General features: G+C 61.3%; 45 protein-coding genes and 4 tRNA genes (1 of these 49 running past the window's edge). 22 read left to right on the forward strand and 27 right to left on the reverse strand.

All coding sequences use genetic code 11. From position 1 onward, the window contains the following. On the forward strand, positions 1-352 hold the final stretch of the coding sequence (locus ACP2AV_RS12310) for an alpha/beta hydrolase (protein WP_426373092.1). It extends 620 nt beyond the left edge of the window; only the last 352 of its 972 coding nucleotides appear in the window; its start codon lies off the left edge, out of view; the stop codon is at positions 350-352. Here ACP2AV_RS12310 and ACP2AV_RS12315 read toward each other — a convergent pair. From ACP2AV_RS12315 to ACP2AV_RS12340, 6 genes are all read right to left on the reverse strand, one after another. Next, a complete protein-coding gene (locus ACP2AV_RS12315; protein WP_426373044.1) occupies positions 255-1034 on the reverse strand; it encodes a DUF2189 domain-containing protein in 780 nt (259 codons plus the stop codon). The two genes, ACP2AV_RS12310 and ACP2AV_RS12315, sit on opposite strands and share 98 nt — an antisense overlap. Positions 1035-1189: 155 nt before the next feature. Continuing rightward, positions 1190-2317 carry a peptide chain release factor 2 gene (gene prfB, locus ACP2AV_RS12320; protein WP_426373045.1) on the reverse strand — a complete coding sequence of 376 codons (1128 nt, stop codon included), beginning with the start codon at positions 2315-2317 and terminating at the stop codon, positions 1190-1192. Positions 2318-2421: 104 nt separating this feature from the next. Further along, positions 2422-6933: an ExeM/NucH family extracellular endonuclease gene (locus tag ACP2AV_RS12325; RefSeq protein WP_426373046.1), complete on the reverse strand. Its 4512-nt coding sequence runs from the start codon at positions 6931-6933 to the stop codon at positions 2422-2424. A 160-nt stretch (positions 6934-7093) separates the two neighbouring features. After that, positions 7094-9622 (reverse strand): penicillin-binding protein 1A, encoded by a 2529-nt coding sequence (locus ACP2AV_RS12330; RefSeq protein WP_426373047.1) that lies wholly within the window; start codon positions 9620-9622, stop codon positions 7094-7096. Between the two features lie 115 nt (positions 9623-9737). After that, positions 9738-10958: an N-acetylmuramoyl-L-alanine amidase gene (locus ACP2AV_RS12335; RefSeq protein ID WP_426373048.1), complete on the reverse strand. Its 1221-nt coding sequence runs from the start codon at positions 10956-10958 to the stop codon at positions 9738-9740. 42 nt (positions 10959-11000) lie between these two features. Further along, the gene (locus tag ACP2AV_RS12340) at positions 11001-12149 is read right to left on the reverse strand and encodes a pyridoxal phosphate-dependent aminotransferase (protein ID WP_426373049.1); all 1149 of its coding nucleotides are present in this window, start codon (positions 12147-12149) and stop codon (positions 11001-11003) included. 129 nt (positions 12150-12278) lie between these two features. On the opposite strand from ACP2AV_RS12340, the gene ACP2AV_RS12345 reads away from it, so the two are divergent. Beyond that, on the forward strand, positions 12279-13043 hold the full coding sequence (locus tag ACP2AV_RS12345) for a DsbA family protein (protein WP_426373050.1): 765 nt from the start codon (positions 12279-12281) through the stop codon (positions 13041-13043). Positions 13044-13373: 330 nt separating this feature from the next. On the opposite strand, the gene ispG is transcribed toward ACP2AV_RS12345, so the two are convergent. From ispG to hemA, 3 genes are all read right to left on the reverse strand, one after another. Next, positions 13374-14501: a flavodoxin-dependent (E)-4-hydroxy-3-methylbut-2-enyl-diphosphate synthase gene (gene ispG, locus ACP2AV_RS12350; protein ID WP_426373052.1), complete on the reverse strand. Its 1128-nt coding sequence runs from the start codon at positions 14499-14501 to the stop codon at positions 13374-13376. A gap of 72 nt (positions 14502-14573) precedes the next feature. Then, positions 14574-15818, reverse strand: a complete 1245-nt coding sequence (locus tag ACP2AV_RS12355; protein WP_426373053.1) for a helix-turn-helix domain-containing protein — start codon at positions 15816-15818, stop codon at positions 14574-14576. Between the two features lie 156 nt (positions 15819-15974). Beyond that, positions 15975-17198, reverse strand: a complete 1224-nt coding sequence (gene hemA, locus ACP2AV_RS12360) for a 5-aminolevulinate synthase (RefSeq protein ID WP_426373055.1) — start codon at positions 17196-17198, stop codon at positions 15975-15977. Positions 17199-17411: 213 nt separating this feature from the next. Between hemA and ACP2AV_RS12365 the strand changes: the two genes are divergently transcribed. Continuing rightward, on the forward strand, positions 17412-18788 hold the full coding sequence (locus ACP2AV_RS12365; RefSeq protein WP_426373056.1) for a M20/M25/M40 family metallo-hydrolase: 1377 nt from the start codon (positions 17412-17414) through the stop codon (positions 18786-18788). Positions 18789-18809: 21 nt separating this feature from the next. Here the strand turns inward: ACP2AV_RS12365 and ACP2AV_RS12370 are convergent, their stop codons facing one another. From ACP2AV_RS12370 to lon, 8 genes are all read right to left on the reverse strand, one after another. Further along, entirely contained in the window at positions 18810-19034 is a 225-nt protein-coding gene (locus tag ACP2AV_RS12370; protein WP_426373057.1) for an RND transporter, read from the reverse strand. 101 nt (positions 19035-19135) lie between these two features. Further along, positions 19136-19212, reverse strand: a tRNA-Asp gene (locus ACP2AV_RS12375). A gap of 40 nt (positions 19213-19252) precedes the next feature. After that, positions 19253-19329 (reverse strand) — tRNA-Asp (locus tag ACP2AV_RS12380). 295 nt (positions 19330-19624) lie between these two features. Further along, positions 19625-19700: transfer RNA gene (locus tag ACP2AV_RS12385), tRNA-Val, on the reverse strand. 53 nt (positions 19701-19753) lie between these two features. Next, positions 19754-20326, reverse strand: a complete 573-nt coding sequence (locus ACP2AV_RS12390; protein ID WP_426373058.1) for a histidine phosphatase family protein — start codon at positions 20324-20326, stop codon at positions 19754-19756. Between the two features lie 62 nt (positions 20327-20388). Next, positions 20389-20463, reverse strand: a tRNA-Val gene (locus ACP2AV_RS12395). A gap of 21 nt (positions 20464-20484) precedes the next feature. Continuing rightward, a complete protein-coding gene (locus ACP2AV_RS12400; protein ID WP_426373059.1) occupies positions 20485-20835 on the reverse strand; it encodes an HU family DNA-binding protein in 351 nt (116 codons plus the stop codon). A gap of 278 nt (positions 20836-21113) precedes the next feature. Beyond that, positions 21114-23522, reverse strand: coding sequence for an endopeptidase La (gene lon / locus ACP2AV_RS12405; RefSeq protein ID WP_426373060.1), 2409 nt, complete (start codon positions 23520-23522; stop codon positions 21114-21116). A gap of 434 nt (positions 23523-23956) precedes the next feature. On the opposite strand from lon, the gene ACP2AV_RS12410 reads away from it, so the two are divergent. Next, positions 23957-24862: a hypothetical protein gene (locus ACP2AV_RS12410; RefSeq protein WP_426373061.1), complete on the forward strand. Its 906-nt coding sequence runs from the start codon at positions 23957-23959 to the stop codon at positions 24860-24862. Positions 24863-24885: 23 nt separating this feature from the next. Then, positions 24886-25773 (forward strand): hypothetical protein, encoded by an 888-nt coding sequence (locus ACP2AV_RS12415; protein ID WP_426373062.1) that lies wholly within the window; start codon positions 24886-24888, stop codon positions 25771-25773. 2 nt (positions 25774-25775) lie between these two features. On the opposite strand, the gene tgt is transcribed toward ACP2AV_RS12415, so the two are convergent. Both tgt and ACP2AV_RS12425 read right to left on the reverse strand, forming a co-directional pair. After that, the gene (gene tgt, locus ACP2AV_RS12420) at positions 25776-26906 is read right to left on the reverse strand and encodes a tRNA guanosine(34) transglycosylase Tgt (RefSeq protein WP_426373063.1); all 1131 of its coding nucleotides are present in this window, start codon (positions 26904-26906) and stop codon (positions 25776-25778) included. A 44-nt stretch (positions 26907-26950) separates the two neighbouring features. Then, positions 26951-27193 carry a hypothetical protein gene (locus ACP2AV_RS12425; protein ID WP_426373064.1) on the reverse strand — a complete coding sequence of 81 codons (243 nt, stop codon included), beginning with the start codon at positions 27191-27193 and terminating at the stop codon, positions 26951-26953. A gap of 129 nt (positions 27194-27322) precedes the next feature. On the opposite strand from ACP2AV_RS12425, the gene ACP2AV_RS12430 reads away from it, so the two are divergent. The 6 genes from ACP2AV_RS12430 to tpiA all read left to right on the forward strand — a co-directional run bounded on the left by ACP2AV_RS12430 (position 27323) and on the right by tpiA (position 31087). Beyond that, positions 27323-27685, forward strand: coding sequence for an SUF system Fe-S cluster assembly protein (locus tag ACP2AV_RS12430; RefSeq protein WP_426373065.1), 363 nt, complete (start codon positions 27323-27325; stop codon positions 27683-27685). Between the two features lie 131 nt (positions 27686-27816). Then, positions 27817-28455 carry a hypothetical protein gene (locus ACP2AV_RS12435; protein WP_426373066.1) on the forward strand — a complete coding sequence of 213 codons (639 nt, stop codon included), beginning with the start codon at positions 27817-27819 and terminating at the stop codon, positions 28453-28455. Continuing rightward, entirely contained in the window at positions 28448-29179 is a 732-nt protein-coding gene (locus ACP2AV_RS12440; RefSeq protein ID WP_426373067.1) for a DUF3307 domain-containing protein, read from the forward strand. Before ACP2AV_RS12435 ends, ACP2AV_RS12440 begins: the two co-directional genes overlap by 8 nt. Before the next feature lie 30 nt (positions 29180-29209). Continuing rightward, positions 29210-29578 carry a HesB/IscA family protein gene (locus ACP2AV_RS12445; protein WP_426373068.1) on the forward strand — a complete coding sequence of 123 codons (369 nt, stop codon included), beginning with the start codon at positions 29210-29212 and terminating at the stop codon, positions 29576-29578. A gap of 1 nt (position 29579) precedes the next feature. After that, positions 29580-29891 (forward strand): TfoX/Sxy family protein, encoded by a 312-nt coding sequence (locus tag ACP2AV_RS12450; protein ID WP_426373069.1) that lies wholly within the window; start codon positions 29580-29582, stop codon positions 29889-29891. 446 nt (positions 29892-30337) lie between these two features. Beyond that, the gene (tpiA, locus tag ACP2AV_RS12455) at positions 30338-31087 is read left to right on the forward strand and encodes a triose-phosphate isomerase (RefSeq protein ID WP_426373070.1); all 750 of its coding nucleotides are present in this window, start codon (positions 30338-30340) and stop codon (positions 31085-31087) included. Between the two features lie 120 nt (positions 31088-31207). On the opposite strand, the gene ACP2AV_RS12460 is transcribed toward tpiA, so the two are convergent. Both ACP2AV_RS12460 and ACP2AV_RS12465 read right to left on the reverse strand, forming a co-directional pair. After that, on the reverse strand, positions 31208-32353 hold the full coding sequence (locus ACP2AV_RS12460) for an FAD-dependent monooxygenase (protein WP_426373071.1): 1146 nt from the start codon (positions 32351-32353) through the stop codon (positions 31208-31210). A 53-nt stretch (positions 32354-32406) separates the two neighbouring features. Next, a complete protein-coding gene (locus ACP2AV_RS12465) occupies positions 32407-33117 on the reverse strand; it encodes an endonuclease/exonuclease/phosphatase family protein (RefSeq protein WP_426373072.1) in 711 nt (236 codons plus the stop codon). Positions 33118-33170: 53 nt separating this feature from the next. Between ACP2AV_RS12465 and ACP2AV_RS12470 the strand changes: the two genes are divergently transcribed. After that, the gene (locus tag ACP2AV_RS12470) at positions 33171-33824 is read left to right on the forward strand and encodes a hypothetical protein (protein ID WP_426373073.1); all 654 of its coding nucleotides are present in this window, start codon (positions 33171-33173) and stop codon (positions 33822-33824) included. A 45-nt stretch (positions 33825-33869) separates the two neighbouring features. Here the strand turns inward: ACP2AV_RS12470 and dksA are convergent, their stop codons facing one another. Beyond that, positions 33870-34292, reverse strand: a complete 423-nt coding sequence (gene dksA / locus ACP2AV_RS12475) for an RNA polymerase-binding protein DksA (RefSeq protein WP_426373074.1) — start codon at positions 34290-34292, stop codon at positions 33870-33872. 199 nt (positions 34293-34491) lie between these two features. Between dksA and ACP2AV_RS12480 the strand changes: the two genes are divergently transcribed. The 6 genes from ACP2AV_RS12480 to ACP2AV_RS12505 all read left to right on the forward strand — a co-directional run bounded on the left by ACP2AV_RS12480 (position 34492) and on the right by ACP2AV_RS12505 (position 39783). After that, complete coding sequence (locus ACP2AV_RS12480) at positions 34492-35331, forward strand: AAA family ATPase (RefSeq protein WP_426373075.1); 840 nt, start codon at positions 34492-34494, stop codon at positions 35329-35331. 375 nt (positions 35332-35706) lie between these two features. After that, positions 35707-36156: an N-acetyltransferase family protein gene (locus ACP2AV_RS12485; RefSeq protein ID WP_426373076.1), complete on the forward strand. Its 450-nt coding sequence runs from the start codon at positions 35707-35709 to the stop codon at positions 36154-36156. Between the two features lie 15 nt (positions 36157-36171). Further along, a complete protein-coding gene (locus ACP2AV_RS12490) occupies positions 36172-37560 on the forward strand; it encodes a DUF2927 domain-containing protein (RefSeq protein ID WP_426373077.1) in 1389 nt (462 codons plus the stop codon). Beyond that, the gene (locus ACP2AV_RS12495) at positions 37557-37721 is read left to right on the forward strand and encodes an apolipoprotein acyltransferase (protein WP_426373078.1); all 165 of its coding nucleotides are present in this window, start codon (positions 37557-37559) and stop codon (positions 37719-37721) included. The genes ACP2AV_RS12490 and ACP2AV_RS12495 overlap by 4 nt, the downstream gene beginning before the upstream one ends. A 150-nt stretch (positions 37722-37871) precedes the next feature. Then, entirely contained in the window at positions 37872-39056 is a 1185-nt protein-coding gene (locus ACP2AV_RS12500) for a vWA domain-containing protein (protein ID WP_426373080.1), read from the forward strand. A 43-nt stretch (positions 39057-39099) separates the two neighbouring features. Beyond that, positions 39100-39783, forward strand: coding sequence for a M48 family metallopeptidase (locus ACP2AV_RS12505; RefSeq protein WP_426373081.1), 684 nt, complete (start codon positions 39100-39102; stop codon positions 39781-39783). Here the strand turns inward: ACP2AV_RS12505 and ACP2AV_RS12510 are convergent. The 4 genes from ACP2AV_RS12510 to ACP2AV_RS12525 all read right to left on the reverse strand — a co-directional run bounded on the left by ACP2AV_RS12510 (position 39772) and on the right by ACP2AV_RS12525 (position 42539). After that, complete coding sequence (locus tag ACP2AV_RS12510) at positions 39772-40314, reverse strand: RSP_2648 family PIN domain-containing protein (RefSeq protein WP_426373082.1); 543 nt, start codon at positions 40312-40314, stop codon at positions 39772-39774. The genes ACP2AV_RS12505 and ACP2AV_RS12510 overlap by 12 nt on opposite strands. Beyond that, positions 40311-41525, reverse strand: a complete 1215-nt coding sequence (locus ACP2AV_RS12515; protein WP_426373083.1) for an RSP_2647 family RNA methyltransferase — start codon at positions 41523-41525, stop codon at positions 40311-40313. Before ACP2AV_RS12515 ends, ACP2AV_RS12510 begins: the two co-directional genes overlap by 4 nt. A gap of 40 nt (positions 41526-41565) precedes the next feature. Next, a complete protein-coding gene (locus ACP2AV_RS12520; protein ID WP_426373084.1) occupies positions 41566-42204 on the reverse strand; it encodes a DUF6778 family protein in 639 nt (212 codons plus the stop codon). Between the two features lie 152 nt (positions 42205-42356). Continuing rightward, positions 42357-42539, reverse strand: coding sequence for an RSP_7527 family protein (locus tag ACP2AV_RS12525; RefSeq protein WP_426373085.1), 183 nt, complete (start codon positions 42537-42539; stop codon positions 42357-42359). Positions 42540-42736: 197 nt separating this feature from the next. On the opposite strand from ACP2AV_RS12525, the gene edd reads away from it, so the two are divergent. Both edd and eda read left to right on the forward strand, forming a co-directional pair. Beyond that, the gene (gene edd / locus ACP2AV_RS12530) at positions 42737-44545 is read left to right on the forward strand and encodes a phosphogluconate dehydratase (RefSeq protein ID WP_426373086.1); all 1809 of its coding nucleotides are present in this window, start codon (positions 42737-42739) and stop codon (positions 44543-44545) included. 32 nt (positions 44546-44577) lie between these two features. Then, complete coding sequence (gene eda, locus ACP2AV_RS12535) at positions 44578-45219, forward strand: bifunctional 4-hydroxy-2-oxoglutarate aldolase/2-dehydro-3-deoxy-phosphogluconate aldolase (RefSeq protein WP_426373087.1); 642 nt, start codon at positions 44578-44580, stop codon at positions 45217-45219. Between the two features lie 28 nt (positions 45220-45247). Here eda and ACP2AV_RS12540 read toward each other — a convergent pair whose 3' ends face one another. Beyond that, positions 45248-48073: a bifunctional [glutamine synthetase] adenylyltransferase/[glutamine synthetase]-adenylyl-L-tyrosine phosphorylase gene (locus tag ACP2AV_RS12540; protein ID WP_426373088.1), complete on the reverse strand. Its 2826-nt coding sequence runs from the start codon at positions 48071-48073 to the stop codon at positions 45248-45250. A gap of 117 nt (positions 48074-48190) precedes the next feature. Between ACP2AV_RS12540 and ACP2AV_RS12545 the strand changes: the two genes are divergently transcribed. Both ACP2AV_RS12545 and ACP2AV_RS12550 read left to right on the forward strand, forming a co-directional pair. Next, positions 48191-48658 (forward strand): YbaK/EbsC family protein, encoded by a 468-nt coding sequence (locus ACP2AV_RS12545; protein WP_426373089.1) that lies wholly within the window; start codon positions 48191-48193, stop codon positions 48656-48658. 111 nt (positions 48659-48769) lie between these two features. Next, a complete protein-coding gene (locus ACP2AV_RS12550; RefSeq protein ID WP_426373090.1) occupies positions 48770-49213 on the forward strand; it encodes a DUF2852 domain-containing protein in 444 nt (147 codons plus the stop codon). The last annotated feature ends 50 nt before the right edge of the window (positions 49214-49263 follow it).

The following is a 49263-nucleotide window of genomic DNA, read 5'->3' on the forward strand; positions in this document are numbered from 1 at the left end:
CCTACAGCTACCGGCTGAACGCTTCATACGCGCCGCGCAGCGACTACAAGGGCGATCTGGCGGCGATGACCCAGCCGTTTCTTTTGGTCGCAGGGGACGCAGACGAAGCGTTTTATTCCGGCAAGTACGAATCCGTAATTTCAGAGCAGACGGGCGCAGGGTGCTACAGAATTCTGCCCGGCATTGGCCATCTGGACATCGTCGACAATGCCAGCGCGTTTCGCGAAATCAGTACCTTTATCCAGGGCTTGTGATCACTCGACCGGCACCAGCGCCTGCCGATAAAGATGCCATGTCGCATGGCCCAGGATCGGCAGCACAACAATCAGCCCCAGAAAGACCGGGATCATAGCGAGGATCGTTGTTATGGCCACAAAACCTGCCCAGAGCAGCATGACCGGCAAGTTTCGCACGACCAGTTGGAACGACACGATCATGGCCGACACAAAGTCCACCTCGCGGTCCAGAAGCAAAGGCATCGACACGACCGTCAGCGCAAAAAGCACAAAGGCCAGCACCCCGCCGACCAAGAACTGCACGGACATCATGGTCAGCCCGTTGGGTGTCAGGAAAACCTCATAGGACGTGGACACGTTTGTCATGACGCTCAGCCCCATGAAAAGCGCGAAAATCATATGCGACAGGAACGACCAGAACAGCACGTAGATCAGGATGATCGCGCCGATCCAAGGCATCTGGCGGTCTTTTTCGGCGTGGATCACCCCGAGCACCTGATACCAGTCCAACGCATCGCCCTGTTCAATGCGGCGCGACACCTCATAAAGCCCAACGGCGGCAAATGGCGCAAACAGCGGAAAACCCAAGCAGATCGCGATGGTCCACACGAACGTGCCCGCCCCCAGCCAAATCAGCCCCAAGCCTGCAATGGCATAAACTGCGCCAAAAAAGATGCCAAAGCTCGGCGCGCGGCGAAAATCCCGCCACCCGCTGACCAGCGCCGCGCGCAAATCTGAAACGCGCACGCGTCCCGGCTGCGGCACTGTATCGCCCGGCACCTGAAGGGTATCCGACATTGGGTTCATCCTCCCTGCCCAAAATTCGCACCGTGTATCTTGCGCGAGCCAGCCTCAGGAATCAATGATCTGAATATGTGCGCGGCCGGGACAGCGGGCTCGCGCGGCCACAATGCCCAAAAATCAGCGCGGGCCGACTGGCCCGCACCGCTGGATCAGTCGTCGGTTTGCGCGTCGGCGCGGCTTTTGCCGCTGACATTCATGGCCAGTGTCGCGGCCATGAACTTGTCCAGATCGCCGTCCAGCACCCCTTGGGTGTCGCTGGTTTCCACGTTGGTGCGCAGGTCCTTCACCATCTGGTAGGGCTGCAACACATAGTTGCGGATCTGGTTGCCCCAGCCGGCATCGCCCTTGGCCTCGTGCGCGGCGTTGATCGCTTCGTTCCGTTTGTCCAGTTCCAGTTGGTAGAGACGCGACTTGAGCGCCTTCATCGCAATGTCCCGGTTCTGGTGCTGAGATTTTTCCGAACTGGTCACCACAATCCCGGTGGGCATGTGGGTGATCCGCACGGCCGAGTCGGTCGTGTTGACGTGCTGCCCGCCCGCCCCGGATGACCGATAGGTGTCGATACGGATGTCGGCCGGGTTCACGTCGATCTCGATGTTGTCATCGACAACCGGATAGACCCAGACCGAACAGAATGATGTGTGCCGTCGCGCCGCGCTGTCATAGGGCGAAATACGCACCAGACGGTGCACTCCGCTTTCAGATTTCAGCCAGCCATAGGCATTATGCCCGGAAATCTTGTAGGCGGCGGATTTGATGCCCGCCTCTTCCCCCGGTGATTGCGATTGCAATTCCACCTTGTAGCCGTGTTGTTCGGCCCAGCGGACATACATGCGCGCCAGCATTGACGCCCAGTCGCAGCTTTCTGTCCCGCCCGCACCCGAGTTGATTTCAAGAAAGGTGTCGTTGGCATCCGCTTCGCCGTTCAGAAGTGCTTCCAGTTCCTTTCGCGCGGCCTTTTCAGCCACAGCTTTTAGGGCGGCTTCCGCCTCGGCGATGACCTCCTGGTCCTCTTCCATTTCGCCCAGTTCGATCAGCTCGACATTGTCATTCATGTCCTGTTCGATCGATTTGGCGGTCGCAATCGCGTCCATCAGCGCCTGACGCTCGCGCATCAGTTGTTGCGCCCGTTCCTGATCGTCCCACAGGCCGGGATCTTCGATCATCGCATCGAATTCTTCCATGCGATGCCCGGCTGTGTCCCAATCCATCCGCTGTTTCAGCAGGTCCAGGGATTTCTGGATTTCGTTGACGGTATTCTGCGTATCCGCGCGCAAGGGGCGACCTCCGATATTCTGTCGCACCTAGATACTGGTTTGCGCGGAAAGGACAAGGGGCGGGCACATGCCACCCGCCCCTTGTCGACCAACTTTGGTGCGGGTCAGGCGACCACCAGCACCGGATCAAAGTCCAGGCCGACGATGATCGGGTCGTGGTCGGATGTGCGATAGGGCACGTCGCCGTCGAACATCGCCGTATCGCGGCCGAAATCGGTGTTGTAATCGATGGCACCCGGCTCGGACGAATTGATGTGCCACGCCTCGGCCCCGGTGACATTGTCCATGATGTCGGACGATCCGAAAGCATAGTCCAGCGTGCCGGTCTGCCCGTCGAACACATAGGTTGTTGCGCCGGGATTGAAGAATTCTTCAAGGTTCACATAGCCTTCGGCGGCCATCAGATCGATCGGGTCTTCGGCGGCGTAAGCGTTGAAGTCGCCCAGCACCAAACTGTCGGCGTCGGCCCTGGCATCCAGCCACGCTTGCATGACTTCCACGCCCTCGCTGCGCATTTCGTTCGACGCGCCTGCCCCGTCGCCGATATCGGCGTTCGTGCCCTCGCCCGAGCCCTTGGATTTCATATGGGTGACGGTCACGCTGAAATCCTCGCCGGTGCCAAGGTCGATGAACTCGGCCGTCAGCGGCGAGCGGTTGGTGCCCGCGCCTTCGAAAACGCCCAAGCCATCGTCGTCCAGAGCGCCATAGCCAAGCGCATCCAGATCGGCGTCGGTCAGGTAATCGACCGTACCCGGCACGACGCTGACCGCACTGGCATCATAGATCATGCCCACAGCGATCGCGTCATCGCCAACATGGTCCGCACCCGGGCGCACCCAGTCATAGATATCGCTGCCGAGGGTCGCGTTCATTTCGCTCACAAGGGTTGCAATTGCGTTGTCGCTGGCCCCTTCGGCAAACTGGTTTTCCAGCTCGACCAGTCCAAAGACATCCGCATCCGTATCCAAAAGCGTGCCGACCAGCTTTTCAGTCTGGCGCGCGAATTCTTCGGCCGTATCGGCGCCGCGCGGATCAAAGCCCAGGTCGGTCGATGCGCCGCTGGCGTCGATGGTCACGAAGTAGTTCAGCACGTTGAAACTGACCACCTTCAGATCGCCCCCCACCGCGGGCACGGTGTCTTCGCGCGTGTCTGTGTCAACGAAGGTGTTCGCCCCCTCTTCGACGCTTCGAACACGCCAGGTCGCCGGGCTGGACGAACTGCCCGCCCAGCTATAGCCAATGACGCCGGTCAGCCCGGTGACCGTGTCGCCCATGGTGAACCCGTCCGAGGTGTCGAACACCCCGTCGCCATTCAGATCGACATCAGACAGGATCGACTGGTTCTGAAAGTTCAGCCCGTCGTCATAGACGATCTCGTCGCTGCCGGTCTGCTGCTGATAGGCATCATAGGCAGCGACATCGGGATCGTTGGATTGGGTGAACTGTTCGGGCCGGTCGCCTGCGGTCAGACGCATTTCGTTGAACCGGTCTAGCTGGTACAGTTCATTCACCGTCAGCGTGTCGTCGATTGTGACGAGCATGCCTTCGTAAGCTTCCAAATCAGGCACATAGTTGCCGCTATCGTCAGTCGTGACCGCATCGATGCCATCCACACTGATATGCGCGGCCATGGTGTTTACGTCCGACACGGCGCCCGCAGCGATCACTTCGACACCGGTTGCGACGATCTGGGTCTGGCCGAAATATTCGCTGACCACACCGGTCACCAGCACCCGGTCGCCAAGCGCGACATCGGTGATGAAATCGCCCGTGCCTTCGTATACAAAAATGCCCTCTGAAGTGCTGGCATCACCGTCGCTGTCAGCGGCCTCTTCTTGCAAGAAGAACCCTTGCAGATCGCGCAGCGTGTCCGCATCGCCGTCCTGGAAATCGCCAACCACGATCGCTTCGACGATCACCGTTTCGCCGACCATTGCGCCGCCGTCGCCCGATCCTTGAACGGCCGAGATCAGCGCTTCGGTTGCGCCGCCGCCCGACCCGCCGTCGTCGTTGGCTTCGCCCGGGGTTTCGTCGGCCGGGCCCTGCCAGACGCCATCGGCGTCGCGCCAGAGCGACTGCCCCAGATCGGTTGAGCTGGTTTCAGCCACGCCGATGTCAGTCGACGTCATGCCTGCGGCCGCGCCGCTTGTGGCCGTCATCGTGCCTTCGTAGGACAGGAATTCCACGACTGTGCCGGCCTCGATCAGAGCAAACCCGTCCGGTGCGCCGTTCTGGATGCTGGACGGCGACCAGACGTAGTAATCAAAGGTACCGTCCGTGGTCATTTCCATCGTGCTCAGCGCGGCGCTGTCATAGTCCGCCCCGTTCGAACCATTGTAGAGCGCAACCGACAGGCCCGAGACGTCGGCGCCTGCGTTCACCCGCACTTCGACGAATTCACCCACGTCAGCGCCGGCGTTGTCGTAGTGGATTTCGTTGAGACGTGCATCGGCCACCAAGGCCACCTCGGCGACTGTGGGGCTATAGGTGGCTTCATCGGAAAAGTCGGTCATCACCCAATCGCCCGTGCCATCGGGGCTGCGGGTCGCGCCGGCGGCCATGTAACTGCCATCCGGGCCGACAACCGCGCCCGAATAGGCCCGATCGTCGGCGGTTGCGTCAATCAGCGCGACCGAGTCCAGCACCGCGCCATAGGGGGTGATATCCAGATTGCCGTCGTCGTCGGTATCCAGATCGTCGCCCACTGCGCCGGTAAAGTCCTGTACCAGCAGGAAGGTGCTGGTGTCGTTGACGAAACTGTCGTTGCCAATTGCGTAGTCGGCAGTCAGGCCAAAGGTCAGTTCGGCCTGCGGGCTGGCCAGCAGGAAATATCCGTTTGCGCCGATCTCGTGCCCAGTCAGGTCGAAGGCGCGATAGACGCTCCCCACTGTGCTGTCGTCACCGCGCACGACGACCAGTGTCAGCCCGTCCAGTGAATGGCCCGGCTCTCCGTAGAGTTCGGCAAATTCCCAGTCGGTGCCGGATGTATTCACCGCCAGTTCGTTCAGCACCACCGCAGGCGCGAACATTCCGCCGGGCGAGCCGACATCGCCTTCGGTTGACACATAGGTGTCGCCCGCCGGGGTTGCGGCGCCGTCGCTGGACAGGGCCCAGTTGGCCCCGTCGTTCGGATCGGCCGTCAAATCGGTCAGATAGATCGATCCGGACCCGTCGTCAGCGGGCCAATCGCCGCTATCGTCATAGGCAACGGTGGCGATGGCATTGGCGTGGGTCGCGTGATCGCCGTCATACGCATCGAACGACGACCAGACCGACACCGTGTCACCCGAATTGTTCAGCGACATGGCCGACCAGTTCGTCACCGCGATCAGGGTCACGCCTTCGCCCCATTGCGCGGCAAAGGTGGCGGCGCTGGAGCTGTCGGCGTTGAACAACACCGCTGTTTCGCCCGCCGCGATGACCCCGCCCGCGATGTTCGCGCCGCTATGCGCGGTGCCGTTGATATCGTCGATCACAAAGCCGGTCAGATCCACGTCACTGGCGCCGGCGTTGTAAAGCTCGACCCATTCTCCTGCAGGCTCAGACGTGCCGGGGTTGTACATGATTTCGCTGATGACCAACGAGATTTCTTCGACATCCGTCACGTTGACCGTCACGGCCGCGCTGTCGCTCAGATCGCCGTCGGTGACGCTGACTTCGACGGCGTAGCTGTTGTCGCCGTCAGCGTCGCCCGGCGCTTCAAAGTCCGGGGCGGCGATGAAGGACAGCGCGCCGGTGGCCGCATCAATGGCAAACAGCGCCGCATCCGCGCCACCGCTGATCGCATAACTCAGATCGGTGCTGTCCAGGTCGGCGCTATCGATCACGGCCACCGGATCGGTGCCGTTTTCAGCGTAGCTGACCGATACCGGCGCAATGATCGAGGGGGCATCGTTCACGCCGGTAATCGTGACCGTCACAGTGGCGGTGTCGGTCCCACCCAGGCCGTCATCGGCGGTATAGCTGAACGTGTCCTGGGCGGTTTCGCCCGCCGCAAGGGCATCAAACAGGCCCGCGTGGTCATAGGAAATCACGCCGTCGGCAAGACTGACACTGGCCCCCGCGGCCGATGTCGCATCAACAGACGTGACGGAAATGGCATCGCCGTCAAACTCGGCGTCGTTGGCCGTCAAATCGGCCGCATCCAGCGTCAGAGCGGTGTCTTCGTCAGTGGAAACGCTGTCATTGCGCGCCAGCACCGCGTTGTTGGTGCCGTCCAGGTTCAGCGTGTAATCATCCGCCGCGAAATACAGCGCCTCAACCCGCAATATGACATCTGTTCCCGCCCCTTCGGGGGCAGTGTGCAACCGCGTGATGGTCGTTGGTTGCCACCAGTGCGTCGGGGTGGAAATCTCGTAGTCAGCGGCGCTGCCTGCATAGCGCACCGTATCGCGCCCGGTTCCGCCATCGTACCGATTGTCACCCGACCCGGCGATGATGGTATCCTTCCCGCTGCCGGCGAACACTCGGTCGTCCCCCCCGCCGGACGAAATGACGTCATCACCGCGCAGACCCAGTATGATGTCACGCCCTTCGCTGCCTGCCAGGTCGTCACCGTCCATTGATCCGACAATAATTTTGGGAATGGCTGTGGTGCTTAAGAAACGGGAAAACATGGCGGGGCTCCTCATTATGATTGGGGGGACCATAGCTTCCCCAAGATCACATGAGTGTGTCAGCCGCTGCTGGACCTGCCAAGAACATGGTTAATCGCACCTGGAATTGTTGACCACACGCTCAAATTTCAGGCGGATTTCCGCCGGTTCGGCCTGCGGATCAGTAAAGCCCGCCCGCCGACAAGGTCCCAAGGGTCGCTTTGTTGGGGACTTTGACCGTTTCGCCGGTCGAAGTGCGCACATCGTTTGTTCCTGCATTTGTTCCCGACGGCCCGTCCGGCAGGAACATTGGCAGGTTCGAACCCATGGCAAACCCGCCATCAAATGCGATGCCGAACACCGGTTCTTCGCCATCGCGGAAATATTCGGCGACAACGTTCGGCCCCGAGGCTGAATCCGCAAGCCGCGCGCCCGTGAACCGATCGATCTTGATAAAGTGCCCGCCCGGCGGCACCCGGAACTTGCCACCCCCGTATTTGGCCGTAGCGTCCTGCATGAATTCGTTGAAAACCGGCGCACAGAATTTGCCACCCGACGCGCCCGGCATCGAACGCGGGCGGTCATATCCGATATAACACCCCGCAACGATCTGGCTGGTAAACCCTACGAACCACGCGTCCTTGCCATCGTTCGTGGTCCCTGTCTTGCCAGCGACCGGCACGGGCAGATTGACCCGGCCCCTGGCGGTGCCGCGCTGCACGACGCCCTGCAACATCGAGGTCAGCTGATACGCGGTAATCGCGTCAATCACCCGGCCACGGTTCGATACGATCTTGGGCGCCAGATCCGGTGGAATGTCGGCGCGCGTGCAGTCAACGCATTGACGCTGATCGTGCCGGTAAATCGTCTGCCCCCAGCGGTCTTGAACGCGGTCAACCAGGGTCGGTTCCACGCGCTCGCCGCCGTTTGCAAACATCGCGTAGGCCGCCACCATCTTGAACAGGGTCGTTTCATCAGAGCCCAGAGCGTTGGCCAAATAGGGCTGCATGTTGTCATAGACGCCAAAACGGTTGGCGTAGCTGGACACCAGATCCATGCCCACTTCCTGGCCCAGACGGATCGTCATCAGGTTGCGCGATTGTTCGATCCCGGTGCGCAGCGGCGTCGGACCATAGAACTGGCGGCTGGCGTTTTGCGGGCGCCAAACCCCGTCGGGCGTGTTGATTTCGATCGGAGCATCCACAAGGATCGTCGCCGGCGTGAACCCGCTGTCCAGGGCCGCCGCGTAGACGAACGGCTTGAACGATGAACCCGGCTGGCGGGTGGCTTGCGTGGCGCGGTTGAACACCGAATGCTGATAGGAAAACCCGCCCTGCATGGCCAGAACACGCCCCGTGTTCACGTCCATCGCCAAGAAGCCGCCCTGCACTTCGGGCACTTGGCGCAAGGTCCAGCGGATGAAATCGCCGGTCCCGTCATCGCCCGTTGTCATGCGGCGAACGTGGACCACGTCACCGACATCGAAATTGTCACGCAGCGACCCGCGGAACCACGCGGTGTCCTTACGCCCCACGATCCAGGGTTCGGCGGGGTCTTCGTCGATCCCTTCGATCAAGATATCAAGTTGCTGATCGCCCACGGCTTGCACCACCGCAACATGCCATTTCCCGTCAAGATCGATGTCGCGGGCCACGCGCAGGTCCTGAAGCGCCTCGCGCCAGGTGCCGTTTTGCAGGGCCGCGGGATCAATGCTCTGCCCGGTGCCGCGCCATTCGCCCCACGACCGGTCCAGATCCTCTAGCTGGGCGCGCAGCGCCCGCGCCGCCTTCGCCTGCAATTCCGGATCTACGGTGGCCCGGATCGACAGGCCGCCCTCAAAAAACTCTTCTTCGCCAAAGTTCTTGCTCAGCTGGCGGCGAATTTCGTCGGTGAAATAGTCACGTGTCGGCAGGCTGCTGCGGAAACTGTCGTAATCGCCGTTCTGCACCGACAGAATCGGTTGATTACGGGCCCGTTCGTATTCTTCGACCGGCAGATACCCGTTTTCGTACATCTCTCGCAGCACGAAATTGCGCCGTTGAAGCGCGGCATCGTAATTCTTGACGGGATGATAGGAATAAGGCGCCTTGGGGTGGATCGCCAGAAACGCAGCCTCTTCGCTGGAAAGCTCGCTCAGGGACTTGTTGAAATAGGTCTGCGCGGCGGCGGCCACACCAAAGGACCGTGCGCCCAGATCGATTTCATTCAGGTAAAGCGCAAGGATGTCATCCTTGCCCAGTGTCTTTTCAAGCCGCGAGGCCAGGATGATCTCTTTGATCTTGCGCTCGGCGGATCGGTCAGACGACAGCAGGAAGTTCTTCATCACCTGCTGCGTAATCGTCGACGCGCCGCGCAGGGTCCCGCCATCGACTGCGGCCAACGCCGCGGCGATCATGCCACGCAGATCATAGCCCTTGTGCACATAGAAATTCTTGTCTTCGGCGGAAATAAACGCGTGCTTGACCAAATCAGGGATTTCGTCGGCGGGCACGAACAGGCGCCGCTCGCGGGCAAATTCGTCGATGATCCGCCCTTCGTTGGAATAGATCCGGCTGATGGTCGGCGGCCTGTACGACGCCAGCTGCTCATGGTTCGGCAAGTCCCGGCCATAGACCCAGAAAATACCGCCCACGGCCAGCGCGGCCATGACCGAACCGATGGTCAGGGCCGAAAAGATGGCGCCGAAAAATGACAAAATGAAGCGGATCAAGTCCTGTCCTCGCCCGAGTGCACTGACTTCCCACTATACCGGAGCTGGCGCCAAGGCAAAACGGGGAAAAACGCCTTGTGCGTCAACAGCGCTCACGTCCACGTGACGTTTGCGGCTATTGCCGGATCAGCTGGGCCTCGGCGGCGTCGGCCTCGGCCCATCGCTGCAGCGCGTCGCGCATCGCCCAGACTGCCTTGGCCCGCCATGCCGGATCGCTCAGACGCTGGCGGTCGCGCGCACTGGACAAGAACCCGATTTCCAGAAGAACAGACGGAATATCCGGGGCTTTGAGCACCGAAAAGTTCGCCCGGTGGCGCGGCTTCTTGTGCATCTTGATATTCTGCGTCAGCTCTTCGACCAGGATTTTGGCGAACCGCTCGGTGCGCGGAGCGGTTTCCGTGCGGGCCAGATCCATCAACACGATGGCGATTTCGTCCTCGGTATCGCTCAGATCGACGCCGGCCAGCAGATCGGCGCGGTCATGGCGTTCCGCCAGTTGCTGGGCTGCGCGATCGGTGGCTTTTTCGGCCAAGGTGTAAACCGATGCGCCTGACGCGGTCCCTTCCGCCAGCGCATCGGCATGCAGCGACAGGAACACGTCTGCGCCAGCTTCGCGCGCGATGGTGATCCGGTGCTCGAGCGGCACGAAACTGTCGTCGGTCCGGGTCAGAACCACATGGAACCCGCCAGACCGGATCAGCATGTCACGAAGTTCCTGCGCGAAGGTCAACATCAGGTGGGATTCAACCATTCCGTCGGCCTGTGCTCCGGGATCGATGCCGCCATGGCCCGGATCCAGGACAACCACCAGCGGGCGATCCCCCTGGTAGCGGCGGCGCGGTGCGGCAGTCTCGGCTGCGGGCGGGGTGATTTGCGCGTCGGGCGGTGCCCCTGCCCCTTCGGCAAAGGTATCGTCATCGATCTGTTCGAACGTCATCGTGATCAAGGCGCCAGATGCGTTTGCACTGACATCGGCGATGACAAGACCAAGGGGCACGCTCAGATCCAGCACCATGCGCGACCAGCCCGGCTGAAAACCGCCAACACGCGCGCCGGACACGCGAAAGGACCGGTTCATCGCGTCAGGGTCCAGCCCATCCCAGACCACTTCGGACAGATCAATCACCATGCGGCGCGGATTATCCAGCGCGAATATGCGGAACGGAACCGGCTGGCTGAGCGCAAGTTCCAGCACAGTGTCGCCTGAGACTTCGTAAATCCGGGTGTGCGCGGGATCAACGCGGGCCAGCCCGGTCAGGCGATCCGTCTGGGCAGATGCGGCCACTGCAAAACAGGCCACCACCACGGCAAGCCAAACGCGAACGATAGGGATCATGACACTGCTCTCATCATGGCCTCTGCTGATGCCTTGTCCGCATCATATGGCGCCGCGCGCGGCCATGAAAGCCTGCAATCGGCGCAGACCCTCTTCGATATCCGCGCTCGCGCGCGCATAGGAAAAGCGCAACGTCTGATGCCCGCGCTTTGGGTCAAAATCCAACCCCGGCGTCACTGCCACCCCGGTCTGGTCCAAAATCTCGGCGGCGAATGCGCGGCTGTCATCGGTCAGCTCGGACACATCGGCGTAGACATAAAATGCCCCGTCCGGCGGCGCAAAGCGCGTGAACCCGGCCTTTGGCAAGCCGTCGATCATCAGGGCACGGTTGCGCGCGTAAACGGCCAGGTTCGCCGCACATTCATCGCCCGCATCCAGTGCGCCAAGTGCTGCGATCTGGCTGGCATGAGGCGGGCAAATGAACAGGTTCTGGGCCAAACGCTCGATCGTGCGCACGTGGTCGGGCGGGACCACCATCCAGCCGACACGCCACCCGGTCATCGAAAAGTACTTGGAAAATGAATTGATGACATAGACGTCATCACTGATTTCCAGCGCACTGACCGCCCGGTCGCCATATTGGATGCCGTGGTAAATCTCGTCCGATATAAAGGAAATATCGCGGCTATGGGCGGCTGTGATCAGGTCTGACATCGCAGCGCGATCCAACATTGTGCCGCTAGGATTGCCCGGCGATGCGACGATCAGCCCGTCCAAGTCATCCGGCAAATCGCCCGGAACCGGTTGCAATCGGTTGCCCGCAGAGGTCTGCAGCCCGACCGGTTCAAGATCCAGCGCCGACAGAATCTGGCGATAGCTGGGATAGCCCGGTTCGCCCAAACCGACACGCGCGCCCGCATCGAACAGTGCGGTAAAGGCCAGGATGAACGCCCCGGATGATCCAGACGTCACCACCACGCGGTCCGGGTCCAGATCGACACCATACCATTCACCATAGAGCCGCGCGATCCGCGCCCGAAGCGCCGGCAGCCCAAGCGCCACTGTGTATCCCAGCGAACCGGCATGCATTTCATCGATCAGGGCACGGCGGGCAGCCGCCGGCGCGGGCGTGCCAGGTTGGCCGACTTCCATGTGGATGATGTGACGACCGGCCTCTTCTGCGGCACGGGCTGCCTCCATGACATCCATCACAATAAAGGGATCAACGTTGCTGCGGGTTGAGTTTTTCATTGCCGATATCCTTAATGCGCCCGCGTTGGTTGGCATTGCCATCGCCCGCCGTCAATGGGGGGATGGCCGGGTTACCACGGCTGGCGCATGTGATACGCAGGCCAAACGTCAGCAACCGGAGATTCGCCCATGCGCCGCCCATCCTTCCCCCTCGCCCGCTCCATCGCGCTCTTGCTGGCCATGTCGTCGGCAGCGGTCGGCGAAACGGATATGACCAAGCTGAACGATGCTGAACGGGCCGCCTTTCGGGACGAGGTGCGCAGCTATCTTCTGACCAATCCCGAAGTGCTTATGGAAGCGATCGGGGTTCTTGAACAACAGCAGGCCGAAGCGCAAAGTGCGGATGACGTCACGCTGGTTCAGGTCAACGCCGCCGCCATATTCGACGACCCGACGTCTTTCGTCGGCGGCAATCCGGCAGGTGATATCACGGTGGTGGAATTTGCCGACTACAACTGCGGATACTGCAAAAAGGCCCACCCCGAGGTTTCACAATTGCTTGAGACGGACGGCAACATCCGTTTTATCGTCAAGGAATTCCCGATCCTTGGCGAAACGTCCGTCCTGGCATCACGATTCGCGTTGGCCGTGCGCGAAGTTGCTGGCGATGACACCTATGAGCGCGTCCACGACGCGTTGATGGAAGGGCGTGGCAAGATCACCGACGCCAGGCTGGACAAGATGGCCCGCAACATGGGGCTGGATGTCAGCGCGGTGCGGGCACAAATGAACAGCGACAAGATCAACACGATCCTGACCGAGAACCACGCCCTGGCCCAACGTTTGCAGATCAGTGGCACACCGACATTCGTCATCGGCGATCAGCTACTGCGTGGATACGCGCCGCTGGACGCAATGCGCGAAATTGTGGCCGACGCCCGCGCCGACGGGTAACAAAGATCTGAACGCCTCGGGAACGGGTTGGCACTAGGTCGCCCCCCAAGGACACGCGCGGCGCCACCGACATTGCCAAATCGATACGGGCCAGATCGATACGGGCCAGATTTCGGCGCGCTCCTGCACTCTCTACCAGCGCAGACCCCGTATATGAGCGAGTTGAGTTGGCCATGAACGGCAGTGACGTTCTGAGCGCTGGCGAAAGCGCCGCAGTATTCCAAGCAGACGCGGTTGGCGAGCGCCCCGCAGCTGTGGTTCCGCCCGAACCACAGCAGGACCTAGCGGGCTAATTTGGCCGGGGCGGGCTAATTTGGTCGGGGCCGAATTCTATTCGGCCGCCTCTTTGGCGGTTTCGGCGTCAAGCTGGGCGGCCCGTTTTTCGACCTGCTCAACGATGTGGTCAACCATCTGGTCATTCGACATCTTGTGGCTTTGTTTGCCTGCCAGATAGACCATGCCGCTGCCCGCGCCGCCGCCGGTAAAACCGACATCGGTCATCAACGCTTCGCCGGGCCCGTTCACCACGCAACCGATGATTGACAGCGACATGGGCGTTTTGATGTGTTCCAGCCGTTTTTCCAGCGTCTCGACCGTCTTGATTACGTCAAAACCCTGACGGGCGCAGGATGGGCACGAAATGATATTGACCCCGCGGTGGCGCAGGCCCAGCGATTTGAGGATTTCGTAGCCCACCTTAACCTCTTCGACCGGATCGGCCGACAGGCTGACGCGCACCGTATCGCCGATGCCCATCCACAGCAGGTTGCCCAGTCCGATGGCGCTTTTGATCGTGCCTGACGTCAGACCGCCAGCTTCGGTAATGCCCAGATGAATCGGGGCATCGGTTGCTTCGGCCAGCGCCTGGTAGGCGGCGGCTGACAGAAACACGTCGCTGGCCTTTACGCTGATCTTGAATTCATGGAAGTCGTTGTCCTGCAACAGTTTGATGTGATCCAGCCCGCTTTCGACCATCGCGTCGGGGCACGGTTCGCCATATTTTTCCAACAGGTGCTTTTCCAGCGATCCCGCGTTCACCCCGATGCGGATCGAACAGCCATGATCCTTGGCCGCTTGAACGACCTCGCGCACGCGCTTGGAATCGCCGATATTGCCGGGGTTGATGCGCAGACAGGCCGCGCCTGCCTCAGCCGCTTCGATGGCGCGTTTGTAGTGAAAATGAATATCCGCCACGATCGGCACGGGGCTTTCGCGGCAAATTTCACGCAGGGCGGACGTGGCGGCTATGTCTGGCGCGCTGATGCGGACGATATCGGCGCCCGCTTCGGCTGCGGCAATCACCTGGGTCAGGGTCGCCTTGACGTCACCGCTGTCGGTGTTGGTCATGGTCTGCACCGATATCGGCGCATCCCCACCAACCGGCACGTTTCCAACCATGATCTGGCGGGATTTGCGGCGGTAGATGTTGCGCCAAGGACGGACGTGGTTCAACGACATGCGCGACCCCTTGCGTTAGGCTGGTTTCGTTCAACACAGCAGATAGTTGCTCGGCCCGCGCAGGGCAACCGATCACTCCGACGCAGGGGGCGCCTGTTCGATCATCAACCCTTCGGCCTGCGCGACGCGAACATAATCGGCCAAGGCGCTGTCTTTGGACAGGTCAGCAACCTCGTAGGTGCTCTTGACCTCGGCCACGCCGATCTGAACGTTCTTGACCACACTGCCATCGGCCCCGACCGGGCCATAGGCCTGCCCGTTTACCGAAAAATAGATACCGCCCGCGTTTCCGGCCCGCAGAGTAGGCAGGCCTTCGGTTGCCGGCAGAACGTATTGTTCGTTGGCGTCCAAGGTTTTTTCAAACAACACGGTGCCATCGGCGGCGCGCACGCGCACCCACGAAGGGCGAACGGCGAACAAGACGATCTCGGGCAGATCGGCTTCGACAACTTGCACCGGCGCATCCGCGACATCGGCGTTGGGCGCCAGGTCTGACGGTGCCATGCTAGCGCCAAGCATCGGAAGGTCCGTGTTCTGCAACGGGCTATTCAAGCCGGCCAGAGCGCCCGTAGTCGACGGGTCAATGGCCGCGATTGGACCATCGCGCGCCGTCAGCACAGGAACATCCAGCGCCTGCGGGCGATAAAGACGATCAAGCGCATCAGAGCTGGGCGCGGTTGCCAAGGCAGCGACCTGCGTGTCGCTCAGCGGATCGGTGCTGGTGACGGCGCCATCCTGCAGTTCGGCCACGACGCCAGGCGCCTGGTCCAGCGGGGCAAATTCAACACGTTGAATTTCCTGCAGGACCGACCAGCCACCATAGCCGATTGCGCCAACCAGCATGGCCAGCACCGCGATTGATCCCAATGCGCCCGGCTGAATGCGCGAGATCATGGCATCTGTGCGCGGCACGAAAATCGCATCTGGATCGCCCAGCGGATCACGCTTTGCGGCCAGGGTTTTCTTGGTCTTCTTCGCCCCGGATGCCGCTGGCGACATCCCGTGAGAAACCTCGAAATTCCCTTCTTTGCAGAAGGTGTCATAGGCCCATTCGGCGTCCAGCCCCAAGTACCGTGCGTAGGACCGCACATACCCGGCAATGAACCCCGGCGTCTCAAACGCGGCTGGGTCAGCATTTTCGATCGCGGCAATATAAGTCGCTTTGATCTTCAACTCGCGCTGAACATCCAGAAGGGATTTGCCGAGCGTCGCACGCTCACCCCGCATGATATCGCCTAAACGAAGATCATACGCGTCGAACCCTTTGGGTTGCGCGTCCACCTCATCCGTCGTTTCTATATCACGACGGCCAATCACAGGACCTGCCCCTTGGCTGCCATCTATGTCCCCAATTTGCCGGCGAATCGCCTGTGATCGCCAGCCTATTGGAAAAAGATTACCACATATCGTAACCAAGCACAGGGAATAGGATAATCCCACCCGTGACATAGGCGGCATTTGGCGCAAATTGCTTTAACCGGCCAGTTCGCTTCTGTTCAGCGCACAATGCGACCACAGAGCATCCAGTGCCCCGATCAGCGCGTCCATTTCACGCGGGCCGTGAACCGGGGACGGGGTAAACCGCAACCGCTCGGTGCCGCGTGGGACGGTCGGGAAATTGATCGGTTGGACATAAATTCCATGATCTTCCAACAACATGTCAGACAACCGCTTTGTGTGCACCGGATCCCCGACGATCAGCGGGACGATATGACTGCCGTGATCAATGATCGGCAAGCCCAGCCCTTTGAGCCGGGTCTTGAGGATCTTTGCCTGGGTCTGGTGCCGTGCGCGCAGCGCCTGATCGGTCTTGAGATGCTTGACCGACGCGGCGGCCCCGGCGGCAACCGCAGGGGGCAGTGACGTAGTAAAGATGAAGCCCGGCGCGTAAGACCTTATTGCGTCACACATTTTCGCACTGGCGGCGATGTAGCCCCCCATCACGCCATAGGCCTTGGCCAGCGTCGCGTTGATGATATCGATGCGGTGCATCAGACCGTCACGTTCGGCCACGCCCGCCCCGCGGGGGCCATACATGCCGACGGCGTGCACTTCGTCGATATAGGTCAGCGCGCCGAATTCATCGGCCAGGTCGCACAGCGCTTCGATCGGGCCAAAGTCACCGTCCATCGAATAGACCGATTCAAAGGCGATCAGCTTGGGCGCATCACGTTCGTCAGCCTCAAGAAGCTGGCGCAGATGCGCGACGTCATTGTGACGGAAAACCCGCTTGGTCCCGCCATTGCGGCGGATGCCTTCGATCATCGAAGCGTGGTTCAATTCGTCGGAATAGATAATCAGCCCCGGAAACAGCTTGGGCAGCGTGCTCAGCGTGGCGTCATTGGCGATGTAGGCGCTGGTGAACAGAAGAGCCGATTCCTTGCCGTGCAGATCGGCCAACTCGGCCTCAAGCTGATTGTGGAATACGGTGGTGCCGGAAATATTGCGCGTTCCGCCCGATCCCGCACCGGCGGCATCGATGGCGCCGTGCATGGCATCCAGAACCGTCGGATGCTGCCCCATTCCCAGATAATCGTTTCCGCACCAGACAGTTACGGGGCGTTCATCACCCGATGGGTGACGCCAAGTCGCGTGCGGGAAATGCCCGTTGCGACGTTCGATATCGATAAAGGTGCGATAGCGGCCTTCGTCATGGAGTTGCTGCAGGGCTGCGTCCAGCTTCGCGTTATAGTTCACCCTGATCTCCCTTTCGCGCATTGTTCGGTCCCAAGTATTTAGCTGCTACACGCAACACATTCAACAATTGAGACCTGTTCCTGTTCACATACCGGTTATAGGGCCAATTGGGCCAACACTGTTTGATCTAAGTCAACAAGTTGCGACACACCATTGGACACCGCGTCGCAGATTGATAGGTCTTGGTGAATGACCCTTTGACGGAGCTCTGAAATGTCGCTCGACCAAGTCCTCGAAACCATCGAAACCGATCTGCCCGCCGCGATGGACCGGCTGATGCAATTGCTGCGCTACCCGTCGATTTCGACCGACCCGGCCTATGCCAGCGCCTGCACCGAAGCCGCGCAATGGCTGGCGCGCGATCTGCAGTCGCTGGGGGCCGACGCCGCGCTGCGCCCCACGCCCGGCCACCCCATGGTCGTCGGCCATATTCCCGGTGACGGACCGCACGTGGTGTTCTACGGCCACTATGACGTGCAGCCGGTCGATCCGCTGGACCTGTGGGACCGTGACCCTTTCGACCCCGAGGTTCAGGACACACCCAAGGGGCGGGTGATCCGTGGTCGCGGCGCGTCGGACGACAAGGGCCAGTTGATGACTTTCATCGAAGCCTGCCGCGCCTGGAAAGCGGTGCACGGCACCCTGCCCGGCCGGATTTCGTTTTTCTTCGAGGGTGAAGAGGAAAGCGGATCCCCTTCGCTGGTGCCGTTCATGAAAGAAAACGCGGATGAGCTGCGCGCTGATGTCGCGCTGATCTGCGACACGGGGATGTTCGGCGATGATACCCCGACCATCGTGACGCGCCTGCGCGGACTGCTGGGCGAAGAAGTGGTGCTGAAAGCAGCCGACAAGGATTTGCATTCCGGCATGTACGGCGGCCCGTCGCAAAACCCGGTTCGCGTGCTGGCGCGCATCATCGCCGCCCTGCATGATGACGCAGGCCGTGTGACCGTGCCTGGCTTTTACGATGGGGTCCCTGATCTGCCACCGGAAATTGCCGCGCAATGGGCCGCCTTGGGGTTCGATGCAACACAGTTTTTGGGCGACGTGGGCCTGTCGGTTCCGGCGGGCGAAGCGGATAAAACCGCGCTTGAACAGATCTGGTCCCGCCCCACCTGCGAGGTGAACGGTATCACCGGCGGCTATACCGGCGCGGGGTTCAAAACAGTCCTGCCGGCCGAAGCGCGGGCGAAAATATCGTTCCGGCTGGTGGGCAAGCAAGACCCCCATGCGATCCGCGACAGTTTCCGCACCATGGTGCGCAACATGCTGCCGGACGATGTGCAGGTCGAATTCCATCCACACGGCGCATCGCCTGCGTCGCAGATGGAAACCGATCATCCGCTGTTCGAAGCCGCACGTCACGCGCTGAGCGATGAATGGCCCAATCCGGCAGCCTATGTGGGCTGCGGCGGGTCGATCCCGATCGCGGGGTATTTCAAAGACATTCTGGACACCGACGCCATGCTGATCGGCTTTGGAAAAGACGACGACCAGATCCATTCGCCGAACGAAAAATACGATGTGGAAAGTTTCCGCAAAGGCATTCGCAGCTGGGCGCGAATCCTTGATCAGCTCAGCAAGATGTAATTGGGGTGACGGGGCGGGCGCCTAGGTGCGGCCCGCCAATCCCATCCGGATCAGTTTGGCGATCAACAGGACCCAAGGCGTACCATGCAAAAGCAGATCGAAGATATCGATCGGCGCCTTCAGCTGTCCTGACACCAGCATTTTCAGCTTTTCCCAGATGTGCGGTTCGGGGACAAACGGCGCAAGGCCCAGCGTAAGAGACGCCAGAATCAGAAGATTGAGCGGGATGTCATCAAGCCATGCCATAGGCAAAGGTCCCGCAGATCAAAGCGACGCGCCATGCGACGCAGAGGCGCAGAAACAAAACAACGGCCATTGCGAAAGCCTGTGGACAAGGTTGTGGGAAATGGCGCGGTTGACGGGACTCGAACCCGCGACCTCCGGCGTGACAGGCCGGCACTCTAACCAACTGAGCTACAACCGCGCATCGGTCGTTTGCCCTACCCGGGCCGGGGTGGCAGCGGTGGCGCGGTTGACGGGGCTCGAACCCGCGACCTCCGGCGTGACAGGCCGGCACTCTAACCATCTGAGCTACAACCGCTCACTGCCCGCACGGGCCATGCCCGAGCGTGATGGGCGTTCTATGGCCGCCCGCGCGTCCCGTCAAGCGTCAAAACCATGTTTTCGGAACTTGGTTTTCGACGGCGGGCGATTCCCCTGTAAAGACCCCAGGCAGGGCCCCTGCGAAAGCGACAACTGCGCGCCCTGTGACGGCGCAAGAAATCCGCGTGACATGCAATCTAGGGGGATCGCTCCCTTCGCAGCGGCTGCGGGCAGGCCCATACAGACGCTCGCCCGCTCGAGGGGTGGGTTTACTGCGTAGGCTGCGGGGGAAATGGTGGGTCGTGAGAGGCTCGAACTCCCGACATCTTCGGTGTAAACGAAGCGCTCTACCAACTGAGCTAACGACCCGTGGGCGCGCTGATAGCCCAACTGCAAGGCGCTGCGCAACCCTTAATCGTATCTCAGCGGTGCACGGTTTCCACACCGCCGACAAGCTGGATCACATAGCCCTGCCCCCGGTCCAGTGCGCGCATCTGCGCATGATCAAGCCCGCGCGCCAAACCCCGCAAAACAGTCAGCGCAATTCCGTGGCTGACGATGATCGCCGGACCGCGCAAATCGCGCAGGAACGCGCCGATACGGTCCTGCAGATCGGCAAGGGTTTCGCCCGGACTGGCCAGGCACAAATCAAAGATATTCAGCGCACGCAGGTCGGGGTTTTCTTGCAGCAAATCAGCATAGTAGCCCCCTTCCCAAGCGCCCAGCGAGACCTCTTTCAACCGATCGTCACACGTTATCCCAACGCCCAGCGGCGCAACGGCAATATCGGCGGTCTGGCGGGTGCGCAAAAGTGGGCTGACATGGGCGCAGATCCCTGCGGGCAGTGTCAAACCCGCCAGAATCTCGCCCTGGCGCGCGGCATGCCCCCTGCCCGTTTCGGTCAGTTCTGATTCCATCTGGCCCTGTATCCGACGATCGCGATTCCAGTTGGTCTGTCCGTGGCGCATCAGGTACAGGGGCGGCAGGTCTAGCATCGGTGTGATCTCTTGCGGGTGACGAAAAAGGCGCGCCGCAACGGGCGCGCCTGAAATGTCGGTGGTGGGTGATAAGAGATTCGAACTCCTGACATCTTCGATGTGAACGAAGCGCTCTACCACTGAGCTAATCACCCGCCGTGGCGCGGTATTTAGCGTCAGTCCTCGGGCGGCGCAAGGGGGGTCTCAGCCACCTCGTCTGTGCGTTTGCGGCGCAGGCGAACCACCGCGATATCAGCCTTGTCGGTTTGTTTCGTCCGATTGACCGTCAGCTTGCCGAGGGGCGGCAAATTCATCGCTTCGCCCGCGGCCATGGCCTTGCCCAGTTCGTTCAGAACGGCATCCATCACCGGTTTGATCTGGTTCGGGCGAAATTCGGAATTCTCGGCGACACGTTCCAGGAAATCGCGCCGACGCACAATCACCGAGACCGTTTCGGGCGCCGGGTCGTCCTGGGGCGCGCGCTCAGCAGTGGCCTGATCCGGGATCTGATCTGTGGTTTGATCCATGGTTTGAACGGGGGCCTGATCAATGGTCGGGTCTGGTTTTGCCGTCGTCGTGGCTGCATTCGTCACGCTGTGAGTGGTCGCGTTCTGTTTCGTGCTCTTGCGCCGTGCCATTTTACCGCTCTGCTTTTTGTTTCTTATTTCGAAACTGTTAGCAGGAAAAAGCCAATAAATCTAGGCACCTTGCACGATAGGGCAACAGAGTCACCCTGACTGCCCGCGCCCACGCAAAAGGGCGCCATGACCGGGCGCCCTTCTACTTGACCTTACGGTTTTCGCTTTCAGTGGGCGGTCGCTGACGCCCCGCCGTCCTTGTTCATTGCGCGAGCCAGGCGTGCCGCCTCGGCAGCAGCCTCATCCCATTCAATGGCCTTGGGCTTGCGAACCAGCGCATAATCCAGAACCTCGGACACGTGGGTGACGGGAATGATCTTCAACCCTTCTTTCACGTTGTCCGGAATATCCGTCAAATCCTTGACGTTTTCCTCTGGGATCAGAACGGTCGTGATACCACCGCGAAGCGCCGCCAGCAGCTTTTCCTTTAGCCCGCCAATAGCCGAGGCGTTGCCACGCAGCGTCACCTCGCCCGTCATGGCAATGTCCTTGCGCACCGGAATTTGCGTCAGCACCGACACGATGGACGTCACCATCGCCAGACCGGCCGAAGGGCCATCCTTGGGCGTGGCCCCATCCGGTACGTGCACGTGGATATCCAGCGTATCAAAGACGGGTGGCTTCACGCCAATCGTGGGCGCGATCGATTGCACATAGCTTGAAGCGGCATCGATGGATTCCTTCATCACATCGCCCAGCTTACCCGTCGTCTTCATCCGCCCTTTGCCGGGCAATTTCAACGCTTCGATCTGAAGCAGATCGCCCCCGACGCTGGTATAGGCCAGCCCGGTCACCACGCCGATCTGGTCTTCTTTTTCGACCAGGCCATAGCGGTACTTTTTTACCCCGAGGAATTCTTCGAGGTTATCAAGCGTGACAGCCACCGTGTCGGTATCGCCGCGCACGATGCGGGTGACCGCCTTGCGCGCCACTTTGGCGATTTCACGTTCAAGGTTCCGCACGCCGGCCTCGCGGGTATAGGTGCGGATGATCTCTTGCAGCGCCTCGTCGGACAGGCTGAATTCATTGGCTTTCAGGCCGTGATCCTTGACCTGTTTGGGGATCAGGTGCTGCTTGGCGATCTCTTCCTTTTCCTCTTCGGTGTAGCCGGCAAGCGGGATGATCTCCATCCGGTCCAGAAGCGGACCCGGCATGTTGTAACTGTTCGAGGTGGTCAGGAACATCACGTTCGACAGATCGTATTCGACCTCAAGATAGTGATCGACGAAGGTGCTGTTCTGTTCGGGATCAAGCACCTCAAGCATTGCGCTGGCCGGATCGCCACGGAAATCCTGCCCCATCTTGTCGATTTCATCGAGCAAGATGAGTGGGTTCGTGGTTTTCGCCTTTTTCAGCGCCTGGATGATCTTGCCTGGCATCGAGCCGATGTAGGTCCGGCGGTGACCGCGAATTTCGCTTTCATCGCGCACGCCGCCAAGGCTGATGCGGATGAATTCGCGCCCGGTGGCTCTTGCGACCGATTTGCCAAGCGATGTCTTGCCCACGCCCGGCGGGCCGACAAGGCACATGATCGGGCCTTTCAGCTTTTTGCTGCGCTGTTGCACGGCCAGATATTCCACGATCCGTTCCTTGACCTTTTCCAGGCCGTAATGATCGGCATCCAGCACGTCCTGGGCCCGGCCAAGGTCTTTTTTGACGCGCGATTTCACGCCCCACGGGATCGACAGCATCCAGTCGAGATAATTGCGCACAACCGTCGCTTCGGCGCTCATGGGGCTCATGGATTTGAGCTTCTTGAGCTCGGCTTCGACCTTTTCAGCCGCTTCCTTGGACAGTTTGGTGGCCGCGATCTTTTCTTCCAACTCGGCGATTTCGCTTGCGCCATCCTCGCCGTCGCCCAGTTCCTTCTGAATGGCCTTCATCTGCTCATTCAGATAGTATTCGCGCTGCGTGCGCTCCATCTGGGTCTTGACGCGGGTCTTGATCTTTTTCTCGACCTGAAGCACGGACATTTCGCCCTGCATCTGGCCAAAGATTTTCTCAAGTCGTTGCGCGACATTCAGCGTTTCCAGCAGGTCCTGCTTTTCGCCAACTTCAATCCCCAGATGACCGGCCACAAGGTCGGCCAGCTTGGCCGGTTCGCGCGTTTCAGCAACTGCGGCAAGAGCCTCTTCGGGGATGTTTTTCTTGATCTTGGCATAGCGCTCGAAATCCTCGGCCACCGAGCGGACCAGCGCTTCGGTTTCGGCCGCATCACCGGGCTGCTCAAGCAAGGGTTCAACCGCCGCTTCAAAGAAACTGTCGTTATCAAGGAAGTCCGCGATTTTCACACGCTCGCGCCCCTCGACCAGTACCTTGACCGTACCGTCGGGCAGTTTGAGCAACTGCAGCACATTGGCCAGCACGCCAACACGGTAAATACCATCCGCCTGCGGATCATCGACCCCAGGGTCGATCTGGCTGGACAACAAAATCTGCTTGTCATCACCCATCACTTCTTCAAGCGCGCGCACCGATTTTTCACGGCCCACGAAAAGGGGAACGATCATATGGGGAAAGACAACGATATCGCGCAATGGCAGCACGGGAAACGTCGTCTGGGTGTGTTTGGTCATGCTCAATCCTTAATCTGGCTTCTAGGCGCTGGCCCCACGTGCGTCTGGCGGCACGTTACGTTTGGCGGCACTTGGCCTGTCTCCGGTCTTAGGTCAATATCTGGGCATTGACCCTGCCATGTTCAACCGCATTTCGAAACGGCTTTGCACCCAGTTTGCATTTCGCGGGCGGCAGGGGCAAGCACCGATCCACTAAAAGCCACTGTGGTTTTCGTGGCGTCATTTTCAAAAGGCACCGCTCCTTTTGCCAACGCATTCCGCGAGAAATTGGCGGGTCAGACCGCTTCAGGGCCGGCCGCCGCCATAAAATTACGGAAAAACGAAACACTGAAAGTTTTCCGAGTATTCGGCCCGAAAGCGCCGCAATTGCGCCGCACTGGCGGCGGCCCCGTCCGGTCATCTGGCGGTATTGCGCGAACATGGGAGAAGTCACGATGCTGCGAGCTGCTTATTTACATCGGCGCCGATTGGGCATCGGCGTGGCTGGCGTCGCCGCGTATATGGCAATCTGGCAAATCCCTCAGGCAACGATGGGGGCCCAGGGCCTGGTCCAGGTGACACTGGGGGCCCTTCTGCTCAGCCTCGGGTTCGTGCTGCCGGTCTTTGTGGCGCTGCAACGCCTGCGCGAACTCTTTCTGATTGTGATCGACATTGTGGTCCTTGCGTTCTTACCGTTTGCGCTGATGCGGATGTTTGGACCGGCCCATGATCTTCTGTCCCATGGCGACCTCGAAGCGGTTCTTCTGTTGGGGGCCAGTTTCACGCTGTCCTATTGGGCCCTGGCGGGCAATATGCTGGATCGTTTCACGATGAAGCCCAGCCGGGTTGCGAACGTGACCTTCAAGTCCGAGGTCAGCGCGCAGCGGGCATGGCGGGCCTTGGTCCCGCGCCCCGCGCACGAGGTTGGGTACGCCTTCGCGGGCACCAAGTTTGTCGTGGACCAGGACGCACCCGTGTTCGATTGCAGGACACCGCGTGAAATGACCGTCTGCTTCACCAATCAGGACTGGGCCATTTATTCGGTTTTTCAGATCGAAGTGACAGAAGTCGTCGAAGGGCGCTATTTCCGCGCAACTTTCAAACCGCTCGATGCGGCAGGCGCCCTGAAAGATATTGCCGGCTGGTTTGCTTTGACCTTTGCGCCGCAGCCCGACGGATCATGCGCGCTTCAGATCGAATTACAGGTGTTGTCCTGTCCTCTTCGCTGGCGGATCAACTGGTTTCTTGGCGATGCGCATCAAGCATTCGCCCGCATTTTGGGGAACAACATTCTCACACAGATCAACCTGGTTGACGATGCCCATGACGGGCCAACGCCCGCCCATGCAACCGCGGCCTGACGGTCAATGAAGTGCCAGACAACATGATCAAGACAATCTACAGACATCGATACCGGCTTGTCCTTGGCACGATTGCCGGGGTTATCGCGCTCAGTCTCGGGTTTCCCCATTCGCCGGTGCTTGCGGCATTGCCGCGCGGCGAAGCACTACTGATCGCGGCCACGGTGTCCTTTATTGGCGCGCTTATCTTTTTGGTCGCCGCGCTGGTAATCAGCCCGCGCTCGCCCCGCCTGGTTGAGGCCGTGGCGATCACCTATGCAGGCTACGCTGTGCTGGTGCATATGGTGCCTGCTCTTGATCCGGTCGCGATCAGCGGCTTGCACGGGTTCGCGGTCTTTGGCTTCAGTGCCTTGCTGATTTATGGGCTGCTTTACGGCGCCGCGCTTGATCCGTGGACCATGGTGCCGAAAATCGTCATGTCGGGCCGGATCAAGGTCAACGCCCCTTGCGAACACATTTGGCGCTGCGTCGTGCCCGCCCCGGGCCACGAACGCTATTTTTTTTATCGTGACACTGAATTCGTCGTCGAAGACTCAAGCCCGGAAACCGAATGGCTGGCAATCGTGCGCGATCCGCGGGCCGTGTTCAGTTCTTTGAACGAAATCACCCTGCACCAGATCATTCCGGGCGAACATTTCAAGTTTGGCTTCAGGCCGGTCGCACCGGGGGCAGACCTGGGCGACGCGCGGGGCGCGATCACCCTGACGATTGTGCCCGCACCGAACGACGCGAACTGGATCGATTTCACGTTCGAGGCCCACGATGCCCCTTTGCGCGTCTGGCTGAACTGGGTGCTGTCGGACCGGTTCAACGATCAGATGAAGCTGATAAAGTCGCGCTGTGAAGACAAGGCCCCCCTGAAAAAGGCAACGCAGGGCGATTTCCGCGCCGCTCTGCACACCGCCGAATAGGGTTAGAGCGGCGCGATGTCGCCCGCGGCGCGCCCGGCGTGAAACCCGGCCTCCCAGTCGGCGAAGGTCCCTTGTGCGATTGCGTCCCGCATTTCAGCCATAATATCCTGGTAATACTGGATATTGTGCCAGGTCAGCAGCATTCCCGAGATCATTTCACCCGCACGGAACACATGGTGCAGGTAGGCGCGCGAATAGCCCGTACAAGCCGGGCAAGAACAGCTTTCGTCCAACGGCCGGGGATCGTCAGCATGTCGCGCATTCTTGATGTTGACGACGCCGTGCCGGGTAAAAGCCTGCCCCGTGCGCCCCGAGCGTGACGGCAACACACAATCCATCATGTCGACGCCGCGCTTGACCGCGCCGACGATATCATCGGGTTTGCCGACCCCCATCAAGTACCGTGGTTTGTCCGCCGGCAGCAGATCGGGCGCATAGTCCAGAACCGCGAACATCGCCTCTTGTCCCTCGCCCACGGCCAGCCCACCAATAGCATAGCCGTCAAAACCGATGGCCCTCAGCGCCTCGGCGCTTTGCGCGCGCAGGTCCTGTGTCACGCCGCCCTGCTGAATGCCGAACAAGGCATGGCCGGGCCTGTCGCCAAAAGCATCGCGTGATCGCTCGGCCCACCGCATCGACAGTTCCATGCTTTGACGAACCGCCTCGTCCGTTGCGGGCAAGGCGGGGCATTCGTCGAAACACATCACGATGTCGCTGCCCAGAAGCCGCTGGATTTCCATCGAGCGTTCGGGCGTCAATTCATGCCGCGAGCCATCGATGTGGCTTTTGAAAGTCACGCCGTTTTCGGTCAGCTTGCGCAGTCCGGCCAGACTCATGACCTGAAACCCGCCCGAATCCGTCAAGATGGGTTTGGACCAGTTCATGAATTTGTGCAGCCCGCCCAGACGGTCGATCCGTTCGGCGGTGGGCCGCAGCATCAGGTGATAGGTGTTGCCCAGCAGGATATCGGCGCCCGTTGCGGCGACGCTTTCGGGCATCATCGCCTTGACCGTTCCGGCCGTGCCCACAGGCATAAAGGCCGGGGTCCGAATGGTGCCGCGCGGCGTGTCGATCCGGCCCTGCCGGGCCTTGCCGTCGGTTGCGCTGAGCGTGAAGGTAAATCTGTCGGTCATCGCGCCGCCCTACCCCGACAAGGCGCATGGCGCAAGTCGCAGGCTCATTCGTCGGCGTGCTCGGCGTTGCTCATGGCGCGCTGCCTTCGAAATTCAGCCAGCATCGCGAGGGCGCGTGCCTCGGCCCGGCGCACGCGGACTGCGGTCTGGTATGCCTCTTGCAGGGTTTGCGACGATGCGCCCAGCGCCTCGCCCACCCGGTCGACGATCATTTCATCGCCGCTGTCTAGCTGCGCCTTCAACGCTTCTTGGGCCAGTTCGTCGGCGACGTTCTGCAGGATGTCCATGTTTTGAATGCCTCGTTGTCAATGGGTTCCGGTTTAACGCCCTTCTCGGCGCTGTCAAAGCCTCTGCTGTGACTGGACCTTGGCCTACCCATACCCTATATAATCACTCGGAAATCATAAGAGGCCAGCATGACCGCTGAAAGCAACCCGGTTGAGGGGACTCCCCTGATCAAGCCATCCAGCACGGACCATCCGCTGTACGACAATGTCGTTGAAGCGTGTCGTACCGTGTACGATCCGGAAATCCCGGTGAATATTTATGATCTGGGGCTGATTTACACGATCGAGATTTCGCCCGAGAACGAAGTTCGCATCATCATGACGCTGACGGCGCCGGGCTGTCCCGTCGCTGGCGAAATGCCCGGCTGGCTGGCCGATGCGGTCGAACCGCTGGACGGGATCAAACAGGTGGATGTGGAACTGGTCTGGGATCCGCCCTGGGGCATGGACATGATGTCGGACGAGGCCCGACTTGAGCTAGGCTTCATGTAACACTGCGCGCACCCCTTTTGGGGTGCGTTTTACTTTTCGCACCCCAAAAGGGATGCCTTGCGAATAGCGCCCCCTCAAAGGCACCCTATATGGGTTGCTTTTCTTATAATGCATCCTATTATGGATGCGAAATGGCACCCCGAGAAAGCAAAATATCCGTCCTGACCGGCGACATCGTCAACTCGACCCAATTGACTGACGACGAACAGGTGCGTGCCCACGCAGCGCTCGCCCGCTGCGCCGACATGGTTCAGGACTGGGCCGACGCGCCGCTCTGCTATACCCGGCACAGGGGCGACGGCTGGCAGGTCGTCATCAGCCCATCTGCGTTGGGGCTGCGCAGCGCACTGGCATTTCGGGCCGCCATCAAGGCGCTGGGCAAACGGTTCGATACGACCATTGGCATCGGCGACGGTATCGTTGAGGGCCCAATCCCCACCGACCTGAACATCGCCACCGGCACGCCTTTTGTCCAATCCGGCCGGGCCCTGGAAAAAACCAAGCGCCAGGCCGTTGCTGTCTTGCACGGTGGCAAGGGCAGCCTGGATGCCGTCACCATTCTGGCGGCAACCATCAGCGATGACTGGACCCCGGCCCAATCGGCCGCCATCTATCACGCGCTGAATCCGTTGGCAGATCCGGTGTACACCGAAATCGCCGCAGCACTGGGCAAATCACGCCAAGCCGTCACGAAAGCGCTGGATGGGGCCAAGTGCAACCGGCTACGTTCCGCCCTGACCCAGCTGGAATCGGACGACCACCATGTTTGAAACCATTGCCGCCCTGTTCTTTGCCCATGTGTTGGCCGACTACGTATTTCAAGCGCGCTGGATGGTGGAAAACAAGCGTAACCCCCTGGTATTGTTGCTGCACACCGCCATCGTCATCGCCACGGCGCAAGCTGCCATCGGCACCGTCACCTCGGCTGAGGTGCTTGTGCTGGGCGCCATTCATCTGACCATTGACGCGTTCAAGACCTATGCCCTGCCCGACACGGTCGGGGTCTATCTGATTGACCAGGCGGCGCATGTGGCCACGCTTGCCGGTTTGGGGTTCTATGCACCGGGCCTGTGGGACACCGGGTTCTGGGCCAGCCAGCCCTATGCCCCGGCCCCGGCGATCTTGCACGCGATGGTGATCGCGGGCGGGGCAATCTATGCGATCCGCGCAGGCGGGTTTGCCGTCGGCAAGCTGATGGTCCCCTTTGCGGACGGGTTTTCGTCGGGTGGCCTGCCGTCGGGCGGGATGATCATCGGGGTGCTGGAACGCGGTCTGATCTATGTGCTGATGCTGGCGGGACAGATCGGCAGCGTGGGTTTCCTGATCGCGGCCAAGTCCATCATGCGGTACGAAGCCTCAAAGGAACAAAAAGCCGCCGAATACGTCATCATCGGCACTTTGGCGTCATTCGGTTGGGCCATCGCGATCACAATCGCCGTGATTGCCCTGCGCAGCGCCCTGCCCCCGCTTGAGATCGCGCCCGCGACGCATTAAGTTAAGCTCAACGCAGCGAAAGAGAGCCCCATGTTCGGAATTCCCGGAAAACAGGCCGTCACCGTCACCCCGGCCGCCGCCAAGCAGATCGTCCGTCTGATGGACCAGGACGACGCAAAAGGCCTGCGCATCGGCGTGAAAAAGGGCGGCTGCGCGGGTATGGAATACACCATGGACTACGTCGCCGACATCGATCCCAATGACGAAGTGATCGAACAGGACGGCGCGCGTGTGATGATTGCCCCAATGGCTCAGATGTTCCTGTTCGGCACCGAAATCGACTATGAGGTGTCGCTGCTGGAAAGCGGCTTTAAGTTCCGCAACCCGAATGTGGTCGACGCCTGCGGCTGCGGCGAATCCATTCGCTTTGCCGAGGATGGCGCGCAAGGTCAGCCCTGATATGGCCGTGCGCGACGACGACGTCGCGTTCGTCCACGAACTTTACGCGCGCCTCGGCACGATCACCCACCGCAAAATGATGGGCGGCCTTTCAATCTATTGCGACGGGCAGATTTTCGCGATTCTGTCGGCGGGCGGGCGCCACTATCTCAAGGCAAGCGGCGCATTCGCAGATGAAATGGAAGCGCAAGGGTCGGAAAAATTTTCGATGGGCGACGGGAAATCCATGAACTACTGGACCTTGCCTGACGCCGCCCTCGACGATCCCGAGCTTGCCGCCGATTGGGGCCGCCGCGCGCTGGACGCGCTCTAGCGTCATTGGCCGCCTTGCAGGTGAACTTAGGTCTCGTTTAACCGTTTCGTCGGGGCCGGCGTGCGGATCGCCCGGCGCGCCTATAGGTGCCCCAGCGGCGATTGGCGTCTATCGCGGCCATATCCACAGGGGGCCTGACGCCTTGGGGTGGATGAAAAACGCCGTGATCGGCTTTGATGGCGGCTTCAATTTCGGCATGGTTCAGCCTGATAATAACCACGGTCAGACACCCGACCTTTTTTTCCCGTTCGCAAACACGCCATGACCGCGGTGACCTGCGCCGGACTTATTTTGGGGATCATCGACCGGATTTTGAAACCCGGGCGCATTGTTTTTCCACCCCCGTCGCCCCAGATCCAGTCCTGTGCAACCCGCTGTAGCCTCATTGTGCTTTCAGCCTGCATCACACCGGGCTAAACTGCCCGCAACACAGGGAGATACCACGCATGACACGCCGCAAGCTTGCCGCCGGGAACTGGAAAATGAACGGCACGACCGCCGATCTGTCCGAAATCGACGCGCTGGCCTCTGCCCAACCCGACCCCACGGCCGAGGTGCTGATCTGCCCGCCCGCCACGCTTCTCGCCGCCATGTCCGCCGCCACACAAGGTACCGCGATCGCCACAGGCGGGCAGGATTGCCACGCCCAAGGCAGCGGCGCGCATACCGGCGATATTTCGGCCGCCATGCTCAAGGATGCCGGGGCCAGCTATGTGATCCTTGGCCATTCGGAACGCCGGGCCGATCACGGTGAAACCGATGCCGATGTGCGCGCCAAGGCCACGGCGGCGATTGGCGCGGGCCTTGGCGCCATCGTCTGTGTGGGTGAAACCCTGGCCCAGCGCGAAGCTGAAACGACACTCGACGTGATTGGAACCCAACTGGCCGGATCGATCCCCGACGGCGTCACGGGGGATACGGTCGTCATCGCCTACGAGCCGGTCTGGGCCATCGGCACGGGTCTCACCCCAACCCTTGCGCAAATCGGCGAGGTGCACGATTTCATACGCGCCGAACTCACAAAGCGCTTTGGCGATACGGGCGGCGCGATCCGCCTGCTCTATGGTGGATCGGTCAAGCCCGCGAACGCAGCCGAGATTTTCGCAACGTCCAATGTCGACGGCGCGTTGGTCGGCGGCGCGTCTCTCAAAGCGGCCGAGTTCAGCGCCATCATCGACGCCGCAAACGCGGCCTGATCCTTCTTGTGCTGGGAAACATCCCGGCACATGCCCCGGCAAATGCGACGGGCTGGCCGCTCTGCCACAGAAAGGCCACAGAAAGGCACGGGCGCGAAAGGGCTTGCCCCCCGTGCGCCATTACGCGGTCACGTCGTGATCGAAAATCCAGCGGTAGTGGGCCTGCGGGATACGCGGGAACAGCTTGCCGCCCAAAGACATGACCCCAAGCTGAAGCCCGCGCAGCGGCCCGCGCTGATGATAAATTTGCGCGTTGCGGTTTGCCACCCCGACGATGCGATTGACCCTCGGGCGGCGCAGCGCTGCGTATTCGCTCAGCCCGATCTCGGGGGTGTTGCGGGCCAGACAATCGGCCAACACCCACGCGTCTTCCAGGGCCATGTTCGCGCCTTGCGCCATGAACGGCAAAGTCGGATGGGCCGCATCGCCCAATATCGCCGCACGAGGCAGCGACCAGATCGGGGCCACGGGGTGGCGGTGCAGCCCCCACTGGTTCACCGTTTCGACCCGCCCAAGCATCTCGCGCGCGCGCACAAAGGCATCGAAGGCCTGGCGCATCGCGATCGGGTCGCCTTGGCGGATCCAGCTTTCGCCGGTCCAATCGCGCCGTTCCTGGATCCCCACCAGATTGATCATGGTGCCCCCGCGCAGCGGATAGCTGACCAGATGCCGCCCGGGCCCCATCCAGATGCGCGCACCAGCCGGATGGCTGATCCCATCGCCCGGGATCACCGCGCGCCAGGCCACCTGCCGGGTAAAGAAGGGATCCCCTTCGTCCGGGTTCAACGCGGCGCGCAGGACCGAATGAATGCCATCGGCCGCAATCAGCACGGCGGCGTCTTCCCGCACGCCTTCAGCGTCTGTCAGTTCGATCCAGCTGTGCACCTGGCGCACAGACTGGACACGGCGCCCCGTTTCGATCGCAACGCCCAATTCGCGCGCCCGCGACACCAGTGCGCCGAGCAGATCCGCGCGGTGCCACAGCCGATAGTCCTGTCCGCCCAGGTCTTGATGCAGCACAAGACGGCCGGTCAGCCCGTCCCGCAACTCGACCGACCCGGCCGGCATCCCACCTGCCACGTCCACGCCCAGCGCATGCAGCACGCGCATTCCGTTCGGTGAAATCTGGAGCCCCGCCCCCACTTCTGTCAGCGCCGGGGCTTGTTCCAGCACGCGCACGGATGCGCCGCGCATGGCCAGAGCTGCGCCAGCAGCCACGCCGCCAATCCCGCCGCCCACGACCGTGATGTCTTGCCCTATCACCATGACTGCCCCCTATCCCCCTTGCAAAACCACAGCGGGACCAGCGCGTCCAGCCCCTAGCTTGCGCCGCTCAGGTCCGCCCAGATCGGCAGATGATCCGAAGCCCGTCGGCTTTCGTCCGTTTCGCATACGCCGGCATCGCGCAGATCGAAATTGTCCGAATAGGCGATCCGATCCAGCGCCGCCATGGGCCGCGAGGCGTGAAAACTGCGCCCGGGGGCCAGCACGCGATACGCGTCGTGCAAGGTATCCAGCCCCTTGCGCATGGACCATTCATTGAAATCGCCCATGATCAACGTCGGCATTTCCGGCAGATCGTTCAGTACGGCGCGGATATGTGCCAGCTGCGCGATGCGCGACCAGCGCAGCAGGCCCAGATGCACACCGACCACGCGCAAATGCGGCAAGTCCACCGCCAGCGCGCCGCGCGGCTCTAGCCCCGGAAGGTCGATCCGGGTGATCTGCCCCGCCGCGACACCGCGTCGCACAAGCACCGCGTTGCCATGCCAGCCAACCGACACGGGCGACGTGGCCGCAGGCACCACCTGATAGTCTGTATGGGTTTCGATCAATCGCGGCGGCAGCGCTGCAGGACGGGGGCCCAGCCGCATATCTGCCTCTTGCAAGGCAATGACATCTGCTCCGATACTGTTGATCACGTCAATCACGCGGCCGGGCGCACGCTTGCCATCGGTGCCGCGACACTTTCGCAAATTATAGGACGCAAACCGGGTCGCGCCTCTCTCGGGGCTGTGCAAAATCGTCATTCTTCCCATATGGTCCCTCAAGACCGTTAAACCAAGCGAAAGGCCCTAAGGTTTTGTCCCGGATCAACTGGCGCAACTTTTCACTGACCACCAAGATCATCTGGGCCTTTCTGGCCTTTGAAATCATGGTCGGGCTGGTCGATCGCAACTACTTGTCGTCGTTCGTGGCCTCGTTGACGTTGATCATCTCATTGGTGCCGCTGTTTTTTGCGCGCCGCTTTGGGGTGGAACTGCCGCGCAACTTCATGAGCGCGGCGGTAATTTTTGTCTTTGCCACGTTGTTCCTGGGCGAGATTGAGGATTTCTATAATCGCTTTTGGTGGTGGGACGTGGTTCTGCATGCTGGCTCGGCCATCGGATTCGGCCTGATCGGTTTTCTGGCCATGTTCATGCTGTTCCAGGGTGATAGATACGCGGCGCCGGCCTGGGCCATTGGCCTTTTCGCCTTTTGTTTTGCCATGGCGATCGGCGCCCTGTGGGAGATTTTCGAATTTGCAATGGACCAGACGTTCGGCATGAACATGCAGAAAAGCGGCCTGCCCGACACGATGAAGGATCTGATCGTGGATGCCGTGGGTGCACTGATCGGGGCGACGGCAGGCGTTGTCTATCTAATCCGGCAAAGGGGGACGCCATTTTCCGGCACGCTGCGCGAATTCATCGCCCGCAACAACCGGTTCTTCGACAAATCGAACCGGCGCAAATGAAAAGGCCGCCCCGATGGGCGGCCCAAGCCATCATATCCGTGCTGATCAATCGTCGCGATGGACTTTTTCACGCCGCTCGTGACGTTCTTGCGCTTCCAGCGTCATCGTTGCAATCGGACGCGCATCCAGTCGTTTGAGCGAAATCGGCTCGCCGGTCACTTCGCAGTAGCCGTATTCGCCTTCTTCGATCCGGCGCAGCGCCGCGTCGATCTTGGTCACCAGCTTGCGCTGCCGGTCGCGTGTGCGCAATTCCAGTGCGCGGTCGGTTTCTTCACTGGCCCGGTCAGCGATGTCGGGAATGTTGCGCGTTCCGTCCTGCAGCCCTTCGATCGTATTGCGGCTTTCGTCTACCAGTTCGGCCTTCCAGGATAAAAGCTTGCGACGAAAATATTCCAGCTGGCGATCGTTCATGAACGGTTCATCCTCGGCTGGATGATAGTCGTCCGGCAAGAAACTTTCTGCTTTCATGCCCGTACCCTCTCTACGCTTGATTGCACCCACCGATGGTGTTTGCTCTTCAGGTTGTGCCATAAGGCCTCCCTCCATCTGGCGCGTGATGTATCCTTTTTGGAAGGGGATGTCACTATCTCAAAACCCTGATATGGATGGAAAGTGAACCCATCATCATCTTACACCAACTTCAAACAGTAGGGTCCTGATAAATAGCATGAAATTCAACGGAACCGATAATTACGTGGCCACCGAAGATCTTACGGTTGCCGTCAATGCCGCTGTCACGCTCGAACGCCCGCTCCTGGTCAAGGGCGAACCGGGCACGGGCAAAACGGAACTGGCCAAACAGGTCGCCCAGGGGTTGGGCCTGAAAATGGTCGAATGGAACATCAAATCGACCACCAAGGCGCACCAGGGCCTGTACGAATATGACGCCGTCAGCCGCCTTCGCGACAGCCAGCTGGGCGAAGAACGCGTGCATGACGTCAGGAACTACATCAAGAAGGGCAAGCTTTGGCAGGCCTTTGACTCTGACGAAAAGCTGGTCCTGCTGATCGACGAAATCGACAAGGCCGACATCGAGTTTCCGAACGATTTGCTTCAGGAACTCGATAAAATGGAATTCCACGTCTACGAGACCGGCGAGACGATCCGTGCCAAGCAGCGCCCGATCATCATCATCACCTCGAACAACGAAAAGGAACTGCCCGACGCGTTTCTGCGCCGGTGTTTCTTCCACTATATCAAGTTCCCCGATGCCGAGACGATGAAGCAGATCGTGGATGTGCATTTCCCCGGTCTCAAACCGCAGCTTCTGACCACGGCCCTGACCCAGTTCTATGAAATCCGCGAGACGCCGGGCCTCAAGAAAAAGCCGTCTACGTCCGAAGTGCTCGACTGGCTGAAACTGCTTCTGGCCGAAGACCTGGACCCAAAGGATCTGGTTCGCAACGGCGCCGATGCACTGCCCAAATTGCATGGCGCATTGCTGAAAAACGAACAAGATGTTCATTTGTTTGAACAGCTTGCCTTCATGGCGCGCAGACAACGCTAAGTCGCTTCGAACTGCCGTCTCAAGGCGGCAGTTCCAAGACCGCAGCTACAGCGCGGCCAAGCCCTGAATGACGCCTTGCGCGTCCGGTATCGACCCCCCGTTTCAGTGGGGGTCGGCCACCCATTTCCGTCACTCAGCCCCCTGGCAAGCCCCCGGCAAGTCACTAACAAGCCCCCAGCATTTTGACGACGTGTCGCCGTAACAGGCCACTTCTGGTCCAGCCATTTGATGGTAGCGGGATGGTGGCGGCCAGCCCCATCAGGCAGGCGGCAGCCCTGCCATGATTGAACGCAAAACACAACAACGATTGCTTTTCTGCAATAGCGCCCGGTAACCTGACCCGAGTCTTACCTGCTTTGCGAACGGAAAGCGCCCATGACCACCGCGATCGACATTCGCCCCATCGCTGCCCAGGACCAATCCGTTTGGTCAGGGTTGTGGCGCGACTACCTGGCCTTTTACGAGACAACCGTATCCGACGCGCAGTACGAGCTGCAATTTTCCCGGTTGATCGGCTCTGATCCGCAGGACTTCAACGGGTTCCTGGCCTGGATTGATGAACGCGCGGTCGGCTTGGTTCATTTCCTGTCCCACCGCCACGGTCAGACAGAAAACAACGTGATTTACCTCCAGGATCTTTATGCAGCCGCGGATCTGCGTGGCCGCGGCATCGGCCGGGCCCTGATCGAAGCAGTCTATGCGCGCGCCGATGAAACCGGTGCCCCACAAGTCTATTGGCTGACACAGGAATTTAACACAACTGCACGAAGACTCTATGATCAGATCGCAACGCTTACGCCGTTCGTGAAATACCAGAGGAGCTGACAGATGCGCTTGGCCATGCTCGTATTGCTAGTCACACATGTTCTTGGCGCCTGTGCGCCTGGCAGCCACCCGCAGGACGTCAGCCGGACCGATCATATGCGTCTGTCGTCAACGTCCATGCCCGCGATGAAGTCCTTTGCAAGCCAGTCCACCAAGCCCACGCGCCGCGCAAATGCCACCATTGCCCGGGATTTTCTGGACCTGTCGTTTCGCCTGGAAAGCGGGCGCGACCTGCCGGTCTTTACACGGTTCGAAGGGCCAATCACGCTGCGGGTGACGGGCAATGCACCGTCGTCGCTGGGGCGGGACTTGCGGTTTTTGCTGGGCCGCCTGCACCGCGAAGCGGGCATCGCCATCACCACCGTTCCACCCACTGCGCAAGCCGCGATTACCATCGAAATGGTCCCGCGGGCGCAATTGCAGCGCCTGGTCCCGCATGCCGCATGTTTCGTCGCGCCGCGCATATCCAGTTGGGCGGAATACAAAAAATCGCGGCGCTCGGCCAAACTGGACTGGAAGACCCTGACCGAGCGCGAGCAATTGGCCATTTTCATTCCCGGCGACGTGGCCCCACAGGAAATCCGCGATTGCCTTCACGAAGAGCTGGCCCAGGCGCTTGGCCCACTGAATGACCTGTACCGGTTGTCGGACAGCGTGTTCAACGATGACAATTTTCATACGGTGCTGACCGGCTTTGACATGCTGATCCTGCGCACCTACTACGCGCCCGAATTGCACTCGGGCATGACCCGGTCCGAGGTCGCCGACCGCCTGCCGCTTGTTTTGGCGCGGCTGAACCCGGCAGGTGGCCGCGTCACCCCCCTGCCGGCTGAAACCACGCCGCGCCAGTGGGTCGATGCGGTGGAAACCGCCCTGTCCCCACGCGCCAGCAAAACCCGCCGTAAAGAGGCCGCCAACACCGCCGTGCGCATTGCCCAAAGACGCGGCTGGACGGACAACCGGGCGGCGTTTTCCCTCTTCATTCTGGCGCGTCTGACCGTTGCAGACGAAATTGACACGGCGCTGTCCGCTTTTCTTGAGGCGGGCCGCCTTTACCGCGCCAATCCCGAAACCAGCTTGCAGGCGGCCCATGTCGGCATGCAGCTGGCCGCCTTTTCGCTGTCCGCCGGTCAGGCCGAGGCGGCCATCGGGATCGTGAACAGGCATTTGCCGGTCATCACGGCCTCGCAAAACGCCGCGCTCTTGGCCACGATGCTGATGGTCAAGGCCGAAGCATTGGAAACGGTCGGTCGTGCCTCTGAAGCGCGGGCGGTGCGGCTCGACAGTCTGGGTTGGGCGCGGTATGGCTTCGGCTCGGACAGCGAAGTGCGCGCACGCCTGTCCGAAATCGCGGCGCTTGCGCCGAAACAGACAATGCTCGAAGCGAAGGCAGGCACGTTGTGATCGTCATTATTCTGGCCCTGATCGGGGGCGCCATCGGCTACCGAACCGCATCCAAACGCGGCGGCAACCGGTTGGATAAACTGCAATATACCGTGATCTACGCGCTTGCTTTCGCGATCATCGGCCTGTTTGCCACCGTCATCCTGGAACGGGTGCTCTGAGCCCGTTTTTTGTTCGAAACCATCTCGGCTAGAGCGGCCGGCTGCCTTGCGCATGTAGACGCTGACCCTTTGCGGGCATGGCGCCCGGCCTCGGCCCCTTTTCCCCCGCCCGCGGTCGCGCTACACTGCGGCCAAACGAAAGGCCCGGCGATGTTTCTTCCCTTTTTTGAAAACCTGCGCGACGGCGGCGTGCCCGTTTCCTTGCGCGAATATCTCAGCTTTCTCGAAGCGGTGCAGGCCGGCCTGGTCACCTATGATATCGACGGGTTCTACTATCTGGCCCGCGCCGCCATGGTGAAAGACGAACGCAACCTGGACAAGTTCGACCGGGCCTTTGCCGCGACATTCCAGGGGCTTGAGCAAATCAGCGCGCAGGCCATGATCGACCGGGTCGACCTGCCCGAAGAATGGCTGCGCAAGATGTCGGAAAAACACCTCAGCCCCGAAGAAATGGCCGAGATCGAGGCATTGGGCGGGTTCGAAAAGCTGATGGAAACGCTCAAGGAACGGCTTGAGGAACAAAAAGAGCGCCATGAAGGCGGCAGCAAATGGGTCGGCACCGGCGGCACCTCGCCCTTTGGCGCGAATGGCTACAACCCCGAAGGTGTGCGCATCGGCCAGGAAAAAAGCCGCCACCAGCGCGCGGTCAAAGTCTGGGACAAGCGCGAATTCAAGAACCTCGACGACAATGTCGAACTGGGCACGCGCAATATCAAGGTCGCGCTGAAACGCCTGCGCCGCTGGGCCCGTGACGGGGCCGAAGAGGAACTGGATCTTGATAACACGATCCGCGCGACCGCCGAACACGGCTATCTCGACGTCAAGACCCGCCCCGAGCGGCGCAATGCGGTCAAGGTGTTGCTCTTGCTTGATGTGGGCGGATCGATGGACCCTCATATCCGCGTGGTCGAAGAGCTGTTTTCAGCCGCCCGTTCCGAATTCAAGCATCTTGAACACTACTATTTCCACAACTGCCTGTACGAAGGGGTATGGCGGGACAATCGCCGCCGCTGGACAGACCAGATTTCGACCGCCGAATTGTTGCGCACCTTCGGGGGCGATTACAAATGTATCTTCGTCGGCGACGCCTCGATGAGCTCGTATGAAATTGCCATGGCGGGCGGGGCCAACGAACACTGGAATCCCGAACCCGGGCAGGTCTGGCTGCAACGCGCCCGCGAAACATGGCCCAGCAACCTGTGGATCAATCCAGTGCCGGAAAAACACTGGGAATACACCCATTCGATCAAAATGATCCGCGAGATCTTCGACGACCGCATGGTTCCAATGACGCTGGAAGGGATCGAACGGGGCATGCGCGAGCTGACGCGTTGACCGCTGCCTTGCCCAGGCCGCGCCCTGCCCCCATATCTGGCGCATGTTGAAGTTTACCCCGATCCTGCTTGCCGTCGCCTATGGGTTGGTGATGTGGTTCTTTTCCGTTCGGCGGCTGAAATCTGAACTGGATGAAAAATCCACCGAATTGGCCGACCCCAAGTTGCGCAAGATCACGGCGCGTATGGCCGATGCATTGGACATCGACCGCATCCCGGTGAACATCTACGAGGTCGCGCCGGTCAACGGGCTGGCCGCGCCCGACGGGCGGATCTTTATCACCCGCGGCTTTTACCAGCGCTACTTGGCCGGCGAAGTCAGCGCCGAAGAAATGGCCAGCGTCATCGCCCACGAACTGGGTCATGTCGCCCTTGGCCATTCGCGCCGGCGCATGATCGACTTTTCCGGCCAGAACGCCATGCGCACGGCGCTGGCGATGATCTTGTCGCGGTTTTTGCCCGGCATCGGGGCATATATCGCCAATGCGCTGGCCTCGCTTTTGGCTGCGCGCCTGTCCCGCCAGGACGAATACGAGGCGGACGCTTATGCGTCGGCGTTGCTGATCAAGGCCGGTCTGGGAACGGGGCCGCAAAAATCGCTTTTTGGCAAGCTCGAAGCGCTGACCCAGTCGCGCGGCGCGATGCCCGCCTGGTTCATGTCGCACCCCAAAACGGCCGACCGGATCGCCGCGATCGAGGCGAATGAGGCCAAGTGGCTAAGGCGCTAACGCCTTACCCAATCGCGGCAGGCGGGCCTTTTTCAACAGTTTGCGCATATCCCACGGCGTGCCGGACATCGCTTCGGCCTGGGCACGCACCTGCTCGGCAGCTGTGCTGACGGCCGACCCGTCCTGCGCAAAAAGCTGGATCAACAGGCTGTCCGGATCGATCCGCTCCAGCCCCTCTTCTTTCAGGACATTGCGCGGAAAATCGCCCGCGTTCAGCGTGACGATTGCGTCTGCATTTCCCCCGATGGCGGCTGCCAGCACGTGGATGTCGTCTTTGTCCGGCAACCACAGACGGTTTTCCAACCCGATGTGCGGTGGCACTTCGGCCTTGGGAAAACTGGCGCGCACCACGGCAATCTCGGCGCGGGCTTGCGGCTCGCCCGTTGGTCCCAGCTTGCGCGCCGCGCGGGCCCATTCCTCGAGGATGCGCGCGCTCCAAAGGGGGGTGAACAGCCCCTGCTGGGCCGTTTTCAAGAGCACCTCGCGCATCACCGTCGGGTAGAGCACGCAGGTGTCCAGCAGCAGCTTCACGCCATCAGCCTGTAGAACAGCGCCTTGAGGTATCCGCTTTCGGCCAGTCCCGGCATCAGCGGGTGATCTGGCCCCGCAAAACCGGTGTGCACGATTTGCGCGTGCCGCCCGGCTTTGCCGATCCCGGCGTTGCACGCGGCGCGAAACCGCGTCAGATCGGCGGCGTGCGAACACGAACACAGGCCCAGATATCCCCCCGGCTTGACCAGTGGCGCGGCCAATCGCGCCAGGCGCTCATAGGCGCGCAACCCTCTGTCCAAAGCCGGTTTTGCCGGGGCAAAGGCGGGCGGATCGCACACGACCACGTCAAATTGCGCCCCTTCGCCCGCCAGCGCCGTCAACACGTCAAACGCATCCCCGCGCCGGGTGGCAAGCGCGTCGGACCGGCCCATCGCCGCCGCGCCCTTCGCGGCCAGCTCCAGCGCCGGAGCCGCGCTATCCACGGCAAGGGCCCCGGTTGCGCCGCCGGCCAGCATGGCCAGAGAAAACCCGCCAACATGGCTGAACACGTCCAGAACCTGGCCACCGTTTGCCAGCTGCTGGGCGAAGGCATGGTTGGGGCGTTGGTCAAAGAACAACCCGGTCTTTTGCCCTTCCAGAAGATCGGCCATGTAGATTGCGCCGTTCATCGGCACCGCGACAATGCCGGGGGCAGACCCAATGGCGACCTGGGTGATATCGTCCAAGCCTTCCAGTGACCGGGCCCGGCCAGATGCGTTCTTGATCACGCAGGACACGCCCGTCACATCAACCAGCGCCGCGGCCAAATCGTCGAACAGAACGTCTGCCCAGGCCGCATTTGGTTGGACCACCGCCGTGTCACCAAAACGATCGATCACCACGCCCGCCAGCCCGTCAGCTTCGGCGTGGACAAGCCGATAAAACGGATCGGCGAACAGACGCGCCCGGTGATCCTGCGCGGCTTGCAGACGGGCGGTCAGCCACGTGCGATCAATACGCGCCGACGTGTCGCGCGTCAGCATCCGGCAGAAAATCTTGGAATTGGGATTGACCGCCACCAAGCCCATGGGGCTGCGTTCGGCGTCTTGCAATTCGGCGATGGTGCCCGCCGGCAAGGCGCGGGTACGCCGGTCGGTGACGACTTCGTTGGCATAGGCCCAGGGAAACCCGTGGCGGATTGCGCGGGCGTTGGCCTTGGGGATCAGGCGGACGACAGGATAGTGCGGGGCGGTGGGGTCAGGTGAACTCATGCCGCTTCCCTAGTGGGTTTTTGGCGGCGCTGCCAGTGGATTACGCGCCCGGTCCCATCGCCGTTTGCTGGGCGACGAATTGCGCAAGGTAGTCGGTAATTCGCACTTTTTGCGTCTGACCCAAGGCTTCGGCGCGCACCGCAGCCAGACCGCCAAACCCCTTGATTTCGGCTTGCACAAGGCGCGGCGGCGCCAGTGGCAGGCCGGTTTCGGCGTTCAGGAAAGTCAGCTTGAATTCGAACTCATGCCGGCCGCCGACGGTGTAGCGAGTGCGCTCGCTCAGGGCGTGGAATCGGCGAACCTCGATGTCCAGATCAACCGGTTTGTCGCCGCGCGTGATCGCGATGGCACGCTCGGCAGCGCCCTGGACGACCGCTTTGACCTGTGCGTGCCGGTCGCCAAACGGATCGCCATGCCAGACGATATCGGCGCGCGGATAGTAACTGTTAGATTCCGACGGTTCCAATTCGTCCGGGACACGCACATAGACCCGGCGCAATCGATAGTCTGGCTGCAAGATCGTTTGCGTGATCCCCTGAGCGTCAAGCGACGTTGTGGTCTGCCCGTTCAGCAGCGCAGCAACGTGCGGCGCCCCCCGGGTCGGCGCGTCTTGCGCTGGCAGCGAACACCCCGCCGCCAAGGTCGCTGCACAGATCAGAATCGACAGTTTTGCCCGCATTTTGTTGTCCCATCTGCTGGCCCGATCTCTTTCGGGCCGTCGTTGCAGTTAACAAACTGTCAACGAAATGGGGCCAAAATGGGAAAATCCCGGATTATTTCCGGGATTTTCGAAACATTCACGCTTTGGCGACGGGCCGGTCAGACAGGTGGTCAGACAGGCGCGCGGCCATTCGCTGACGGAAAGCTGAATACGCGGCGCAGCCACATGCGCATGGATTTTGTGCCGTAGCGGATCGCCTCGCCGCGCAGTTCGCGGGCTTTCTGCTCAACCTCGAAAAGGCTGAATTCGGCGTCGGAATTGATGCTGGCGCTGGAAAAACTGGAATCGCTCATGTTTGAACCCCTGATCGTGTTCGTTTATCGATCTCCCTTGCCCAATAGATAGGTCAGCATTGATGCCCTTACTAGCGCCATCTCGGTAATGCCGCTATGCAGCATTCGCAGACCTCTGAGCGACAAGGACAATTCCCACTGGAAACGTTAGCGCTAACAGACTATAATACACGTGGTAGCAGATCACAGGACAGACCATGGCACTTAACGCCCGTATCGAAGACGTCACCCAACGGATTATCGCACGCTCGAAGGATCAGCGCGGCGCCTATCTGGATCGGATGCGCGCCGCCGCCGATGCTGGTCCCGTGCGCGCGCATCTGAGCTGCGGCAACCAGGCCCATGCCTTCGCCGCGATGGAGCGCGACAAGCCCGCCCTGGCCGGCGGCACCGCGCCGAACCTGGGGATCATCACCGCCTACAACGACATGCTGTCGGCGCACAAACCCTACGAGCACTTTCCAGACCGCATCCGGTCGGCGGCCCGGCAAGCGGGCGGAACGGCCCAGGTCGCCGGCGGCGTTCCGGCCATGTGCGACGGTGTCACCCAAGGCCAGCCGGGCATGGAATTGTCGCTGTTTTCGCGCGACGTGATCGCCATGGCGGCCGGCGTTGGCCTGTCGCACAACTGCTATGACGCGGCGCTTTATCTTGGGGTGTGCGACAAGATCGTCCCGGGGCTTGTGATCGCGGCGGCGACATTCGGCCATATCCCGGCAATCTTTGTGCCCGCCGGCCCCATGACCAGCGGTCTTCCCAACGACCAAAAGGCCAAGGTTCGCCAACAGTTCGCCAGCGGCGAGGTCGGGCGCGACACCTTGATGGAGGCTGAAATGGCCAGCTATCATGGGCCGGGCACCTGCACATTTTATGGCACGGCGAACACGAACCAGATGCTGATGGAATTCATGGGTCTGCATTTGCCCGGTGCCAGTTTTGTAAACCCCGGCACCGATTTGCGCGAGGCGCTGACCGACGAAGCCACCCACCGCGCCATGGCAATCACCGCCGCCGGGAACGATTACCGCCCCGCAGGGCAGGTACTGGACGAAAAGGCCTTTGTGAACGGGATCGTCGGGCTGATGGCGACGGGCGGTTCAACCAATTTGGTGCTGCACTTGCCTGCCATGGCGCGCGCCGCCGGGATCATTTTGGATTTGCAGGATTTTTCAGACATCTCGCAGGTCACCCCCCTGATGGCCAAAGTGTACCCGAACGGCTTGGCAGACGTGAACCATTTCCACGCGGCGGGCGGTCTTGGCTATATGATCGGCGAATTGCTGGATGCCGGCCTGCTGCACGATGACAGTTTCACGGTCGCGGGCGACGGTCTGCACCGCTACACGCAAGAGCCCAAGCTGCAAGACGGGCGCATCGTGTGGACTGATGGCCCCAAGACCAGCCTGAACGACAAGATCCTGCGCCCGGCGTCCGATCCGTTTGCACCGCACGGTGGCCTGGTCGATCTGCAGGGCAACCTGGGGCGCGGCGTCATGAAGGCCAGCGCCGTCAAGCCCGAGCACCATGTGATCGAAGCCCCCGCGCGCATTTTCGAAGATCAAGCCGATGTCAGGGCCGCCTTTCAGCGCGGCGAATTTACCGAAGATACGGTCGTGGTCGTGCGCTTTCAGGGCCCGCAGGCCAACGGCATGCCCGAATTGCATTCCCTGACGCCGGTTCTGGCCGTGCTTTTGGATCGTGGGCTCAAGGTCGCGCTGGTCACTGACGGGCGCATGTCGGGTGCGTCGGGCAAGGTTCCGGCGGCAATCCATGTGTCGCCCGAAGCGGCCAAGGGGGGCCCGCTGGCCCGGCTGCGCGATGGCGATATCGTGCGGGTCGATGCCAAGGCGGGCACGCTTGAAACGCGCGCCGCCGATTTCCAGGACCGGCAACCGCATCCCTTCGATGCTTCGAAAAACGCCTACGGCATCGGCCGCGAGTTGTTCAGCGCATTTCGCGCATCGTGTTCCGACGCGACAGAGGGCGCGTGTTCGATCATCGCGTGACCTTGCCGAATGATCCCTAGAAAGGACATCACATGACCCCAACCGAGGCATCCACCCGCGCCGAGGCGATTTGCAAGCTGGCCCCGGTGATCCCGGTCCTTGTGATCCACGATGCTGGCAAAGCCCGCGGCCTTGCAACCGCGCTTGTGGCGGGTGGCCTGCCCGCGCTCGAGGTGACGTTGCGCACCGATGCGGCGTTGGACGTAATCGGCGAAATGTCGAAAGTACCGGGGGGCCACGTTGGTGCGGGCACCCTTCTGACCCCTGACGATGTCAAGCGCGCCAAGGATGCGGGCGCGACATTCGGGGTATCGCCCGGCGCGACGGATCGGCTCTTGCAGGCGTGCGAGGATGCCGAATTGCCGTTGCTGCCCGGAGCCGCCACGGCGTCGGAAGCCATGCGCCTTCTGGAACGGGGCTACACGGTACAAAAGTTCTTTCCGGCCGAAGCGAACGGCGGGGCCCCTGCGCTCAAATCCCTGGCCTCGCCACTTCCACAAATTCGGTTTTGCCCAACGGGCGGCGTGACGCTGGCCAATGCCGAAACATACCTGGGGCTGGCGAACACGCTCTGCGTTGGGGGCAGTTGGGTGGCCCCGCCCGATATGGTGGCCGCAGGTGACTGGAGCGGTATCGAACGCCTGGCCGCCGCAGCCGCCGCCCTGCCGCGCTAGCTGGCCGCGCAGGGCACCGAAACGCCAGTCAGCCGGTTGAGCGTGCACCCGCGGTCTCGGCAAAAGGGCGCGCCAGCAACGCATCGATAATCGCGGACGCCTGCGTCGCCCCGGTGCGAAGCTGTGTCGACAGATCGCGCGGCGTGTCCGCCCCCGATTGGCGCAGAATGAATTCCCTGGCGCCCTGCCCTATGGTTTTGGGGTCCAGTTTGTCGCCCGTCAGCAATCTTGCCGCCGATTGCAGACGCCAACACAGCCGATACTGCGCCGTTAACGTGGCCTTTTCATCGTTTGTGATCCAACCGGCCGCCACACCCGCTGCCAGTTGATCGTAAATATCGTGGGCCGTGTCCCCCGCCAAAAGCGCGGCGGCTTCGGCAAGCAGTTCGATATCCATCATCCGTCCGGGGCCATTTTTCGGGTCCCACGCAGTTGCGGCGGGTTTGGATTCGGACAAGCGCTTGCGCATCTCTTGCGTGTCCTGACGGATCGCTGCGTCGTCCTTTTCACTGGCCAGAAGTGCGGTGCGAAAGCCCGTGACCTTGGCACACAGCTCTGCGTTGCCGGCCACGGGGCGCGCGCGTGTCAGCGCCAGATGTTCCCATGTCCAGGCTTCGTTTGTCTGATAGCTTTGAAAACTGTCGAATGACGTGGCCACCGGCCCCTGGCGCCCCGATGGGCGCAGGCGCATGTCGACTTCATAGAGCGTGCCTTCCGGCATCGGAGCGGTCAGCGCCGTCACCAACGCCTTGGTCAGGCGGCTGTAATAAGTGCGCCCGTCCAGCGGGCGGCGGCCATCCGATTGTGCGTCTCCGGGCGCATCGTAAATCACGATCAGGTCCAGATCCGACGCCGCCGTCAGCCGCCCCGCGCCAAGCGAGCCCATTGCAAGCGCCATGGCCCCCGTGCCGGGCGGACGCCCGTGTTTGGTCGAAAATTCGTCCACCACATGGGGCCAGAGCCCCCCGACAACCACTTCGGCCAATTCGCTATATTGTCGGCCCGCTTCATCGGCGTCGATCAAGCCGCGCAACAGATGGACGCCTGCGCGAAAGTGCCATTCCTTGGCCCAGCGGCGGGCTGTGTTCAGGCGGGCTTCGAAATCAGGGGCGCGCTCAAGCGTCGCCGCCAAGTCGTCGCACAACACCGACCGGGCGGGCCAGTCGGAAAAGAAATCGCCCCCGATCACGGCGTCAAACACACCTGAATTGCGCGACAGATATTTGGCCAGATGGGGGGCCATGGCACAGATATCGATGACAAGGTCGACAAGATGCGGATTGGCTTCGAACAAGGAAAACAGCTGCACGCCCGCCGGAAGCCCGGCCAGAAACCCGTCGACATGCAGCAGGGTTTCATCGGGCCGGTCCGTGCGCGCGATCCGGGCCAAAAGATCCGGGCGCAACCGTTCGAAAATCGCGACGGCCCGGTCTGAACGCAGGGCCGGATAGTGTTCCCACCGCGCCAGGATCGCCTTGGCCGTGTCCGACAGCTCGGGCGTGTTGGCGGCCGGGGTCTGGCCGTCATATCCCGGGGCAAAGAACCCTTCGGTCAGTTCGGCAACGCGTTCCAGCCGGTCGCGCAGGTCAACTTCCAGCGTCTCGGGCGTCACGTCCATAAAAGCGGCCAGGCGCGCAAAACCTTCCGGGTTGCTTGGCAGCGCGTGGGTCTGGGCGTCGGCAACCATCTGCAGCCTGTGCTCAACCTCGCGGTGAGCGCGATAGTCTTGGGTCAGGGCCTCTGCCACATCGGCGTCGACCCATCCCTTGGCAGCCAGCGCACGCAGCCCGCTGACCGTCTCGCGCGAGCGCAGTTCGGGATCACGCCCCCCTGCGATCAACTGCCGGGTCTGCGTGAAAAATTCAATCTCGCGGATGCCCCCGCGGCCCAGTTTCATGTCGTGCCCGGGCAAGGTGATTGCCCCGTGCAACCCCTTGTGATCGCGAATTTTCAGGCGCATGTCATGCGCATCCTGAATGGCGGCAAAATCCAGGTGCTTGCGCCACACAAAGGGTCGCAGGGTCTGCAGGAACTGTTCGCCCGCCTCGATGTCCCCCGCGCAGGGCCGCGCCTTGATATAGGCCGCGCGCTCCCACGTGCGGCCCACGCTTTCATAGTACCGCTCGGCCGCGTCCATCGAAATACAGACCGGCGTGACACTGGCATCCGGGCGCAGGCGCAGATCGGTCCGAAAGACATAGCCATCGCCGGTTCGATCGCTCAGCAGCGCGGCGGCCTTGCGCGTCACCTTGATAAAGACGCTGCGCGCCTCGCCGCAATCGGCCGGGTCGAACTGGCTTTCGTCGAACAGGCAGATCACGTCGATGTCCGAGCTGTAGTTCAATTCGCCCGCGCCCATCTTGCCCATGGCCAGCGCGACCATCCCGGCGCACCGGTCCAGATCGTCAGGCCCCTTGCCCGGCACCTTGCCACGGGCCAGCTCGGGCTGAAGATAGGCGCACAGGGCGGCGTGAACCGCGCGGTCTGCCAGTTCGGTCAGCGCGCCAGTGACCTGTTCCAGCGCCCAAACGCCGCCCAGATCGGCCAGCGCGGCCAAAAGCGCCACGCGCCGCTTGGCCTGGCGCAAGGCGACCGCTTGCGCCGAAATCGCCGCACGCGGGTCGATGTCATCGAGCACGGCGCGCAGGACCGCATCGGGATCGCCCGCCAGCGCGTCGCGGATCCAATCCGTTTCAATATCGATGACGCCGGCCAGAAATGGCGAACATCCCGCCGCGCCCGCCACCAGATTGGCTGTGTCGCCCTTGGGCAGACCCAGTTTGGCAACCGCATCTGATCCGCGTTCAGGCTCGTAAGGTCGCGGTGTCCGCGTGATCCGTGAAGAAAAGTCCATGATCCCAGTTTTGCCGTGGACGGGGCGGAAACACAAGCACACCACGCCCTTTGCGCGCCCCGCTGGCCAAGCGGCCCGACACCTGTCACGATACCGACGAAAACAGCGGAGTGAGACATGAGCAAATCTCTCCGGCGCGTCACCCAGGCCCTATCTGACGCCGGCCTGGACATCGCGCCAATGGAAATGGACGGCGAAACCCGAACCGCACAGCAAGCCGCCGACCAAGCCGGTTGCAACTTGGACCAGATCGCGAAATCCATCGTGTTCGAAGGTCAGGACAGCGGCGCGATCCACCTGTTCATCACGGCGGGCGGCAATCAGGTCGATCCGGCCAAAGCGTCTGCTCTGATCGGCGAACCTTTGGGCCGCGCTGATGGTCGCAAAGTTCGCAGTGAAACCGGGTTTGCCATCGGCGGCGTCGCGCCCATCGCGCACCTGACACCGCCCCGGATCTGGTTCGACCCAAGGCTGATGGATTTTGATGTGATTTGGGCCGCCGCAGGCACGCCGCAGCATATTTTCCCGATTCAGCCCGCCATCCTTCTGGAAATTTCTTCCGCGCAAGCTGCTGATTTTACTTAGCTATAAGCAGGAATGTAAAAAACATTCACATACCCCCTTGCAAATGGACCCCGCCATCCCGATCTTGAGGATGTGAAAGCAATTAACATCCCCCCAACCCCAGAGGTCCAAATGCCCCAAGTAGAAATGTCCCTGCCAAACGAACCCGCCCGCGCCGGTTGGTTCTCGCGCGCTGAAGCGTGGCTCGATGAGCGCGGGAAAGCTGCCTGGATCGCCGCGATGGTGCTGGGCTTTATCGCCTTCTGGCCCGTTGGCCTCGGCCTTCTGTTCTACATGATCTGGAGCAAGAAAATGTTCAAAGGTTCCTGCGCCGCCAAGCGCGCCCTGCAAGGGCACCCCATCCGTGCCCAAGGTCAACACTTCCGCAGCTCGGGCAACACCGCATTCGATGCCTACAAGGCCGAAACCCTGCGCCGCCTGGAAGAGGAACAAGAGAACTTCGAAGCTTTCCTTGAACGTCTGCGCGATGCCAAGGACAAGGCTGAATTCGACCAGTTCATGCAAGACCGCGCCAAGCGCGTTCAGGACACGGACGACGACGCCGAACAATCGTGATCCCATAGTGATCCCCTGGGCAGGCCGCCGTCCCCGGCCTGCCTGCGGCG

The sequence above is a fragment of the Aliiroseovarius sp. PTFE2010 genome (assembly GCF_049943335.1).
Taxonomy (GTDB): Bacteria; Pseudomonadota; Alphaproteobacteria; order Rhodobacterales; family Rhodobacteraceae; genus JBNFVY01.

What these genes read in the sequence shown, in the direction of transcription:
- ACP2AV_RS12370 (WP_426373057.1), bottom strand. Translation starts at nt 19,034, where the DNA reads ATGGCATGGCTTGATGACATCCCGCTCAATCTTCTGATTCTGGCGTCT.
- ACP2AV_RS12485 (WP_426373076.1), top strand. Translation starts at nt 35,707, where the DNA reads ATGACCACCGCGATCGACATTCGCCCCATCGCTGCCCAGGACCAATCC.
- ACP2AV_RS12500 (WP_426373080.1), top strand. Translation starts at nt 37,872, where the DNA reads ATGTTTCTTCCCTTTTTTGAAAACCTGCGCGACGGCGGCGTGCCCGTT.
- ispG (WP_426373052.1), bottom strand. Translation starts at nt 14,501, where the DNA reads ATGTCGTTGAACCACGTCCGTCCTTGGCGCAACATCTACCGCCGCAAA.
- ACP2AV_RS12440 (WP_426373067.1), top strand. Translation starts at nt 28,448, where the DNA reads ATGTTTGAAACCATTGCCGCCCTGTTCTTTGCCCATGTGTTGGCCGAC.
- ACP2AV_RS12430 (WP_426373065.1), top strand. Translation starts at nt 27,323, where the DNA reads ATGACCGCTGAAAGCAACCCGGTTGAGGGGACTCCCCTGATCAAGCCA.
- eda (WP_426373087.1), top strand. Translation starts at nt 44,578, where the DNA reads ATGACCCCAACCGAGGCATCCACCCGCGCCGAGGCGATTTGCAAGCTG.
- ACP2AV_RS12425 (WP_426373064.1), bottom strand. Translation starts at nt 27,193, where the DNA reads ATGGACATCCTGCAGAACGTCGCCGACGAACTGGCCCAAGAAGCGTTG.
- ACP2AV_RS12410 (WP_426373061.1), top strand. Translation starts at nt 23,957, where the DNA reads ATGCTGCGAGCTGCTTATTTACATCGGCGCCGATTGGGCATCGGCGTG.
- ACP2AV_RS12325 (WP_426373046.1), bottom strand. Translation starts at nt 6,933, where the DNA reads ATGTTTTCCCGTTTCTTAAGCACCACAGCCATTCCCAAAATTATTGTC.
- lon (WP_426373060.1), bottom strand. Translation starts at nt 23,522, where the DNA reads ATGACCAAACACACCCAGACGACGTTTCCCGTGCTGCCATTGCGCGAT.
- tgt (WP_426373063.1), bottom strand. Translation starts at nt 26,906, where the DNA reads ATGACCGACAGATTTACCTTCACGCTCAGCGCAACCGACGGCAAGGCC.
- edd (WP_426373086.1), top strand. Translation starts at nt 42,737, where the DNA reads ATGGCACTTAACGCCCGTATCGAAGACGTCACCCAACGGATTATCGCA.
- ACP2AV_RS12525 (WP_426373085.1), bottom strand. Translation starts at nt 42,539, where the DNA reads ATGAGCGATTCCAGTTTTTCCAGCGCCAGCATCAATTCCGACGCCGAA.
- ACP2AV_RS12435 (WP_426373066.1), top strand. Translation starts at nt 27,817, where the DNA reads ATGGCACCCCGAGAAAGCAAAATATCCGTCCTGACCGGCGACATCGTC.
- ACP2AV_RS12550 (WP_426373090.1), top strand. Translation starts at nt 48,770, where the DNA reads ATGCCCCAAGTAGAAATGTCCCTGCCAAACGAACCCGCCCGCGCCGGT.
- ACP2AV_RS12400 (WP_426373059.1), bottom strand. Translation starts at nt 20,835, where the DNA reads ATGGATCAAACCACAGATCAGATCCCGGATCAGGCCACTGCTGAGCGC.
- ACP2AV_RS12545 (WP_426373089.1), top strand. Translation starts at nt 48,191, where the DNA reads ATGAGCAAATCTCTCCGGCGCGTCACCCAGGCCCTATCTGACGCCGGC.
- ACP2AV_RS12490 (WP_426373077.1), top strand. Translation starts at nt 36,172, where the DNA reads ATGCTCGTATTGCTAGTCACACATGTTCTTGGCGCCTGTGCGCCTGGC.
- ACP2AV_RS12315 (WP_426373044.1), bottom strand. Translation starts at nt 1,034, where the DNA reads ATGTCGGATACCCTTCAGGTGCCGGGCGATACAGTGCCGCAGCCGGGA.
- ACP2AV_RS12415 (WP_426373062.1), top strand. Translation starts at nt 24,886, where the DNA reads ATGATCAAGACAATCTACAGACATCGATACCGGCTTGTCCTTGGCACG.
- ACP2AV_RS12335 (WP_426373048.1), bottom strand. Translation starts at nt 10,958, where the DNA reads ATGATCCCTATCGTTCGCGTTTGGCTTGCCGTGGTGGTGGCCTGTTTT.
- ACP2AV_RS12345 (WP_426373050.1), top strand. Translation starts at nt 12,279, where the DNA reads ATGCGCCGCCCATCCTTCCCCCTCGCCCGCTCCATCGCGCTCTTGCTG.
- dksA (WP_426373074.1), bottom strand. Translation starts at nt 34,292, where the DNA reads ATGAAAGCAGAAAGTTTCTTGCCGGACGACTATCATCCAGCCGAGGAT.
- ACP2AV_RS12465 (WP_426373072.1), bottom strand. Translation starts at nt 33,117, where the DNA reads ATGACGATTTTGCACAGCCCCGAGAGAGGCGCGACCCGGTTTGCGTCC.
- ACP2AV_RS12390 (WP_426373058.1), bottom strand. Translation starts at nt 20,326, where the DNA reads ATGCTAGACCTGCCGCCCCTGTACCTGATGCGCCACGGACAGACCAAC.
- tpiA (WP_426373070.1), top strand. Translation starts at nt 30,338, where the DNA reads ATGACACGCCGCAAGCTTGCCGCCGGGAACTGGAAAATGAACGGCACG.
- ACP2AV_RS12540 (WP_426373088.1), bottom strand. Translation starts at nt 48,073, where the DNA reads ATGGACTTTTCTTCACGGATCACGCGGACACCGCGACCTTACGAGCCT.
- ACP2AV_RS12445 (WP_426373068.1), top strand. Translation starts at nt 29,210, where the DNA reads ATGTTCGGAATTCCCGGAAAACAGGCCGTCACCGTCACCCCGGCCGCC.
- ACP2AV_RS12505 (WP_426373081.1), top strand. Translation starts at nt 39,100, where the DNA reads ATGTTGAAGTTTACCCCGATCCTGCTTGCCGTCGCCTATGGGTTGGTG.
- ACP2AV_RS12480 (WP_426373075.1), top strand. Translation starts at nt 34,492, where the DNA reads ATGAAATTCAACGGAACCGATAATTACGTGGCCACCGAAGATCTTACG.
- ACP2AV_RS12520 (WP_426373084.1), bottom strand. Translation starts at nt 42,204, where the DNA reads ATGCGGGCAAAACTGTCGATTCTGATCTGTGCAGCGACCTTGGCGGCG.
- ACP2AV_RS12365 (WP_426373056.1), top strand. Translation starts at nt 17,412, where the DNA reads ATGTCGCTCGACCAAGTCCTCGAAACCATCGAAACCGATCTGCCCGCC.
- ACP2AV_RS12340 (WP_426373049.1), bottom strand. Translation starts at nt 12,149, where the DNA reads ATGAAAAACTCAACCCGCAGCAACGTTGATCCCTTTATTGTGATGGAT.
- ACP2AV_RS12460 (WP_426373071.1), bottom strand. Translation starts at nt 32,353, where the DNA reads ATGGTGATAGGGCAAGACATCACGGTCGTGGGCGGCGGGATTGGCGGC.
- ACP2AV_RS12450 (WP_426373069.1), top strand. Translation starts at nt 29,580, where the DNA reads ATGGCCGTGCGCGACGACGACGTCGCGTTCGTCCACGAACTTTACGCG.
- ACP2AV_RS12515 (WP_426373083.1), bottom strand. Translation starts at nt 41,525, where the DNA reads ATGAGTTCACCTGACCCCACCGCCCCGCACTATCCTGTCGTCCGCCTG.